At 74.5% G+C, this 56,434-nt stretch carries 49 protein-coding genes and 4 pseudogenes; 27 read left to right on the forward strand and 26 right to left on the reverse strand.

Annotated elements, in window-relative coordinates; all coding sequences use genetic code 11:
• Nucleotides 1-484, reverse strand: a pseudogene (locus AB0E83_RS14330) (lipoate--protein ligase family protein); the annotation flags it as partial.
• Nucleotides 485-653: 169 nt separating this feature from the next.
• Complete coding sequence (locus AB0E83_RS14335; RefSeq protein ID WP_362110254.1) at nt 654-881, reverse strand: hypothetical protein; 228 nt, start codon at nt 879-881, stop codon at nt 654-656.
• A 250-nt stretch (nt 882-1,131) separates the two neighbouring features.
• Between AB0E83_RS14335 and AB0E83_RS14340 the strand changes: the two are divergent.
• The 6 genes and pseudogenes from AB0E83_RS14340 to AB0E83_RS14365 form a co-directional block, all read left to right on the forward strand.
• Nucleotides 1,132-1,956: pseudogene (locus AB0E83_RS14340) on the forward strand (inositol monophosphatase); the annotation flags it as partial.
• 296 nt (nt 1,957-2,252) lie between these two features.
• Nucleotides 2,253-3,683, forward strand: a complete 1,431-nt coding sequence (locus tag AB0E83_RS14345; protein WP_362110121.1) for an NAD(P)/FAD-dependent oxidoreductase — start codon at nt 2,253-2,255, stop codon at nt 3,681-3,683.
• 9 nt (nt 3,684-3,692) lie between these two features.
• Entirely contained in the window at nt 3,693-4,313 is a 621-nt protein-coding gene (locus AB0E83_RS14350; RefSeq protein ID WP_362110123.1) for an L-threonylcarbamoyladenylate synthase, read from the forward strand.
• A gap of 99 nt (nt 4,314-4,412) precedes the next feature.
• Nucleotides 4,413-5,189, forward strand: a complete 777-nt coding sequence (locus AB0E83_RS14355) for a metallophosphoesterase (protein WP_362110125.1) — start codon at nt 4,413-4,415, stop codon at nt 5,187-5,189.
• A 68-nt stretch (nt 5,190-5,257) separates the two neighbouring features.
• Nucleotides 5,258-6,727 carry an AlkA N-terminal domain-containing protein gene (locus tag AB0E83_RS14360; RefSeq protein ID WP_362110127.1) on the forward strand — a complete coding sequence of 490 codons (1,470 nt, stop codon included), beginning with the start codon at nt 5,258-5,260 and terminating at the stop codon, nt 6,725-6,727.
• A 12-nt stretch (nt 6,728-6,739) separates the two neighbouring features.
• Nucleotides 6,740-7,258, forward strand: coding sequence for a methylated-DNA--[protein]-cysteine S-methyltransferase (locus AB0E83_RS14365; RefSeq protein ID WP_362110129.1), 519 nt, complete (start codon nt 6,740-6,742; stop codon nt 7,256-7,258).
• Here AB0E83_RS14365 and AB0E83_RS14370 read toward each other — a convergent pair.
• Nucleotides 7,255-7,971, reverse strand: coding sequence for a Sir2 family NAD-dependent protein deacetylase (locus AB0E83_RS14370; protein WP_362110131.1), 717 nt, complete (start codon nt 7,969-7,971; stop codon nt 7,255-7,257). The two genes, AB0E83_RS14365 and AB0E83_RS14370, sit on opposite strands and share 4 nt — an antisense overlap.
• A gap of 64 nt (nt 7,972-8,035) precedes the next feature.
• Here AB0E83_RS14370 and AB0E83_RS14375 point away from each other — a divergent pair, with 64 nt between their 5' ends.
• Nucleotides 8,036-8,239: a type II toxin-antitoxin system VapB family antitoxin gene (locus tag AB0E83_RS14375; protein ID WP_362110133.1), complete on the forward strand. Its 204-nt coding sequence runs from the start codon at nt 8,036-8,038 to the stop codon at nt 8,237-8,239.
• 51 nt (nt 8,240-8,290) lie between these two features.
• Here the strand turns inward: AB0E83_RS14375 and AB0E83_RS14380 are convergent, their stop codons facing one another.
• The gene (locus AB0E83_RS14380; protein WP_362110135.1) at nt 8,291-9,487 is read right to left on the reverse strand and encodes an ADP-ribosylglycohydrolase family protein; all 1,197 of its coding nucleotides are present in this window, start codon (nt 9,485-9,487) and stop codon (nt 8,291-8,293) included.
• Nucleotides 9,484-11,184 carry a BCCT family transporter gene (locus tag AB0E83_RS14385; protein ID WP_362110239.1) on the reverse strand — a complete coding sequence of 567 codons (1,701 nt, stop codon included), beginning with the start codon at nt 11,182-11,184 and terminating at the stop codon, nt 9,484-9,486. Before AB0E83_RS14385 ends, AB0E83_RS14380 begins: the two co-directional genes overlap by 4 nt.
• A 124-nt stretch (nt 11,185-11,308) precedes the next feature.
• Between AB0E83_RS14385 and AB0E83_RS14390 the strand changes: the two genes are divergently transcribed.
• A complete protein-coding gene (locus AB0E83_RS14390) occupies nt 11,309-12,460 on the forward strand; it encodes a glycerate kinase (protein ID WP_362110137.1) in 1,152 nt (383 codons plus the stop codon).
• 45 nt (nt 12,461-12,505) lie between these two features.
• On the opposite strand, the gene AB0E83_RS14395 is transcribed toward AB0E83_RS14390, so the two are convergent.
• From AB0E83_RS14395 to AB0E83_RS14405, 3 genes are all read right to left on the reverse strand, one after another.
• The gene (locus AB0E83_RS14395; protein ID WP_362110139.1) at nt 12,506-13,123 is read right to left on the reverse strand and encodes a hypothetical protein; all 618 of its coding nucleotides are present in this window, start codon (nt 13,121-13,123) and stop codon (nt 12,506-12,508) included.
• 17 nt (nt 13,124-13,140) lie between these two features.
• Nucleotides 13,141-13,563, reverse strand: coding sequence for a hypothetical protein (locus tag AB0E83_RS14400; RefSeq protein WP_362110141.1), 423 nt, complete (start codon nt 13,561-13,563; stop codon nt 13,141-13,143).
• 85 nt (nt 13,564-13,648) lie between these two features.
• Nucleotides 13,649-14,848: a helix-turn-helix domain-containing protein gene (locus tag AB0E83_RS14405; protein WP_362110143.1), complete on the reverse strand. Its 1,200-nt coding sequence runs from the start codon at nt 14,846-14,848 to the stop codon at nt 13,649-13,651.
• A 210-nt stretch (nt 14,849-15,058) separates the two neighbouring features.
• On the opposite strand from AB0E83_RS14405, the gene AB0E83_RS14410 reads away from it, so the two are divergent.
• The 7 genes and pseudogenes from AB0E83_RS14410 to AB0E83_RS14440 all read left to right on the forward strand — a co-directional run bounded on the left by AB0E83_RS14410 (nt 15,059) and on the right by AB0E83_RS14440 (nt 21,464).
• The gene (locus AB0E83_RS14410) at nt 15,059-15,922 is read left to right on the forward strand and encodes an ABC transporter ATP-binding protein (protein ID WP_362110145.1); all 864 of its coding nucleotides are present in this window, start codon (nt 15,059-15,061) and stop codon (nt 15,920-15,922) included.
• Nucleotides 15,919-16,764, forward strand: a complete 846-nt coding sequence (locus AB0E83_RS14415) for an ABC transporter ATP-binding protein (RefSeq protein ID WP_362110147.1) — start codon at nt 15,919-15,921, stop codon at nt 16,762-16,764. Before AB0E83_RS14410 ends, AB0E83_RS14415 begins: the two co-directional genes overlap by 4 nt.
• Nucleotides 16,761-17,651, forward strand: a complete 891-nt coding sequence (locus AB0E83_RS14420) for a branched-chain amino acid ABC transporter permease (RefSeq protein WP_362110149.1) — start codon at nt 16,761-16,763, stop codon at nt 17,649-17,651. The genes AB0E83_RS14415 and AB0E83_RS14420 overlap by 4 nt, the downstream gene beginning before the upstream one ends.
• Entirely contained in the window at nt 17,644-18,711 is a 1,068-nt protein-coding gene (locus AB0E83_RS14425) for a branched-chain amino acid ABC transporter permease (RefSeq protein ID WP_362110151.1), read from the forward strand. The genes AB0E83_RS14420 and AB0E83_RS14425 overlap by 8 nt, the downstream gene beginning before the upstream one ends.
• Nucleotides 18,708-19,976 (forward strand): ABC transporter substrate-binding protein, encoded by a 1,269-nt coding sequence (locus AB0E83_RS14430; protein WP_362110153.1) that lies wholly within the window; start codon nt 18,708-18,710, stop codon nt 19,974-19,976. The genes AB0E83_RS14425 and AB0E83_RS14430 overlap by 4 nt, the downstream gene beginning before the upstream one ends.
• A 501-nt stretch (nt 19,977-20,477) precedes the next feature.
• A pseudogene (locus AB0E83_RS14435) lies at nt 20,478-20,888 on the forward strand (GNAT family N-acetyltransferase); the annotation flags it as partial.
• A 99-nt stretch (nt 20,889-20,987) separates the two neighbouring features.
• The gene (locus AB0E83_RS14440; protein WP_362110242.1) at nt 20,988-21,464 is read left to right on the forward strand and encodes a GNAT family N-acetyltransferase; all 477 of its coding nucleotides are present in this window, start codon (nt 20,988-20,990) and stop codon (nt 21,462-21,464) included.
• A 67-nt stretch (nt 21,465-21,531) separates the two neighbouring features.
• Here the strand turns inward: AB0E83_RS14440 and pssA are convergent, their stop codons facing one another.
• The 9 genes and pseudogenes from pssA to AB0E83_RS14485 all read right to left on the reverse strand — a co-directional run bounded on the left by pssA (nt 21,532) and on the right by AB0E83_RS14485 (nt 32,444).
• Nucleotides 21,532-22,407, reverse strand: a complete 876-nt coding sequence (gene pssA / locus AB0E83_RS14445) for a CDP-diacylglycerol--serine O-phosphatidyltransferase (protein ID WP_362110245.1) — start codon at nt 22,405-22,407, stop codon at nt 21,532-21,534.
• Nucleotides 22,400-23,056 (reverse strand): phosphatidylserine decarboxylase, encoded by a 657-nt coding sequence (locus AB0E83_RS14450; RefSeq protein WP_362110155.1) that lies wholly within the window; start codon nt 23,054-23,056, stop codon nt 22,400-22,402. The genes pssA and AB0E83_RS14450 overlap by 8 nt, the downstream gene beginning before the upstream one ends.
• 169 nt (nt 23,057-23,225) lie before the next feature.
• Nucleotides 23,226-24,431 (reverse strand): acyl-CoA dehydrogenase family protein, encoded by a 1,206-nt coding sequence (locus AB0E83_RS14455; RefSeq protein ID WP_362110157.1) that lies wholly within the window; start codon nt 24,429-24,431, stop codon nt 23,226-23,228.
• Nucleotides 24,432-24,433: 2 nt separating this feature from the next.
• Complete coding sequence (locus tag AB0E83_RS14460) at nt 24,434-24,958, reverse strand: MaoC family dehydratase (RefSeq protein WP_116158043.1); 525 nt, start codon at nt 24,956-24,958, stop codon at nt 24,434-24,436.
• Between the two features lie 4 nt (nt 24,959-24,962).
• Nucleotides 24,963-25,928, reverse strand: a complete 966-nt coding sequence (locus AB0E83_RS14465) for a CoA ester lyase (RefSeq protein WP_351845217.1) — start codon at nt 25,926-25,928, stop codon at nt 24,963-24,965.
• Nucleotides 25,925-27,979, reverse strand: a pseudogene (locus tag AB0E83_RS14470) (protein meaA); the annotation flags it as partial. The gene AB0E83_RS14465 and the pseudogene AB0E83_RS14470, both read right to left, overlap by 4 nt.
• A 13-nt stretch (nt 27,980-27,992) precedes the next feature.
• On the reverse strand, nt 27,993-29,330 hold the full coding sequence (gene ccrA, locus AB0E83_RS14475; RefSeq protein ID WP_362110160.1) for a crotonyl-CoA carboxylase/reductase: 1,338 nt from the start codon (nt 29,328-29,330) through the stop codon (nt 27,993-27,995).
• Nucleotides 29,331-29,728: 398 nt separating this feature from the next.
• Entirely contained in the window at nt 29,729-30,562 is an 834-nt protein-coding gene (locus AB0E83_RS14480) for a TetR family transcriptional regulator (protein ID WP_362110162.1), read from the reverse strand.
• Nucleotides 30,563-30,662: 100 nt separating this feature from the next.
• Nucleotides 30,663-32,444: a 3-hydroxybutyryl-CoA dehydrogenase gene (locus AB0E83_RS14485; protein WP_362110164.1), complete on the reverse strand. Its 1,782-nt coding sequence runs from the start codon at nt 32,442-32,444 to the stop codon at nt 30,663-30,665.
• A 349-nt stretch (nt 32,445-32,793) separates the two neighbouring features.
• Here AB0E83_RS14485 and AB0E83_RS14490 point away from each other — a divergent pair, with 349 nt between their 5' ends.
• Nucleotides 32,794-33,411 (forward strand): adenylosuccinate lyase, encoded by a 618-nt coding sequence (locus AB0E83_RS14490; protein ID WP_362110166.1) that lies wholly within the window; start codon nt 32,794-32,796, stop codon nt 33,409-33,411.
• A 42-nt stretch (nt 33,412-33,453) separates the two neighbouring features.
• Here AB0E83_RS14490 and AB0E83_RS14495 read toward each other — a convergent pair whose 3' ends face one another.
• The 3 genes from AB0E83_RS14495 to AB0E83_RS14505 form a co-directional block, all read right to left on the reverse strand.
• Nucleotides 33,454-33,888 carry a RidA family protein gene (locus tag AB0E83_RS14495; RefSeq protein WP_362110168.1) on the reverse strand — a complete coding sequence of 145 codons (435 nt, stop codon included), beginning with the start codon at nt 33,886-33,888 and terminating at the stop codon, nt 33,454-33,456.
• A 74-nt stretch (nt 33,889-33,962) separates the two neighbouring features.
• Nucleotides 33,963-35,573, reverse strand: coding sequence for an alpha/beta hydrolase (locus AB0E83_RS14500; RefSeq protein WP_362110170.1), 1,611 nt, complete (start codon nt 35,571-35,573; stop codon nt 33,963-33,965).
• 112 nt (nt 35,574-35,685) lie between these two features.
• A complete protein-coding gene (locus AB0E83_RS14505) occupies nt 35,686-36,717 on the reverse strand; it encodes an Rv2578c family radical SAM protein (RefSeq protein ID WP_362110172.1) in 1,032 nt (343 codons plus the stop codon).
• 161 nt (nt 36,718-36,878) lie between these two features.
• Here AB0E83_RS14505 and AB0E83_RS14510 point away from each other — a divergent pair, with 161 nt between their 5' ends.
• Entirely contained in the window at nt 36,879-37,322 is a 444-nt protein-coding gene (locus AB0E83_RS14510) for an SRPBCC family protein (RefSeq protein ID WP_362110174.1), read from the forward strand.
• A gap of 261 nt (nt 37,323-37,583) precedes the next feature.
• Complete coding sequence (locus AB0E83_RS14515) at nt 37,584-40,046, forward strand: MFS transporter (protein ID WP_362110176.1); 2,463 nt, start codon at nt 37,584-37,586, stop codon at nt 40,044-40,046.
• Nucleotides 40,047-40,053: 7 nt separating this feature from the next.
• Here the strand turns inward: AB0E83_RS14515 and AB0E83_RS14520 are convergent, their stop codons facing one another.
• On the reverse strand, nt 40,054-41,199 hold the full coding sequence (locus AB0E83_RS14520; RefSeq protein ID WP_362110178.1) for a hypothetical protein: 1,146 nt from the start codon (nt 41,197-41,199) through the stop codon (nt 40,054-40,056).
• 173 nt (nt 41,200-41,372) lie between these two features.
• On the opposite strand from AB0E83_RS14520, the gene AB0E83_RS14525 reads away from it, so the two are divergent.
• The 5 genes from AB0E83_RS14525 to AB0E83_RS14545 are packed head-to-tail and all read left to right on the forward strand — an operon-like array spanning nt 41,373 to nt 48,367.
• Nucleotides 41,373-43,142 carry a hypothetical protein gene (locus AB0E83_RS14525; protein ID WP_362110180.1) on the forward strand — a complete coding sequence of 590 codons (1,770 nt, stop codon included), beginning with the start codon at nt 41,373-41,375 and terminating at the stop codon, nt 43,140-43,142.
• Nucleotides 43,143-43,190: 48 nt separating this feature from the next.
• Nucleotides 43,191-44,024 carry a M55 family metallopeptidase gene (locus tag AB0E83_RS14530; RefSeq protein ID WP_362110182.1) on the forward strand — a complete coding sequence of 278 codons (834 nt, stop codon included), beginning with the start codon at nt 43,191-43,193 and terminating at the stop codon, nt 44,022-44,024.
• Nucleotides 44,017-45,387: a M20/M25/M40 family metallo-hydrolase gene (locus AB0E83_RS14535; protein ID WP_362110184.1), complete on the forward strand. Its 1,371-nt coding sequence runs from the start codon at nt 44,017-44,019 to the stop codon at nt 45,385-45,387. Before AB0E83_RS14530 ends, AB0E83_RS14535 begins: the two co-directional genes overlap by 8 nt.
• A gap of 44 nt (nt 45,388-45,431) precedes the next feature.
• The gene (locus tag AB0E83_RS14540) at nt 45,432-47,432 is read left to right on the forward strand and encodes a prolyl oligopeptidase family serine peptidase (RefSeq protein WP_362110186.1); all 2,001 of its coding nucleotides are present in this window, start codon (nt 45,432-45,434) and stop codon (nt 47,430-47,432) included.
• The gene (locus tag AB0E83_RS14545; RefSeq protein ID WP_362110188.1) at nt 47,429-48,367 is read left to right on the forward strand and encodes an LD-carboxypeptidase; all 939 of its coding nucleotides are present in this window, start codon (nt 47,429-47,431) and stop codon (nt 48,365-48,367) included. The genes AB0E83_RS14540 and AB0E83_RS14545 overlap by 4 nt, the downstream gene beginning before the upstream one ends.
• A gap of 177 nt (nt 48,368-48,544) precedes the next feature.
• Here the strand turns inward: AB0E83_RS14545 and AB0E83_RS14550 are convergent, their stop codons facing one another.
• The 3 genes from AB0E83_RS14550 to AB0E83_RS14560 all read right to left on the reverse strand — a co-directional run bounded on the left by AB0E83_RS14550 (nt 48,545) and on the right by AB0E83_RS14560 (nt 51,336).
• Nucleotides 48,545-49,198, reverse strand: a complete 654-nt coding sequence (locus AB0E83_RS14550; RefSeq protein WP_362110190.1) for a GntR family transcriptional regulator — start codon at nt 49,196-49,198, stop codon at nt 48,545-48,547.
• Between the two features lie 51 nt (nt 49,199-49,249).
• On the reverse strand, nt 49,250-50,338 hold the full coding sequence (locus AB0E83_RS14555; protein WP_362110192.1) for an adenosine deaminase: 1,089 nt from the start codon (nt 50,336-50,338) through the stop codon (nt 49,250-49,252).
• 236 nt (nt 50,339-50,574) lie between these two features.
• The gene (locus tag AB0E83_RS14560; protein WP_362110194.1) at nt 50,575-51,336 is read right to left on the reverse strand and encodes a GntR family transcriptional regulator; all 762 of its coding nucleotides are present in this window, start codon (nt 51,334-51,336) and stop codon (nt 50,575-50,577) included.
• A gap of 158 nt (nt 51,337-51,494) precedes the next feature.
• Between AB0E83_RS14560 and AB0E83_RS14565 the strand changes: the two genes are divergently transcribed.
• The 3 genes from AB0E83_RS14565 (at nt 51,495) to AB0E83_RS14575 (ending at nt 52,860) form a co-directional block, all read left to right on the forward strand.
• A complete protein-coding gene (locus tag AB0E83_RS14565; protein ID WP_362110196.1) occupies nt 51,495-51,746 on the forward strand; it encodes a lipopolysaccharide assembly protein LapA domain-containing protein in 252 nt (83 codons plus the stop codon).
• Nucleotides 51,743-52,114 carry a hypothetical protein gene (locus AB0E83_RS14570; protein WP_362110197.1) on the forward strand — a complete coding sequence of 124 codons (372 nt, stop codon included), beginning with the start codon at nt 51,743-51,745 and terminating at the stop codon, nt 52,112-52,114. Before AB0E83_RS14565 ends, AB0E83_RS14570 begins: the two co-directional genes overlap by 4 nt.
• Before the next feature lie 200 nt (nt 52,115-52,314).
• Nucleotides 52,315-52,860, forward strand: a complete 546-nt coding sequence (locus AB0E83_RS14575) for a GNAT family protein (protein ID WP_362110198.1) — start codon at nt 52,315-52,317, stop codon at nt 52,858-52,860.
• On the opposite strand, the gene AB0E83_RS14580 is transcribed toward AB0E83_RS14575, so the two are convergent.
• Nucleotides 52,841-53,176: a DUF6204 family protein gene (locus AB0E83_RS14580; protein ID WP_362110200.1), complete on the reverse strand. Its 336-nt coding sequence runs from the start codon at nt 53,174-53,176 to the stop codon at nt 52,841-52,843. The genes AB0E83_RS14575 and AB0E83_RS14580 overlap by 20 nt on opposite strands.
• 157 nt (nt 53,177-53,333) lie before the next feature.
• Here AB0E83_RS14580 and AB0E83_RS14585 point away from each other — a divergent pair, with 157 nt between their 5' ends.
• Nucleotides 53,334-55,295: a DUF5107 domain-containing protein gene (locus AB0E83_RS14585; protein WP_362110202.1), complete on the forward strand. Its 1,962-nt coding sequence runs from the start codon at nt 53,334-53,336 to the stop codon at nt 55,293-55,295.
• Nucleotides 55,296-55,304: 9 nt separating this feature from the next.
• On the opposite strand, the gene AB0E83_RS14590 is transcribed toward AB0E83_RS14585, so the two are convergent.
• Nucleotides 55,305-56,141, reverse strand: coding sequence for a methyltransferase domain-containing protein (locus AB0E83_RS14590; RefSeq protein ID WP_362110204.1), 837 nt, complete (start codon nt 56,139-56,141; stop codon nt 55,305-55,307).
• Nucleotides 56,142-56,434: the final 293 nt, after the last annotated feature.

The following is a 56,434-nucleotide window of genomic DNA, read 5'->3' on the forward strand; positions in this document are numbered from 1 at the left end:
CCGCCCCCTCGGGATCCACCTCGTTCCGCAGCGACTGGAAGCTGCCGATGACCACGGCGGGCGAGGCCCACTCCCAGACCCGCAGGGTGGGGGCCCGCCGTCCGGCGGCGACCTCGGCGGTGAGCACCTCGTCCAGCGCCATGTGCAGGGCGGGGGCCTGGGGCCCCGTGCGCACCAGCTGCCAGTCGTAGTCGCTCCACTCGGTCGCGTGGGCCAGGGCCCGCCGGACGGCGATGCCGATTCCTTCCGCGGTCAGCCCGAACATCACGGTCGACCCGGGCAGCGCCGCGGTGATCCGGGCCGCCAGGCCCGCGGCGTCCGTCGAGGAGGGAGCACCCTCCAGGGCGCTGTCGATCGCGAGGATCGCCTCGTCGGGCTCCAGGAAGAAGTCCCCGGCCACCCGCACGTCGCGGAGCACCCCTTCCTCGACCTCCAGATCGACGACGACGAGCTTGCCGCCGGGTGCCTTGTACTCACCGTGCACCGTTTCGTTCCCTTCCGGCGCGGGGCCGGGACCCCGGCCCCGCGAACCCAGCAGTCGGACAGACCCGCGCATACCTCGCATCGCACTTTAGGTCATGCCCCCGGGGCGGGCCGGGGGAGCGGCCGCCCCCGACGGGGCCGGGCCCGAAGCGGCACGGCCGGCCGCGACGTCAGCGGCCGGCCGACGGGTTCCCCGGGCGCGGCGCGGGGCCGGTGGCGAGGAGTTCGGCGAGACCGCTCCGGGTGGTGGCGATGACGACGCGGTCCTGGGGGCGGAGCACGTACCCGGGGTGGAGGTCCCACAGGAGCTGGGGCTGGGCGCCGTCGTGCGGGACGGCTCCGCCGCGACCCGTGGCCCTCGGCGCGCGGCCCCCGGTGCCGTCATGATCCCCCGTCACCGGCGGTGCGCCGTCGTGCGTGCACCGTGTCACGGCCGCGCGCCCCCGTCGACTGCCCGGCTCCGGCAATCCGGGGGCTTTCGGTGCCGTGGCCGCACGGAGGAGGGGAGGAACTCCCCACGAGGGGCGTCCGTACGCCGGGTCCGGCGGCCGGCGGGGCTCGTGCCGCGAGGGCCCCGGCCGCCGCGGGAGGACGGCGGACTCGTGGAAGAGCCGCCCGGCCGTCGGACCCACGTGCTTAGCTGGACCCATGATCGAATCCTTCCTTGAGCACGTCCTCGACGGCGGCACCACCGAGGTGGAGGAGGCGGTCCGCAAGGCGGCCGCGGCGGAGGTCATGCCGCGCTTCCGGCAGCTCGCCGACCACGAGATCATCGAGAAGAGGGGGCCGTACGACCTGGTGACGGTCGCCGACCGGGCCGCCGAGGAGCATCTGACCCGGTCGCTGACGGCCCTGCTGCCCGGCTCCGTCGTGGTCGGCGAGGAGGCCGTCCACGCCGACCCGGAGCTGTACGGGGCGCTGCGCGGCGACGCTCCGGTCTGGATCGTCGACCCGGTCGACGGCACCCGCCAGTTCGTCCGCGGCGAACCCGACTTCTGCATGCTGGTCGCCCTCGCCCGGCGCGGCGAACTCCTCGCCTCCTGGACCTACGCCCCGGCCAGGGGCGAGCTGGCGGTCGCGGTGAAGGGCCGCGGCGCGACGCTGAACGGGGCGGCGGTCAGGGCGGGTTCGCCCGCCCCGGGCGCGGTCCTGGAGGTCGCCACCTCGCACCCCGACTACACCACGCCCGACCAGAAGCGGGCCCTGCTCGGCCTGGTCACCGAGGGCGTCCGGACCCGCCCCTGCGGCTCGGCCGGCCTGGAGTACCTGTCGATCGCCACCGGCGCGCTCGACGGCGTCGCCTTCAACTGGGAGTACGCCTGGGACCACGCGGCCGGGCTGCTGCTGGTCGCGGAGGCGGGCGGCGCGCAGACCACCGTCGCGGGCGGGCCCTTCCGGATCGCCGGGGACAACGCGCTGCCGTTCACGGCGGCCCGGGACGCGGCCACCGCCGAACGGATCCGCGCCCTGCTCGCCGCCGGACCCGCCGACCCCGCCGAGCCTGCCGGACCCGCCGGACCCGCCGAACCTTCCGGACCCGCCGGTGCCCCTGGTGCCGCCGGGCCCGCCCAGGGCTGATCCGTGGCCGCGTACGGGGGAGCCCGCCCGGAGGCCGTCCGCGGCCGCGGGCCGGGGCGACGGCGGCTGACGTGGCGTCACGGGCCGCCGTCCGGGGCGGAAGCACCGCCTCCCGGGGGGCCGCTCCGCCGGCGGCGGGGCCGGGCCTATCCTGGGCCTGCCGAACCGCCGGCCGACGGGAGGAGTCCGAGGTGACGTCACTGCTCGACGCCGTCGTCGTGGGGGCGGGCCCCAACGGACTGACCGCCGCCGTGGAGCTGGCCCGCCGCGGCCACTCCGTGGCCGTCTTCGAGGCGAAGGAGACCGTCGGCGGCGGAGCCCGTACCGAGGAGCTCACCCTCCCCGGCTTCCGCCACGACCCCTGCTCCGCCGTCCACCCGCTCGGCGCCGGCTCGCCCGTCTTCCGGACCATGCCGCTCGACCGGTACGGCCTGGAGTGGCTCCACCCCGAGCTGCCCATGGCCCACCCGTGGGACGACGGCACCGCCGCCGTCCTCTCCCGCTCCGTCGCCGAGACCGCCGCCTCCCTCGGCCCGCGCGACGCCGGCACCTACCGCCGGCTCGTCACCCCCTTCCTCGGCACGTGGGAGACGCTCTTCCGGGACTTCATGCAGCTGCCGCTCACCGCGCTGCCCCGCGACCCGGTCGGACTCGCCCGTTTCGGCCTCGCCGGACTGCCGCCCTCCACCTGGCTGCTGCGCCGCTTCCGCGACGAGAAGGCCCGCGGCCTCTTCGCCGGCATGGTCGGACACGTCATCGCCCCCCTCGACGGCTTCGCCACCTCCGCCGTCGGCCTCGTCTTCGCGCTCGCCGCGCACGCCGTCGGCTGGCCCGTGCCCCGGGGCGGCTCGCAGGCGATCCCGGACGCCCTCACCGCGTACCTCACCGACCTCGGCGGCACCGTCCACACCGGCTACGAGGTCAAGCGCCTCGACGACCTGCCGCCCGCCCGCGCCTACCTCTTCGACACCTCGCCCACCGCCCTCGCCCGCATCACCGGCTTCGGCGCCCACCACTACGCCCACTACCGGTACGGCGCCTCCGCGTTCAAGCTCGACTACGCCCTCGACGGCCCGGTGCCCTGGACCGCCGAGGAAGCCCGCCGGGCCGGCACCGTCCAGGTCGGGCCCACCGCCGGCGAGATCGACACCGCGCTGCGCCAGGCGTCCTCCGGCACCGCCCCCGACGTGCCGTTCCTCATCACCTCCCAGCCCAGCCTCGTCGACCCGTCCCGCGCCCCCGAGGGCCGGCACGTCTTCTGGGCGTACGGGCACGTGCCCAACGGCTGGCGCGGCGACCTCACCGACGCCGTCGAGCGGCAGATCGAGCGCTTCGCCCCCGGCTTCCGCGACCGGATCCTCGCCCGCGCCACCGCCGGGCCGCCCGAACTCGCCGCCCGCAACGCCAACTACATCGGCGGCGACATCGCCTGCGGCGCCGCCCGCGGCCTCCAGCTCGTGCTGCGCCCCACCCCCTCCCCGTGGCCGTACCGCACCCCCCACCCGTCCGTCTTCCTCTGCTCCTCCGCCACCCCGCCCGGCCCCGGCGTCCACGGCATGTCGGGGCACAACGCGGCCAAGGCCGTCTGGCGCCACCTGAGGAACCCGGACGGACGCGCCTAGACTCGGCCCATGGCGAAGTACATCGACGTGCACCCCGCGAACCCCCAGCCGCGCATCATCGACGGCGTGGCCGACTCGATCCGCAAGGGCGGGCTCATCGCCTACCCCACCGACTCCTGCTACGCCCTCGGCAGCCGCATCGGCAACCACGACGGGCTCCAGCGCATCCGGGAGATCCGCCGCCTCGACGACCGGCACCACTTCACCCTCATGTGCGCGGACTTCGCCCAGCTCGGCCAGCTCGTGCACATCGACAACCGGGTCTTCCGCGCAGTCAAGGCCGCCGTCCCCGGCGCGTACACCTTCATCCTGCCCGGCACCAAGGAGGTGCCCCGCCAGCTCCTCCACCCCAAGAAGAAGACCGTCGGCGTCCGCATCCCCGACCACACCGTCACCCAGGCGCTGCTCGCGTCACTCGGCGAACCCCTGCTCTCCAGCACCCTCCTCCTGCCCGACGAGGAGGAGCCGCTGACCCAGGGCTGGGAGATCAAGGAGCGCCTCGACCACCAGGTCGACGCCGTCCTCGACTCCGGCGACTGCGGCACCGTCCCCACCACCGTCGTCGACTTCTCCAGCGGCGAGCCCGAGGTCGTCCGCGTCGGCGCCGGGGACCCCACCCGCTTCGAGTGACCGGCGGGCCACCCGTCGCCGGGCGGCCCTCACTCGCCGGCGGGGAAACACCGTACGGTCGGGTGAACGTCCGCCCACCCGACCGCCGGAGGCCGATCCGTGATCGTCATCGCCCACGTCAGCGACATCCACGTCGACACCGGGGAGCGCGCCGCCGCCCGCACCCGGGCCGTCCTGCGCCACCTGGAGGAGCTGCCGTACGACCTCGCGGCCGTCCTCGTCAGCGGCGACGTCACCGACCACGGCGCCCCCGCCGAGTACGACCGCGCCCGCGCGCTGCTCACCAGCCGCCACCCGCTGGTCGTCTGCCCCGGCAACCACGACGACCGCGCCGCCTTCCGGGCCGGCCTCGGACCGCTGCTCCACGAGACCGGCGACCCCGCCCCGACCGCCCCCGTCGACCAGGTGCTGCGCGGCGACGGCTTCGTCCTCGCCGTCTGCGACTCCTCGATCCCCGGCAAGCACGACGGGTACCTGGAGGACACCACCCTGGAGCGGCTGGACGCGGTCCTCGCCGACACCCCGCCCACCACGCCCGTCCTCGTCGCCTTCCACCACCCGCCGGTCCCGCTCCACACCCCGTACGTGGACGAGATCCGCCAGTTCGGCGAGGAGCGGCTCGCCGCGCTCGCCGGCCGGCACCCGCACCTCACCGCCTTCCTCGCCGGCCACGCCCACACGGCCGCCGCCACCACCTTCGCCGGCCGCCCCCTGCTCGTCGCCCCCGGCACCGTCTCCACGATCCGGCTGCCCTGGGAGCACCCGGGCCCGGACAGCCCGCACGTCCACCTCGACACCCCGCCCGGGGTCGCCTTCCACGTCCTCGGCGACGACGGCCGGCTCACCACCCACTACCGGACCGTGCCCGTCGACTGAACCGGCCGCCGCACGTCCATGTCGTTTTTCTGCCAGCCGGCGGGCCGGGCGTCCCCGATCCTGGATCCATGCACACCGAGACCGAGCGCTGCGTACGGGCCGTCCAGTCCAAGGACGCCCGCTTCGACGGCGTCTTCTTCACCGCCGTCCGCACCACTCGGATCTACTGCCGGCCGAGCTGCCCGGCCGTCCCGCCCAAGCCCGAGAACATGGAGTTCCACCCCAGCGCCGCCGCCTGCCAGCGGGCCGGCTTCCGGGCCTGCAAGCGGTGCCGCCCCGACACCAGCCCCGGCTCCCCGGAGTGGAACGTGCGGGCCGACGCGGTCGCCCGCGCCGTGCGGCTGATCCAGGACGGGGTCGTCGACCGGGAGGGCGTCCCCGGTCTCGCCCGCCGGCTCGGCTGGTCCACCCGGCAGATCGAGCGCCAGCTCCTCGCCGAGCTGGGCGCGGGCCCGCTCGCCCTGGCCCGCGCCCAGCGCGCCCAGACCGCGCGCGTCCTCGTCGAGACCACCGGGCTGCCCTTCGGCGAGATCGCCTTCGCCGCCGGCTTCTCCTCCATCCGGTCCTTCAACGACACCGTCCGCGAGGTCTTCGCCCTCACCCCCGGCGAGCTCCGCGCCCGCGCCGCCCGGCCCGCCGCCCCCCACACCCCCGGCGTGATCTCCCTCCGGCTCCCCTTCCGGGCCCCGCTCGAACCGTCGAACCTCTTCGGCCACCTCGCGGCCACCGCCGTCCCCGGTGTCGAGGAGTGGCGCGACGGCGCCTACCGGCGGACGCTGGCCCTGCCGTACGGGCACGGCATCGTCGCGCTCGCCCCGCGCCCCGACCACATCGCCTGCCGGCTCTCCCTCACCGACCTCCGCGACCTCACCCAGGCCATCAGCCGCTGCCGCCGCCTCCTCGACCTCGACGCCGACCCCGTCGCCGTCGACGACCGGCTCCGTGAGGACCCGCTGCTCGCCCCGCTCGTCGACGAGGCGCCCGGCCGCCGCGTCCCCGGCACCGTCGACCCGGCCGAGTTCGCCGTCCGCGCCGTCCTCGGCCAGCAGGTCTCCACGGCCGCCGCCCGCACCCACGCGGCCCGCCTCGTCACCGCCCACGGCGTCCCCGTCGACGACCCCGAGGGCGGCCTCACCCACCTCTTCCCCACCCCCGAGGCGCTCTCCGGGATCGACCCCGAGACGCTGGCCCTGCCCCGCAGCCGCCGCACCACCCTGCTCACCCTCGTCCGGGCCCTCGCCGACGGGGAGCTGGCCCTCGGCCCCGACACGGACCGCGCCGAGACCCGTGCCCGGCTGCTCGCCCTGCCCGGCTTCGGCCCCTGGACCACCGAGGTCATCGCCATGCGCGCGCTCGGCGACCCCGACGCCTTCCTCCCCGGCGACCTCGGCGTCCGCCGCGCCGCCGAGGGCCTCGGCCTGCCCGGCACCCCCGCCGCGCTCACCGCCCGCTCCGGCCACTGGGCGCCCTGGCGCGCCTACGCCGTCCAGTACCTGTGGGCGACCGACTCCCACCCGATCAACCACCTCCCCGCGTAAGGAAGTTCCGCCATGCCCCGCACCGCCACGCCCCGCACGGTCGTGCACACGGTCGTGGACAGCCCCTACGAGCCGCTGACCCTGGTGGCCGTCGACGGCGTCCTCAGCCGCGTCCACATGACCGGCCAGCGCCACCGCCCGCCCGAGGAGACCTTCGGCGCGCGCGACCCGCGCCCCTTCGGCGAGGCGATCCGCCAGCTCGACGCCTACTTCGCGGGCGAGCTCACCGACTTCGACCTGCCGCTCCACCTGGAGGGCACCCCGTTCCAGCTGCGCGTCTGGGAACAGCTCCGGCTCATCCCGTACGGGGAGACCCGCACCTACGGCGAACTCGCCGAGGCCCTCGGCAACCCCGGCGCCTCCCGCGCCGTCGGCCTCGCCAACGGCAAGAACCCGGTCAGCGTCATCGTCCCCTGCCACCGCGTCATCGGCTCCGGCGGCGGCCTCACCGGCTACGGCGGCGGCCTGGACCGCAAGAAGCGCCTGCTCGCCTTCGAGGCGGGCGCCGCCGCCCCGGACGCCCTGTTCTAGGCGAGCCGCTCCAGCAGCGCCGGCAGGGCGGTGCCGATCGGCTCGCGCAGGACCTCGGCGGCGAGCGGGTCGTACGGGGTCGGCTCGGCGTTCACGACGATCAGCCGGGCCCCGTGCTCGGCCGCGATCCCGGCCAGCGAGGCCGCCGGCTGCACCTGGAGGCTCGTCCCGGCCGCGACGAACACCTCGGCGGCCTTGGCCACCGACATCGCGTTCCCCAGCACCACCGGGTCGAGCCGCTGCCCGAACATCACCGTCGCCGGCTTCAGGATCCCGCCGCACGCCAGGCACGCCGGGTCCGGGTCGCCGGCGTCGAGGCGCTCCAGGGCCTCGGCCATCGGCGAGCGGGCGTGACAGGCCGTGCACACCACCGACCGGACGGAGCCGTGCAGTTCGAACACCTTCCGCTCCGGCGTCCCCGCCGCCTGGTGCAGCCCGTCCACGTTCTGCGTGATCACCCGCACCGCGTGGCCGGTCCGCTCGAAGGCGGCGATCGCGCGGTGCGCCGCGTTCGGCTCCGCCGTCAGGAGCGAGGTCTCCCGCCGCATCAGCCACGAACGGCGGCGGACCTCCGGGTCGGCCATGTACGGCCCGTAGGTGACCAGCCGTTCGGCCTCGGGGTCCCGCCGCCAGAGGCCGTTCGGCCCCCGGTAGTCGGGGATGCCCGAGTCGGTGGAGACGCCGGCACCGGTGAGAAACGCGACCATGGTCATGGGGGAAGGCTAGGAGCCCCGGACGTCTCCCGCGACCGGGTTTCCCGGTGCTAGGTTCGCGCCCATGGCCAAGGTGAACATCGCGCTCGACGCCGAACTCGTCGTGGAAGTCATGGTCCTGGCGGGCGTCGGCAACCCGCAGGACGCGGTGGAGGCCGTCGTCCGCGACTACATCGCGCGCGGCCACCGCACGGAGGCCCGGACCGCCACCCGCGACGAGGCCCACCGCACCGGCGAGGCGCTGCCGCCCGAGCCCCCGCAGGGATGAGCGCCGCCGCGGACGGGGCCCGGACGGGGCCCGGTCCGCGGTGACGCCGCGTCAGTCCGGCCGGGTGGCCAGGCGCAGGGTCCGTTCCGCGAGTTCGCCGATCCCGGCGCCGTCGAAGCCGAACACCGCGCTGCGCACCCGGTCCCGCAGCGGCTCCGACCACTGCGGGGGGATCGCCGCCGCCCCGCACAGCACCCCGGCCACCGAACCGGCGGTCGCCCCGTTGGAGTCCGTGTCCAGGCCGCCGCGCACGGTCAGCGCGATCGTGCGGGTGAAGTCGCCCTCGCCGTAGAGCAGTCCTGCGGTCAGCACCGCCGCGTTCGGCACCACGTGGATCCAGCCGAGGCCGGCCGTCCGCGCCGCCAGTTCGTCGAGCGCCTCCGACCAGCCGAGCCCCGCCTCGTACAGCGCGATCGCCTCCCGCACGGTCCGGGCCAGCCGGCTCCCCGGCGGCACCACCTCCAGGGCCGTGACCAGGGCGGACCGGGCGTCGGGCGCGGTGAAGGCGGCGGCGGTCAGGGCGGCCGCCCACATCGCCCCGTACACCCCGTTCCCGGTGTGCGAGACCACCGCGTCCCGGCGGGCCAGGCCGGCCGCCCGGCGCGGGTCGCCGGGGCTCGTCCAGCCGTAGACGTCCGCCCGGATCAGCGCCCCGATCCACTCCTGGTAGGGGTTGTCGTACGTGGCGGTCAGCGGCGGCCGCAGCCCGTTGGCGAGGTTGCGGTACGCGGCCCGCTCGGCGGTGTACGTCTGGAGGTACGGCAGCCGCAGCAGCCACGCCTCGCCCACCTGCTCGGTGGTGAAGGCGAAGCCGTGCGTCTCCAGCAGGTGCAGCCCGAGCAGCGTGTAGTCGACGTCGTCGTCCCGGCAGCTCTCCCGGATCCCGCCGCGCACGCACCGCTGCCACTCGGGCCGCAGCGCGAAGCCGTGCGCCCCGGCGGGCGGCGGCGGGAGGTAGTCGGTGAGCGGCAGCGCGTCCGTGAGCCGCAGGTAGGCGTCGATCCGGGCCCGCGTCCAGTACTCGCCCTGCTCGACCGGCTTGCCCAGCATGTTCCCGGCGATCCGCCCGGTCCAGCCGCCGAGGATCCGGTCGGCGAGGCCGCGCCGGCCGGACTCCAGGCCGGCGGTCCCCGGGCCGGCGGGCCCTGGGCCGGCGGAGCCACGGCCGGCGGGAGCGCGGTCGACGGGGCCGGAGCCCGCGGGGCCCCGGCCGGCGGGACCGGGACGCCCCTCGGAGCCGTACCTCATGCCCCGCCCTCCCGGGGCGGCTCGCCGCCGCCCTCCGTGTCCGCGCGGGACCGGGCCGCGCGGCGGAGCCGGTGGTGCCGGGCGCCGCCGCCCTGCTCGGTCATCGCCTCGCCGACCAGGGTCCGCACCGCGTCCCGCAGCCCGTGCAGGGCGTGGTGCCGGGTCGGGCCCGCGCCGGGGTCCTCCCGCAGCTCCCGCACCAGCGCCCAGCACAGCGCCAGCATGACCACCACGAACGGCAGCGCCACCAGGATCGTCGCCGTCTGGAGCGAGTCCAGGCCGCCCGCCACCAGCAGCACCGCCGCGACCGCGGCCATCAGCACGCCCCAGGTCACCACCAGCCACGTCGGCGGGTGCAGCGAGCCCCGGCTGGTCAGCGAGCCCATCACCAGGGACGCCGAGTCGGCGCTGGTCACGAAGTACGTCATCACCAGCAGCATCGCGACGACGGAGGTGATCGTGCCGAGCGGCAGCGCCTCCAGCATCGCGAAGAGCGACGCCTCCGCGCCGTCCTTCACCGCCGTCGCCAGGTCGGCCTCGCCGGTGGACTCCAGCCGGATCGCCGTGCCGCCCATCACGCAGAACCAGACCACCGTCGCCCCGGAGGGCACGAGGAGCACCCCGATCAGGAACTCGCGGATCGTCCGGCCGCGCGAGATCCGCGCGATGAAGGTGCCCACGAACGGCGCCCAGGACAGCCACCACGCCCAGTAGAAGATCGTCCAGGCGCCCAGCCAGTCGCGGTCGGTGAACGCGCCGGTGCGGCTCGCCATCGGCAGCAGTTGGTGCAGGTAGCCGCCGACCGAGGCCGGGATCGTGTCCAGGACGTAGACGGTCGGGCCGAGGAGGAAGACGAAGAGCGCCAGGCAGGCGGCGAGCACGATGTTCAGCGTCGACAGCCACTTCACGCCCTTGTGCAGGCCCGAGAAGGCCGACAGGACGAAGGCCGCCGACAGCGAGCCGATGATGATCAGCTGGGTGGCCGTGGAGTTCTCGACGCCCATCGTGAGGTTCAGCCCCTCGGCGACCTGGAGCGCGCCGAGGCCCAGGCTGGTCGCCGTGCCGAAGACGGTCGCGAAGACCGCCAGCAGGTCGACCGCCCTGCCCTGCCAGGAGGCGGCCCGGCGGGCCCCGAAGAGCGGGACGAAAGCGCTGCTCAGCCGGTTGCCGCGGCCCTTGCGGAAGCCCGCGTACGCGAGGGCGAGGCCGGCGATGCCGTAGATCGCCCACGGGGTCAGCGTCCAGTGGAAGAAGGAGTACTCCATCGCCGTCCGGGCCGCCGCGCCCGTCCCCGCCGGGGCGCCGCTGTCCGGCGGCGGGCTCAGGAAGTGCTGGAGCGGCTCCCCGACGCCGTAGAACATCAGGCCGATGCCCATGCCGGCGCTGAACATCATCGCGATCCACGCCAGGTTCGTGAACTCCGGCTCCGAGTCGTCCGCGCCGAGCCGGATCCGGCCGAACCGGCTCAGCGCGAGCACCACGCACAGCACCAGGAAGACGTCCGCGGCCACCACGAACAGCCACGCGAAGGTGGACAGCACCCAGGAGAGGGCCGCGGAGGAGGCGCTGTCGAAGGAGTCCTCGCCGAGCGCCGCCCAGCCGACCACCGCGACCACCGCGGCCACGCCGATCCCGATGACCTTCCCGTCGGGCGCGTGACGTTCGGGTACGTGATCGGAAGAGGTCCGCTCGTTCATATCCGTGCTCATGTGAGCCCACTATGGGGGGACATTTGCTGTTATCAGGGGGTGGCACGCCGTCTGGCCGTACGGATAGGGTCGGCCCTGGCGCGACTGCCTGTTCGAAAGCAAGGGATGCAAGGTGACGGACGGAGCAGCAACTCAGGTCGCTCACGTGCTCGTGGCGGCCGACAAGTTCAAGGGCTCGCTCACGGCCGTGCAGGTCGCGGAGCGGGTCACGGCGGGACTCCGGAAGGTCGTCCCCGGCCTCTCGGTCGAGGCCCTGCCCGTCGCCGACGGCGGCGACGGCACGGTCGCGGCGGCCGTCGCGGCCGGGTTCGAGCGGCGGGAGGTACGGGTCACCGGACCGGTCGGCGAGACGGTCACCGCCGCGTTCGCGCTGCGCGGCACCACGGCGGTCGTCGAGATGGCGGAGGCGTCCGGCCTCCAGCTCCTGCCCGCCGGCGAGTTCGCCCCGCTGACCGCCACCACGTACGGCTCCGGCGAGCTGCTGCGCGCCGCGCTGGACGCCGGCGCGACCACGATCGTCTTCGGCGTCGGCGGCAGCGCCACCACCGACGGCGGCGCCGGCATGCTCGCCGCGCTCGGCGCCCGCTTCCTCGACGCGGCCGGCGAGCCCGTCGGCCCCGGCGGCGCGGCCCTCGCGGACCTGGCCTCCGCCGACCTGACCGGCCTCGACCCGCGCTTCGCCGAGGTCGAGTTCATCCTCGCCAGCGACGTCGACAACCCGCTGACCGGCCCCAAGGGCGCGCCCGCCGTCTACGGCCCGCAGAAGGGCGCCACGCCCGAGGACGTCGAGACCCTCGACGCGGCCCTCGCGCACTACGCGCAGGTCCTGGAGAAGGCGATCGGCCCGAAGGCCACCGAGCTCGCCGCCTCGCCCGGCGCGGGCGGCGCCGGCGGCATCGGCTACGGCGCCCTCCTCCTCGGCGCGGGCTTCCGCCCCGGCATCGAGCTGATGCTGGAGGTCCTCGGCTTCGCCCCCGCCCTGGAGCGCGCCACCCTCGTCGTCACCGGCGAGGGCTCCCTCGACGAGCAGACCCTCCACGGCAAGGCCCCCGCGGGCGTCGCCGCGGCGGCCCGCGCGGCCGGCAAGGAGGTCGTCGCGGTCTGCGGCCGCCTCGCCCTCCCGCCGGAGACCCTCGGCGCGGCCGGCATCCGCCGCGCCTACCCCCTCTCCGCCCTGGAGCCCGACCCGGCCAAGTCCATCCCGAACGCCGGCCCCCTCCTGGAGGAGGTCGCCTCCCACATCGCCCGCGACTTCCTGGCGTAGCGGGCCCGGCGCCGGGCGCCCCGGGGCGCCCGGCCCTCGCGGAGCCTAGGGCCGCTCGATCTCACGCTCGGGCCGCCCGGTCTCCGGATCGAGCCGTACGGTGATCACTTCGCCCTCGCCGAGGACGAACCGCAGCGCGTCCGGGCCGTCCCAGGCGACCTCGGCCAGCCCGTGGTCCGCCGAGTCGCCGTTGAAGAAGGCGACGGGATAGTGCCGGGCGCCGGGCCCCGACCCGTCGAGCACCGTCACCCGCCAGAGGGGGTCGATCACGGCCAGGCCCTCCTCGACCTGTACGGAGCGGTCCACGCCGTCCGGAGCGTCCAGCCGCTGGGTCACCTCCCAGCCGCCGCTGAAGAAGTCGAACAGTGTCAACCGGAACAACAGCAGCGCGAAGGCGACGGCCCCGAACAAGGAGGCCGCCGCCACCCGCAGCGCGAAGCGGTCGGTCACCAGCCAGCCGCCCACGCCCAGCAGCACGGCGGCCGCGCACCACCACCCCCAGCGGTACTCGAACGCGTCGACCAGGAGCAGCAGCCGGGTCTTCTCGCCGAGCCTGTGGCCCACCCCTTGGACCACGGCGATCAGCAGCCCGCCCAGGATCAGTGCCGCCCCGGCAACCGGCCGCCGCCGCATGGTCGTACGCGTGTTCGTCGTCCTCGTCACGGTGGCATCCTGCCAGGTCACCGGGGTGCGCGTACGTAGTCGCCGTAGCGAGTGCCGTCGGCGTCCGCCCAGTTGCCCGCGGCGACGGTCGCCCGTTCGCCGGAGCCGTCGACGTAGACATAGAGGCCGCAGCTGTCGGCAGCGGGCTCCTCGAAGCTCATGAAGAGCGCCCGAGGCTCATCGGCGTCGCCGAACTTCCATGTGAGGCCGGCCGGCTGGGCCACCGATTCCATCAGCCACGCGCACGACGCGGACAAGGACGCCCCCGTCAGGGACGCGGTGCCGTCTCCGCGGACGGTGAGGCGCCCTCCACCGCCTGCCTCGGTCCAGACGCCCTCGACGTCGGCGACGTCCAGACTTCGCCGATCCGCGGGGACGATCAGCAGGTCGGCGGCGATCCACGCCAACACGCCGACGGCCACCGCCAGCGCCGTCGTCACCCGCAGGATCGTCCGGGTGCGTCTGGGCAGGGGAGGCCGGCGCGGGCGAGGAGGCGCGGAAGGGGAAGGCTCGGACGTCATCCGCTCACCCTGACGCGGTCAGCCGGAACGCGTCCAGGGCCAGCGTCATCTCCGTGAGGTCCCGCGGGCGGGACAAGGACCGGGACGTCAGCTGTTCCAGGCGGCGGAGGCGGTTGAAGACCGTGTTGCGGTGGCAGTAGAGGCGGCCCGCCGCGCGGCCCGCGGAGCCCTCGCAGTCGAGCCAGGCGTCCAGGGTCTCCAGGAGGACCGCCCGGTCGGCCGGGTCCAGTTCGAGGAGGCCGCCGAGGACGTCGGTGACGAGGAGCTCGGCCAGGTCGGGACGGCCGACGAGCAGCGCGCCGGCCATCCGGCGGTCCAGCCGGACCACCTGGCGGCTGCCGGGCGGGCAGGTGCGCAGGGCCAGTTCGGCGAGGTGGCGGGCCCGGCCCAGCTCGATGAGGCCCGTGACGACCGGGCTGATGCCGCCCGGCCCCGGGCACCGCTCGTCCAGCAGCTCCGCCAGCGCGTCGAGGCCCGCGTCACCGGCCAGCGCCACCACCCCGATCTCGCAGTCCGCCCGCATCCGCCACAGGAACCGCATCCCCGCGCCGCGCACCCGCCGGTGGAAGGGCTCGCGCTCCTCCCGGCGGTCCGGACGCAGGACGACGACCGCGTACCGGCCCTGCTCCGGCAGGTCCAGGCCCGCCGCCGCCCGCGCCACCATCTCCGGCGACCGCTCGCCCTGGAGCAGCGCGTCGAGCAGCGCCTGGAGCTGCTCGTCGGTGCGGCGCCGCAGCTCCGCCTCGGTCGCCCGGTACGCCTCCGAGGCGCGGTCCGCCTGCGCGTCCACCGCCGACCACACCGTCGTCGCCGACTGCATCAGCGCAGCGAGCTGCACCGCGTCGGGGCCCGCGCCCTCGATCAGCGCCTCCCACACCAGGTGCCCGGCGTGCCGGTACGCGTGCACCACCAGCTCCAGCGGCATGCCCTGCTCGGCGCGCCGCCGGCCCAGCAGCTCCGCGTGCTCCAGGTCCCGCCGGGGCGAGTTCCGGGGCGCCGAGATCATCTCGATGCCGATCCGCATCGCCTCCCGCGCCTCCTGCCAGTGCTGGTCGTACGGCACGATCCGCCCGTAGGCGGGCTCGTACGCGTGCAGCTCCGCCAGGTGCTCGTCCACCAGCTCCGGCACCCGCTCCAGAAGCGCCGTGCACGCCCGCGCGAGCACCTTCCAGTCGTCACCGGTCCGTCGTCTGCGCCGTCCCATGCCGGGAGCATCCACCCGCCCCGCCCCCGACGGCAACGCCCTGACGCGCGGTGTTGTGCGCGTGCACAGCCCTCCGGCGGCCCCGCTGGTCACCGGCAGCGTTTCGGCCGCCGGACGTGGACGGGCGGTCCGGCGCGGTGCTGGGGTGAGCGCCACCGAACGGCCGAGTAGCACGCACGAGTAACAACGGCGGCCGGGGAAAGGGGAGTCATGGGAGGTACCGCACCCGCCCTGACGGTGACGGACCTGACGGCGGGATACGGACCGGTGCACGCGCTCAGGCGCGTGTCCCTGACCGTGCCCGCGGGCGCCGTCGTCACCGTCCTCGGCGGCAACGGCGCCGGCAAGTCCACACTGCTGCGGGCGGTCTCGCGCACCCTGCGGTTCCACGGCGGGGCCGTGGTCTCCGGCACGGTCGCCGCGGCCGGCCGGCCGCTCGACGGGCTGCCGCCCGACCGGGTCGTGGCCGCCGGCGTCTGCCAGGTGCCCGAGGGCCGGCAGGTCTTCGCCCGCATGACGGTCGAGGACAACCTGCGGGCCGGCGGACTCGCCCGGCGCGGCGACCGGGCCGCGAAGGCCGCCGCCCTGCGCCGCGTCCACGACCTCTTCCCCGTCCTCGCCGAGCGCTCCCGGCAGCCCGCCGGGCTGCTCTCCGGCGGCGAACAGCAGATGCTCGCCGTCGGCCGGGCCCTGATGGCCGCCCCGGAGCTGCTGCTCCTCGACGAGCCCTCGCTGGGCCTCGCCCCGCTGATGGCGGCCCGCATCGCGGACGCGGTCCGGGAGATCAACGCCCAGGGCACGGCCGTGCTGCTCGTCGAGCAGAACGCGGCGCTCGCCCTGAAGCTCGCCTCCCACGCGTACGTCCTGGAGGTCGGCGAGGTCACCCTCTCCGGCCCGGCGGCCGAACTCGCGGCCTCGGACGAGGTCCGCCGCCGCTACCTGGGTGTCGTCGACGCCGACGCGGCGGAGGACGCCGCCCGCGCCCGGACCGCCCACCCCGTCCTGTCCCGCTGGGACGCCGAGGCCGACCGGGCCCCCGCCCGCGGCCCGCGCCGCAAGGAGACCCCCCGATGAGCGAGCGCACCCCGGACGAGCCGATCGTCCCCGCCCCACGCCCGTCCGCCGGGCCGGCCGTACGCGACGACGTCCCCGCCCTCACCGTCACCGGACTCACCGTCCGGTTCGCCGGGCTCACCGCCCTCGACGGCGTCGACTTCACCGTCCGGCCCGGGACCGTGCACGCCCTCATCGGGCCCAACGGCGCCGGGAAGTCCACCTGCTTCAACGTGCTCTCCGGGGTGTACCGGGCCACCTCCGGCTCCGTACGGCTCGGCGCCCACGAGCTGACCGAGCTGCCCCCGCACCGGATCGCCGGCCTCGGCGTCGGCCGGATCTTCCAGAACCTGGCCCTGCCGCCGCGCGCCACCGTCGAGGACAGCCTGATGCTCGGCCGCCACCGGCTCACCCGCACCGGCTTCCTCGCCGCCGGGCTCCGGCTGCCGTCCGCCGCCCGCGAGGAGGCCCGGCACCGGGCCCGCGTCCGGGAGATCGCCGGCTTCGTCGGCCTCGGCGACCAGCTCGCGAAACCCGCGGGCTCGCTCCCGTACGGACAGCAGAAGCTCGCCGAACTGGCCCGCGCCCTCTGCATGGAGCCCACCCTGCTCCTCCTCGACGAGCCGGTCGCCGGCATGACCGCCGACGAACGCCGCCGCACCGCCGCCGTCATCGCCGGCGTCCGCGACGGCCTCGGCATCTCCGTGCTCCTCGTCGAGCACGACATGGGCCTGGTCATGCGGCTCGCCGACTCCGTCACCGTCCTCGAATTCGGCCGCCGGATCGCCGACGGCAGCCCCGCCGACGTACAGAACGACCCGGCGGTCGTCCGCGCCTACCTCGGAGAGGAGACCGCCGCGTGAGCACCTTCGCCGAGTTCCTCATCAACGGGCTCTCGCTGGGCTCCGTCTACGCCCTCATCGCCCTCGGCTTCGTCGTCATCTTCCGGGCCACCGAGGTCGTCAACTTCGCCCACGCCTCGCTGCTCCTGGCCGGCGGCTACCTCGTCGCCGTCCTCCACGAACCGCTCGGCTTCTGGCCCGCGCTGGCCGTCGGCACCGCGGGCGCGGCCGTCGTCGGCGCCGCCGTCGAGTTCCTCGTGATGCGCCGCCACCGGGGCGGCGACCACAGCGTCCTCGCCATCGTCACCATCGGCGTCGACATCCTCCTCGCCACCGAGCTGACCCGCCGCATCGGCACCGACATCCTCGCCCTCGGCGACCCGTGGGGCGACGCCGTCGTCACCCTCGGACCGGTGACGATCGCCGAGACCCGGATCGCCGCCCTGCTCGCCGCCGCCCTCCTCATCACCGCCTTCCTCCTCGCCTTCCGGTACACCTCCTGGGGCGTCGCCATGCGGGCCGCCGCCGAGAGCCAGGAGACCGCCGCCCTGATGGGCGTCCGGCTCGGCCGGGTCTCGCTCGGCGCCTGGGCGGTCGCCGGCGCGCTGGCCGCCGTCGCCGCGCTCTTCCTCACCGTCTTCCCCACCCCCGGCCTGGAGAAGAGCACCTCGCTCGCCGCCCTCAAGGCCTTCCCGGCCGCGATCCTCGGCGGCCTCGACTCCACCACCGGCGCGCTCGCCGGCGGGCTGATCGTCGGCGTCGTCGAGTCCCTCGCCACCGGCTACCAGTCCGACCTGGCCTTCCTCGGCCGCGGGATCGGCGACCTCGCCCCGTACCTGGTGATGGTCGCGGTGCTGCTGATCCGTCCGGCCGGCCTCTTCGGCACGAAGGAGCTCGCCCGTGTCTGAGCGCCGCAGGATCCCCCCGAGGGCGTACGCCTGGGCCGCCGCCGCCCTGCTGCTCCTCGCCCTCCCCTTCTACCTGGAGCGGTTCTGGCTCCAGGCCGGGCTGTTCGCCATGGCCGCCGCCCTCGGCGCGATCGGCATCAACCTGCTCACCGGCGCCACCGGCCAGCTCTCCATGGGCCACGCCTTCTTCCTCGCCGTCGGCGCCTACGGCTACTGCGCGCTGGCTGGCGACGGCACCGACGGGCTCTCCGGCCTCGGCCTGCCCGGCTGGCTCGCCGCCGTCCTCGCCGTCGGCCTGGCGGGCCTCGCCGGCGGGGTGTTCAGCCCCATCGCGGGCCGGCTGCACGGCGCGTACCTCGGCATCGCCACCCTCGCGCTGATCTTCATCGGCCAGCACGTCCTCTTCAACGCCCACGACCTCACCGGCGGCTACAACGGCCGTGCCGTCCCGCCGCTGAACCTCTTCGGCCTCACCTTCGACGACACCGAACTCCTCGTCGCCCAGGTGCCGTTCGGCGCCGTCGAGAAGCTCTGGTACCTGGGGCTCGCCCTGCTCCTCGGCGGGGTGCTGTTCGCCCGCGGGGTGCTCCGGGGCCGCCCCGGGCGCGCCATGAACGCCATCCGCGACCACCGGATCGCCGCCGGCGTCCTGGGCATCCCGGTCGCCCGCCACCGCGCCGCCGTCTTCGTCCTCTCCTCCATGTACGCGGGCCTCGCCGGCGTCCTGCTCGCCCTGGTCTTCCAGCGGACCGTGCCGGAGTACTTCGGCATGGCGCTCTCCCTGGAGTACCTGGCGATGATCGTCATCGGCGGGCTCGGCTCCGTCGCCGGAGCGGTCGCGGGCGGGGTCTTCGTCGCCCTGCTGCCGCAGCTCCTGAACCGGTACGCCGAGGCCCTGCCGCTGGTCTCCGCCCCCGGCACCGGCGGCATCGCCCCCGGCGAGGCCGCCCGCTACCTCTACGGCGCCGCCGTCGTCGGCGTCGTCCTCTTCCTGCCCGGCGGCCTCGCGAGGCTCGTCGCGCGCACCCCGATCCACCGACCCTCAGGGGAGACACGATGAAGCACAGACGACAGGCGGCCGTGCGGGGCCTCGCCGCGGCGCTCGCGACGCTGGTCGCGCTCACCGCCGCCGGATGCAGCTCCAAGGCGAAGTCCGGCGACGGCAAGGAGACCGGGGCGGGCGGGATCAAGACCGGCGAGGGCGTCACCGACACCACCATCGCGCTCGGCGCGCTCACCGACATGACCGGCGTCTACGCCACCCTCGGCAAGAGCGTCACCCAGGCCCAGCAGCTGTGGGTGAAGCAGACCAACGCCGCCGGCGGCATCTGCGGCCGGAAGCTGGAGCTCACCGTCCGCGACCACGGCTACGACCCGCAGAAGGCGCTCGCCGCCTACACCGAACTGGAGCCGAAGGTCATCGGCTTCCCCCAGTTCATCGGCTCCCCGTTCGTCGCCGCCGTCAAGCAGCGCGTCGACGGCCAGGACAAGGGCCTGGTGATCCCCCAGGCCTGGTCGGCCTCGCTCCTCGGCTCCCCGTACATCCGCGTCCTCGGCTCCACCTACGACGTCGAGACGATCAACGCGGTCGACTTCCTCGTCACCGAGAAGGGCCTCAAGAAGGGCGACAAGGTCGGGCACGTCTACTTCGAGGGCGACTACGGCGAGAACGCGCTCAAGGGCGCGAAGCACGCCGCGGGCAAGGCCGGACTGGAGATCGTCGAGCAGAAGATCAAGCCCACCGACAACGACATGTCGGCGCAGGTCGCGGCGCTCAAGCAGGCCGGGGTGAAGGCCGTCCTCGTCAGTGCCGGCCCCCGCCAGGCCGCCTCCCTGGTCGGCGTCGCCGCCGCGACGGGCCTGCGCGTCCCCGTCGTCGGCAACAACTCGGCCTTCGCGCCGCAGCTCCTCGGCACCCAGGCCGGACCCGCCCTGGAGAAGATGTACTGGTTCGCCTCCCCGAGCCTCCCCATCGGCGCCGACGCCCCCGCCGCGAAGAAGCTCGCCGCGGACTACGCGGCCGCCCACCCCGACGACGGCCTCGACAACGGCGTCGTCGCCGGCTGGACCGCCGCGGCGGCCTTCGGCGAGATCCTGAAGAAGGCGTGCGAGCACGAGGACCTCAGCCGGGAGGGCGTCGCCAAGGCCCTGCTCATCCTCAGCGCCCACGACCCCGGCTTCGGCATGACCCACGACTTCAGCGACCCGAAGTCGCCCTCCTCGCGCCAGTCCGTCATCCTCCAGCCCGACAAGAAGGCGCCCGGCGGCATGCGGACGGTCCGCGAGCCCTTCGCCTCCGAGGCGGCGCAGAGCTACACCCCCTGAGCCGGCCGGACCGAGCCGAGCCGGACGGGCCGAGCCGGACGGACGGACCGAGCCGAGCCGGACGGGCCGGGCCGGATAGATCACTCCGGACGGACCGATTCGGACGGCTCGCTCCGGACGGACCGATTCGGACGGACCGATCCGGACGGCTCGCTCCGGGCGGACCGGGCCGCCCGGATCGATCCGAGCAGTCCGATCCGGGCCGACCGCCACGGAAAGAGGACGCCCGCCGTCCTCTTTCCGTGGCAGCGTGACGCCATGACCGTCCTCACCGCCCGCGCCCTGGGCCGCGCCGCCCTCGCCCGCCAGTTCCTCCTCGACCGCGCCGACACCCCGGTCCGCGACGCCGTCGCCCACCTGTGCGGGATGCAGGCGCAGGAACCGCAGGAGCCGTTCACCGGCCTCTGGTCGCCGGCTGCGGGACTTCCGCCCGGAGGCCCTGAACCCCCGCCCCGGAGCGGATGTCACCTGGCGGAAACCTCCTGGTGTGATGCTCGGGGCATGAACGTGATCATCGAGGAGAACGCCGCCCACCCCCGGCTGCCCGCCCTGCTCGCCGCCTACCACCTCGCCACCGAGACCGAGAAGGGCGCCGCGGTGACCACGCCCGCCGACCTGCCGCCCGCCCGCCGCGCCGAGGCCGAGGACCCCGTGGCGGCCTTCGCCGCCGACACGGTGCTGCTCGCCGCCGCGCCGGAGACGGGGGAGGCCGTCGGCTGCCTCGTCCTGAAGGCCGGGGCGGTGCCCGAGGTCAAGCGGGCGTGGGTCGAGCCGGAGGCCCGCGGCCGGGGGCTCGCCGGGGCGCTGATGGGCGAGGCGCTGCGCCGGGCCGCCGCGGCCGGCGCCGAGCGCGTCCGGCTCACCGTCTGGGAGTGGCGCGAGGGCCCCCTCGCGCTCTACCGCAAGCTCGGCTTCGAGCCCGCCCCGTCCTGGGACGACCGCCCCGGCCTGCTCTGCCTGGAGAAGCGGCTCGCGCCCGGCGACCGCGTCGAGCTCCTCGCCCCCGACGCCGTGCGGGAGCACGCCGGGGGCCTCGGCGCGCTCCTGGCGGACGCCGTGGACGGCGGGGCCTCCGTGGGCTTCCTGGCGCCCCTGGAGCCCGCCGAGGCGGCCGCCTGGTGGGCGGGGGCCGCGGGCACCAGGGACGTGTGGGCGGCCTTCGGGCCGGACGGCGCCGTCACCGGGGCCGTCACCCTCGTCCGCACCGCCACCGCCAACGGCCGCCACCGCGGCGAGATCGCCCGGCTCCTCGTCCACCGCTCCGCCCGCGGCCGGGGCCTCGGCCGCCGCCTGCTGGCCGCCGCCGAGGCCCACGCGGCCGCCACCGGGCTCACCCTCCTCGTCCTGGACACCCAGACCGACAGCCCCGCCGAGCGCCTCTACCGGGGCGCCGGCTGGACGGCGGCCGGCACCGTCCCCGACTACGCCGCCGACCCGGCCGGGGTCCTGCGGCCCACGACCCTCTACTACAAGCTCCTCGCGGCGTGACGGCATGACGAAGGGCCCGGAAGCGCGGTGCTTCCGGGCCCTTCACCCGTTCCGTACGGCCGGCGGGTCAGCGCAGCTGCGCCGCCTCCGCCTGCCGGGCCTCCCGGCTCTCGCGGCGGTTGCCGCGGAAGGTGTTCACCCGGCGGGCCGTCGCGAAGAGGGGGATCACGGCGCCCAGCACGACCTGGAGGGCACAGCCGGTCTGGAGGAGGAACTGTCCGCCGGGGGCGTCGAACGCCCAGGCGGCCAGCATGGCCATCGCTCCGACGATCCAGCTGAGCATGGCCGCGGCGAGGACGCCCCGCGGCTTGGGGTACTCGACCCGGCTCACCATCAGCCACGCGGTGCCGATGATCGCGAGCAGCGTCGGGATGAACGGCAGCTCAAGGAGGATGATCGAGACCACCGTGAGCGCGCCGAAGGGGCTCGGCATGCCCTGGAACATGCCGTCCTTCATCGTCACGCAGGAGAACCGCGCGAGCCGCAGCACCACGGCGAGCAGCACCACGATCGCGGCGACCGCCGAGACCTTCTGCTGCGCGTCGTCCGCGACCATGCCGTAGACGAGCACGAAGTACGCCGGGGCCAGACCGAAGCTGATCAGGTCCGACAGGTTGTCGAGCTCGGCGCCCATCGGCGAGCTGCGGAGCTTGCGCGCCACGATGCCGTCGAAGAGGTCGAAGATCGCCGCGCACAGCATCAGTATCACGGCGGTGGCGGCGCTGTTGCGCGCCATGCCCGTCTCCGTGCTGCCGGTGAGGTGCGGGATGAGGATGCCCGTGGTGGTGAAGTACACCGCCATGAAGCCACACGTGGCGTTGCCGAGCGTGAGGGCGTCCGCTATGGACAGCCTCAGCGACAGCGGCATCTCCTCCGCCTCGTCGGCCGCCTCCGCCTCGGCGTCGGCGACCCAGTCGGCGGCTCGTGTGTCGGGATCAATCACGGTCAATGCGAGTCACCCCCGCGGTCGTGGTCTGTCCGACCTCGACGGCGACCTCGACACCCTCCGGAAGGTAGATGTCGACCCGCGAGCCGAAACGGATCAGGCCGATCCGGTCACCCTGCTCGACCTTCGTCCCCTGCGGGACGTACGGCACGATGCGCCGTGCCACGGCACCCGCGATCTGGACCATCTCGATGTCACCGAGCTCGGTGTCGAAGTGCCAGACGACGCGCTCGTTGTTCTCGGACTCCTTGTTGAACGCCGGGACGAACCCGCCCGGGACGTGCTCGACCGAGGTCACCGTGCCGGCCAGCGGCGCGCGGTTGACGTGCACGTTGAGCGGGCTCATGAAGATGGCGACCCGGGTGCGCCCGTCCTTCCACGGCATGATGCTCTGCACCACGCCGTCGGCGGGGGAGATGACCCGGCCCTGAGCGATCTCGCGCTCGGGGTCGCGGAAGAACCACAGCATGCCGGCCGCGAGCGCGGTGGTCGGCACGGCGATGGCCCGGGCGCGCTTCGAGGAGCGGGAGCGCGCGAGGCTCAGCGCCGCCGTGGCGACGGTGGGCAGAAGCCACGGCGATGCTCCGCGTGCGATGCGTGCGCCCTTGAGGCTGTCGCGGTGTGCAGAGTTTGGGCTGTGGGGCATGGATGACCTTCGTAGCGGATGATGCCGCACTGGCAACGGGGGACGGCGGCTTTCCGGCGATGCTATCGGTTGCGGGGCGCAACTGGGCAAGCCAGGAACCGAGTCGACGGCCGGAAGACGAACACGGGGTGTGATCTTCTTCGCGGCCGAATCGACTCAAACCGGACAATCATCCCTGGAAGCGGTACTCCTCCAGGAGTCGGCGGCCAATGATCATTTTCTGGATCTCGGCGGTACCTTCACCGATGAGCAGCATCGGCGCCTCGCGGTAGAGGCGCTCGATCTCGTACTCCTTCGAGAACCCGTAGCCGCCGTGGATGCGGAAGGCGTCCTCCACGACCTCCTTGCAGTATTCGGAGGCGAGGTACTTCGCCATCCCTGCTTCGAGGTCGTTTCGTTCCCCGGAGTCCTTTTTGCGCGCTGCGTTCACCATCATGGCATGGGCGGCCTCGACCTTGGTAGCCATCTCGGCCAGCTTGAACTGGATGGCCTGGTGCTGGGCGATCGGCTTGCCGAAGGTCTGGCGCTGCTGGGCGTACTGGACGCCGAGCTCGAAGGCACGCTGAGCGACGCCGCAACCACGGGCCGCCACGTTCACGCGGCCGACCTCGACGCCGTCCATCATCTGGTAAAAACCTCGCCCGGTGACCCCGCCGAGGACCCTGTCGGCCGGAACGCGCAGGCCGTCCATGATGAGCTCGGTCGTGTCGACGCCCTTGTAGCCCATCTTGTCGATCTTGCCGGGGATGGTGAGGCCGGGACGGACCTCGCCGAAGCCGGGCTCCTTCTCCACGAGGAAGGTCGTCATCGACTTGTGGGGCGCGGTGCCCTCCGGGTGTCCTTCGTCACTTCGGACGAGAACGGCGACCAGCGTTGACGTACCGCCATTGGTCAGCCACATCTTCTGGCCGTTCAGGACGTACTCGTCGCCGTCCTTCACCGCCTTCGACGTGATGGCCGACACGTCCGAGCCGAGGCCCGGCTCCGACATCGAGAAGGCGCCGCGCACCTCGCCGGCCGCCATCCGCGGCAGGAAGTGCTCCTTCTGCTCCTTCGTGCCGTGCTGCTTCAGCATGTACGCGACGATGAAGTGGGTGTTGATGATGCCGGAGACCGACATCCAGCCGCGGGCGATCTCCTCCACGCACAGCGCGTAGGTGAGCAGCGACTCACCCAGGCCCCCGTACTCCTCGGGGATCATCAGACCGAAGACGCCGAGCTCCTTGAGCCCGTCCACGATCTGCTGGGGGTACTCGTCGCGGTGCTCCAGCTCGGTCGCGACCGGGATGATCTCCTTGTCGACGAAGTCCCGCACGGTGGCGAGGATCTCCTGCTGGACATCGGTCAGACCGTGGGTCTGGGCGAGTCGCGCCATGACTACTTCTCCGACTTCTTGGAAGGCTCGATGAGCTCGGGGCGGCCCGGCTGCTCGCCGCCGCGCGCGTCGATGTACTCGGCGGTCGGGACCATCACCTTGCGGCGGAAGACGCAGACGAGGGTGCCGTCCTGCTTGTAGCCCTTGGTCTCGACGTACACGATCCCGCGGTCCGTCTTGGACTTCGACGGGGTCTTGTCGAGGACCGTGGTCTCGCCGTAGATGGTGTCGCCGTGGAAGGTCGGCGCCACGTGCCGCAGCGACTCGATCTCCAGGTTGGCGATGGCCTTGCCGGAGACGTCCGGCACGGACATGCCGAGCAGCAGCGAGTAGATGTAGTTGCCGACCACCACGTTCCGCTTGAAGTCGGTCGTGTTCTCCGCGTAGTTCACGTCCATGTGCAGCGGGTGGTGGTTCATGGTGAGCAGACAGAAGAGGTGGTCGTCGTACTCGGTGACCGTCTTCCCCGGCCAGTGCTTGTAGACGGCACCGACCTCGAACTCCTCATAGGTACGTCCGAACTGCATGGCCCTACGCCTCCGGGATCTCGAACTTGCTGGTGCGCTGCATGCCGGCGGCGCGGCCCTTGCCGGAGATGACCAGGGCCATCTTGCGGGACGCCTCGTCGATCATCTCGTCGCCGAGCATCGCGGAGCCCTTCTTCCCGCCGGCCTCGGAGGTGTAGTAGTCGTACGCGTCGAGGATCAGCTCGGCGTGGTCGTAGTCCTCCTGCGAGGGCGAGAAGATCTCGTTCGCGGCGGCGACCTGGTCCGGGTGGAGCACCCACTTGCCGTCGAAGCCGAGGGCGGCGGCGCGCTGCGCGACCGCGCGGTACCCCTCCTGGTTGCGGATCTGGAGGTAGGGGCCGTCGATCGCCTGGAGGTTGTTGGCGCGGGCCGCCATCAGGATGCTCATCAGGATGTGGTGGTACGCGTCCGCCGGGTAGCCGGGCGGCTGCTCGCCGACGACCAGCGACTTCATGTTGATGGAGGCCATGAAGTCGGCCGGGCCGAAGATGATCGTCTCCACGCGCTGGGAGGCCTGCGCGATGGCGTTGACGTTGGTCAGGCCCTGGGCGTTCTCGATCTGCGCCTCGATGCCGATCTTGCCGACCTCGAAGCCCATCGTCTTCTCGATCTGGGTGAGCAGCAGGTCGAGCGCGACGATCTGCTGGGCGTCCTGGACCTTCGGCAGCATGATGCAGTCGAGGTTCTGGCCGGCGCCCTCGACGACGGTGACGACGTCGCGGTACGTCCAGTGGGTCGTCCAGTCGTTGACGCGGACCACGCGGGTCTTGCCGGTCCAGTCGCCCTCGTTCAGGAACTTCACGATGGTGTGGCGGGCCTCCGGCTTGGCCAGCGGGGCGCAGGCGTCCTCCAGGTCGAGGAAGACCTGGTCGGCGGCGAGGCCCTGGGCCTTCTCCAGGAAGCGCGGGTTGGAGCCGGGCACCGCGAGGCAGGAGCGGCGGGGGCGCAGCCGGTTCACGGGGCTGGTCATGCGGGGACCTCCAGGGGGTCGAGCTTGTTCGCTTTCCGGATCTCGTCGACGATACGGCCGATGATCTCGGTGATGCCGAAGTCCTTCGGGGTGAAGACGGCGGCGACGCCCGCGCGGCGCAGTTCCTCGCCGTCGGCGTTCGGGATGATCCCGCCGACCACGACCGGGATGTCGGTCGCGCCGGCCTGCTTCAGCCGGTCCAGGACGTCCGGGACGAGCTGGGCGTGGGAGCCGGAGAGGATCGACAGGCCGACGGCGTGCACGTCCTCCTCCAGGGCGGCGTCCACGATCTGCTCCGGGGTGAGCCGGATGCCCTGGTAGACCACCTCGAACCCGGCGTCGCGGGCCCGGACGGCGATCTGCTCGGCGCCGTTGGAGTGCCCGTCCAGGCCCGGCTTGCCGACCAGGAAGCGGAGCTTGCCGATGCCCAGGTCCTCGGCGGTGCGGTCGACCTTGCGGCGGACCTCGGCCAGCGGGGAGCCGGACTCGGCCGGCACGGCGACCGGGGCGGAGGAGACGCCGGTGGGGGCCCGGTACTCGCCGAAGACCTCGCGCAGCGCCCCGGCCCACTCGCCGGTGGTGACGCCGGCGCGGGCGCACTCCAGGGTGGCCTCCATGAGGTTCTCGGTGCCGCGCGCGGCCTCCTTGAGCTGCTCCAGGGCCTGCTGGGTGGTGGGGAAGACGAACGGGTCGCCGTTGCCCTGCCGGTCCGTGGACTCCTGCCGCTCGGCGCGCCAGCGGGCGACGGCGGCGACGACGCGGGCCTCGACGGCCGGGTCGACGGTCTGGATCGCGGTGTCGAGGTCGGCAGTGAGGGGGTTCGGCTCGGTCGTCTCGAAGACGTTGACGCCGACGATCTTGTCCTCGCCGGACTCGATGCGGGCGCGCCGCTCGGCGTGCGAGGAGACGAGCTGGGCCTTGAGGTAGCCGGACTCGACGGCGGCCATCGCGCCGCCCATCTCCTGGATCCGGTCGATCTCGGCCAGGCACTCGGTGACGAGGGCGTCGACCTTGGCCTCGATCACGTGGGAGCCGGCGAAGATGTCGTCGTACTCCAGCAGGTCGGACTCGTGGGCGAGGACCTGCTGGATGCGGAGCGACCACTGCTGGTCCCACGGCCGGGGCAGGCCCAGGGCCTCGTTCCAGGCCGGGAGCTGGACGGCGCGGGCGCGGGCGTCCTTGGAGAGGGTGACGGCCAGCATCTCCAGGACGATCCGCTGGACGTTGTTCTCCGGCTGGGCCTCGGTGAGGCCGAGCGAGTTGACCTGGACGCCGTAGCGGAAGCGCCGCTGCTTGGCGTCCTCGATCCCGTACCGCTCGCGGGTGATGGTGTCCCAGATGCGGCCGAAGGCGCGCATCTTGCACATCTCCTCGATGAAGCGGACGCCCGCGTTCACGAAGAAGGAGATGCGGGCGACGACCTCGCCGAACCGCTCCTCGGGCACCTGGCCCGAGGCGCGGACGGAGTCGAGGACCGCGATGGCGGTGGACATCGCGTACGAGATCTCCTGGACCGGAGTGGCCCCCGCCTCCTGCAGGTGGTAGCTGCAGATGTTGATCGGGTTCCACTTCGGGATGTTGTTGACCGTGTACGCGATCATGTCGGTCGTGAGGCGGAGCGAGGGGCCGGGCGGGAAGACGTGCGTCCCGCGCGACAGGTACTCCTTCACGATGTCGTTCTGGGTGGTGCCCTGGAGCTTGGTGATGTCCGCACCCTGCTCCTCGGCGGCCACCTGGTAGAGCGCCAGGAGCCACATCGCCGTGGCGTTGATGGTCATCGAGGTGTTCATCTGCTCCAGGGGGATGTCCTGGAACAGCCGGCGCATGTCACCGAGGTGCGAGACCGGGACGCCGACCCGGCCGACCTCGCCGCGGGCGAGGACGTGGTCGGGGTCGTAGCCCGTCTGGGTCGGCAGGTCGAAGGCGACCGACAGACCGGTCTGCCCCTTGGCGAGGTTGCGCCGGTACAGCTCGTTGGACGCCTCGGCGGTCGAGTGACCGGCGTAGGTCCGCATGAGCCACGGCCGGTCCTTCTGGCGCTCAGTCATGTGCGGTCCCCGGAGGTCAGATGTTGCGGAAGCGGTTGATGGCGTCGATGTGCTGGGCCCGCAGCTCCTCGTCGCGGACGCCGAGGCCCTCCTGGGGGGCGAGCGCGAGGACGCCGACCTTGCCCTGGTGCAGGTTGCGGTGGACGTCGTACGCCGCCTGGCCGGTCTCCTCCAGGGAGTACGTCTTCGAGAGGGTGGGGTGGATCTTGCCCTTGGCGATCAGGCGGTTGGCCTCCCACGCCTCGCGGTAGTTGGCGAAGTGCGAGCCGATGATCCGCTTCAGCGACATCCACAGGTAGCGGTTGTCGTACTGGTGCATGTAGCCCGAGGTGGAGGCGCAGGTGGTGATGGTGCCGCCCTTGCGGGTGACGTAGACCGAGGCGCCGAAGGTCTCGCGGCCCGGGTGCTCGAAGACGATGTCGATGTCCTCGCCGCCGGTCAGCTCGCGGATCTTGGAGCCGAACCGCTTCCACTCGCGCGGGTCCTGGGTGTTCTCGTCCTTCCAGAACTTGTAGCCCTCGGCGTTGCGGTCGATGACCGCCTCGGCGCCCATGGAGCGGCAGATGTCGGCCTTCTCGGGGGAGGAGACGACACAGATCGGGTTGGCGCCGCCGGCCAGGGCGAACTGGGTGGCGTACGAGCCGAGGCCGCCGGAGGCGCCCCAGATGAGGACGTTGTCGCCCTGCTTCATGCCGGCGCCGTTGCGGGAGACCAGCTGGCGGTAGGCGGTGGAGTTGACCAGGCCGGGCGCCGCCGCCTCCTCCCAGCTGAGGTGCTTCGGCTTCGGCATCAGCTGGTTGGACTTCACGAGGGCGATCTCGGCGAGGCCGCCGAAGTTGGTCTCGAAGCCCCAGATCCGCTGCTCGGGGTCGAGCATCGTGTCGTTGTGGCCGTCGGAGGACTCCAGCTCGACCGAGAGGCAGTGCGCGACGACCTCGTCGCCCGGGTTCCAGGCGTTGACGCCCGGGCCGGTGCGCAGCACGACGCCCGCGAGGTCGGAGCCGATGACGTGGTACGGCAGGTCGTGGCGCTTGGTCAGCTCGGAGAGGCGGCCGTAGCGCTCCAGGAAGCCGAAGGTGGAGACGGGCTCGAAGATCGAGGTCCAGACCGAGTTGTAGTTCACGGAGCTGGCCATGACGGCGACGAGGGCCTCGCCCGGGCCGAGCTCGGGGACCGGGACCTGGTCGAGGTGGAGCGACTTGCGGGGGTCCTTGTCGCGGCTGGCGACGCCGGCGAACATCTCGGCCTCGTCCTTGTGGACGGTCACGGCCCGGTACGACTCGGGGAGCTTGATGTTCGCGAAGTCGGCGGACGTGGCGTCCTGCGACTGGATCGCGTCCAGGATTTCCTTCACGGTGTGCCTCCGGCGGAGAGCGTCCGGGAACGGACGTCTGAGGGTTGCGTCGGGGAGTGCTGCTGCTGTGGAGGTGTGCCGTCGGTTCGGCTGGGGTGGTGCTCTGGCAGCGCCGATGGTGGGGCGCGAGGGGTGCCTGTGACGCAGGCGTCCGGGCGCACGGCCGTAGGGCTGTGGGGACAGCCGGAGCGCGGGCTTTCCCGCGCTCCGGCCGCCCGGACAACATCAACGTATGGCACGCCGTGTCACGTGACAAGGCACTGCGTGCCAACAATTTCCCTCAGATGCGAAAAGGTGCTCACGGATGAGCGATGATCGATCGAAATCGGGTGTGAGCTGCGGAAACGCCGAGTGGGCCGCACCCGTGAATCGGGTGCGGCCCACTCGGCGGACGGAGGTCAGTCCTGCTTCAGCGCCTGCTGGATGGTCCGCATGACCTCGTCCAGCGGAGCGTCGGTGCGCGCCACGGCGACCACCACGTCACCCGCGGCGGAGACCTGCGCGGCCGACGCCTCCTGCGGGGGCTGGACGGCCTGCTGCGGGGACGGGCCGGGACGGCCCGCGCCTATGCCCGTGCCGAAGGTCTCCCGGACGATCGCGAAGGCGTGGTCGAGCTGGGCCTCCACATCGCCCTGGCCGCCGGCCCGCAGCCACCGCCGCAGCACGTGGTTGTGGGCGGTGACCACCGCAGAGGCCGCCACCTCGGCGAGCAGCGGGTCGTCGTTGCCGTCGTGGTGGTCCCGCTCGTCGAAGTGGCCCAGCAGATAGCGGGTGAAGAGCCGCTCGTAACGGGCCACCGAGGCGATCTCCCGCTCCCGGAGCGTCGGCACCTCGCGGGTCAGCCGGTAGCGGGCCACGGAGATGGCGGGGGAGCCCGCGTACATCTTCATGACCTCCTTGATGCCCCGGCACACGGTGTCGAGCGGGTGCTCGTGCGCCGGGGCGGCGTTCAGCACCGCCTCCGCGCGCACCAGCGTGTCGTCGTGGTCCGGGAAGATCGCCTCCTCCTTGGACCGGAAGTGGCGGAAGAAGGTCCGCCGGGCCACCCCGGCCGCCGCCGCGATCTCGTCGACGGTGGTGGCCTCGTACCCCTTGGTCGCGAAGAGCTCCATCGCGGCGGCCGCCAGCTCCCGCCGCATCTTCAGCCGCTGCGCGGCGGCACGGGTCCCCGCCGCGCTCTCCTGAGCGTCGGACGGAGAGGTGGCACGGGGTGTCTTCACGGCCTTGGGCATGACCCGAACGTACTGCATCCGTGCAGGAAGACGCGCCTGCGGGGGCGGGCCGCCGGAGGGTTCGAGCAGCCCGCCCCAGCCCCGGCGGGGCGGGTCGGGCTCAGCGCCGGGCATATTCGCGGAAGCCGCGCCCCGTCTTGCGGCCCAGGCAGCCGGCCGCCACCAGGTGCTCCAGAAGGGGCGCGGGAGCCAGGCCCGGGTCGCGGAACTCGCGGTGCAGCACCTTCTCGATGGCGAGCGAGACATCCAGGCCGACCACGTCCAGGAGCTCGAACGGGCCCATCGGGTAGCCGCCGCCCAGCTTCATCGCGGTGTCGATGTCGTCCAGCGTCGCGTAGTGCTCCTGGACCATCTTGACCGCGTTGTTCAGGTACGGGAACAGCAGCGCGTTGACGATGAAGCCGGCCCGGTCGCCGCAGTCCACGCCGTGCTTGCGGATCTTCGCGGTGACCTCGCGGACGGTGGCGTGCACGTCGTCGGCGGTCAGCACCGTCCGGACGATCTCGACCAGCTTCATCGCCGGCGCCGGGTTGAAGAAGTGCATGCCGATGACGTCCTGCGGACGGCCGGTGGCCTTGGCGCAGGCCACGACCGGCAGCGAGGAGGTCGTGGTGGCGAGCACCGCGCCCGGCTTGCAGATCTTGTCCAGGCGGGCGAACAGCTCCTGCTTGATCCCCAGGTCCTCGGCGACCGCCTCGACCGCCAGGTCGACCTCGGCGAAGGCGTCCAGCGAACCGGCCGGGGCGATCCGGGCCAGCGTCTCGTCGCGGGCCTCGGCGGTCAGCCGGCCCTTGCTCACCGAGCGCTCCAGCGACTTCGCGATGTACGCCTTGGCCGCGTCCGCCTTCTCCTGCGAGCGGGCGGCGAGGACGACGTCGTACCCGGCCTTGGCGAAGACCTCGGCGATGCCGGAGGCCATCGTGCCCGAGCCGGCCACGCCCACCGAGCGGACCTCGCGGGCCGTGCCGCCGGCGTCCGAGGCCGCCGGGGTCAGCGCGTCGGCGACCTTCTCGGCCGAGCCGGGCGCCGCGTACGTGTAGAAGCCGCGGCCCGCCTTGCGGCCGGTCAGACCGGCCTCGGAGAGCTGCTTGAGGATCGGCGCGGGGGCGTGCAGCCGGTCGTGGGACGCCTGGTACATGGCCTCCAGGACGGTGCGGGCGGTGTCGACGCCCACCAGGTCGAGCAGCTCCAGCGGGCCCATCGGCAGGCCGCAGCCCAGCTTCATGGCCGCGTCGATGTCCTCGCGGGAGGCGTAGCGGGCCTCGTACATGGCGGCGGCCTGGTTCAGGTAGCCGAAGAGCAGCCCGTCCGCGATGAAACCGGCCCGGTCGCCGACCGCCACCGGCTCCTTGCCGAGGTCCTCGGCGAGCCGGGTGACCGCGTCGACCGCCCGCGGGTCGGTCAGCACCGAGGAGACCACCTCGACCAGCCTCATCGCCTGGACCGGCGCGAAGAAGTGCAGGCCGAGGACGCGCTCCGGGTGCGCCGAGTCGGCGGCGAGCCGGGTCACCGAGAGCGCGTTGGTGCCGGTGGCGAGGATCGCGTCGGGCCGGACGATGCCGTCCAGCGCCCGGAAGACCTCCTGCTTGGTCTCGTACGACTCCGGGACCACCTCGATGACGAGGTCGGCCGCGGCGGCGGCCTGGAGGTCCGAGTAGACGCGGAAGCGCGCCAGCGCGTCCTGCCGCTCGTCCTCGGTGATGCGCTCGCGGGCCACCGCGCGGGCGGTGGACGCCTCCAGGGCGGCGACGGCCCGCGCGGCGGCGGACTCGCTGACGTCGATGCCGACGACCTCACGGCCGGCCCGGACGAGGACGTCGGCGATGCCGGTGCCCATGGTGCCGAGGCCGACGACGGCGATGGTGGAGAGAGGGGTGTCCATCAGGGGACTCCTGGGAGGAAGAGTGACGACTGAAGGCGGTGCGCGCGGAAAAGGGGCGCGGGAAATGCCGAGGGCGCGGCCGGCCGTCCGGAGACGGCACCGCGGCGTACGGGAACGCGGCCCCGGTGCACGGCGGCGAGGGGCTGGAGAAAAGGGGAGACGTGGGGCTCTGTCCCTGAGCCACGTCGAGAACTGCCGAACCGACCAGCGCTCACCACGGCTGCGTCACCAGGCCGTGGCGAGAAGTGCGGGGGTTCCCCGCTCACTTGAGATTAACCGGCGGGTAACGAGCGCGCCAGTCCTGGGAAGTCGAGAAAATGTGATGTGGATCGCGGATAGCCTCGGATTCATGGAAATCGCCGAGGGCAACTCCGAGGATCCCGAATTCTGCTCGATGATCGATCGATTGCGCGATGAGATCGAGAACGAAGAAGGACGTCTTCCCGCCGCATTCGGAGAACTCGCCCGCACCACCGATCCCGAGGAACTCCACCGCCGGCTCACCGCCCCCGGCCAGCCGCTCTGGGCGCGCGAGATCGCCGCCTACCGGCTCGGCACGGCCGGCGACCCGCGCGCCTTCGAGGCCCTGGTCCTCCTCCTCAACCACCGGGACCCCGAGCGGTGCGTCACCGCCGCCCACGCCCTCGTCCGGCTCGGCGACCCGCGCACCGCCCGGGCCGCCGCCGCCCTCGCCACCAATGAGCTCCGGGCCGCCTACGCGCTCCTGCCGGTCCGGCTCCTGGCCGATCTGCGCGCCCCGGAATCGGTGCCGGCCCTCGTCACCGTCCTGGAGCGGCGGCTCGCGGCCGGCGACCCCCACTGGCGGGTCGGCCTCGCCTGCGTCGAGGGCCTCGGCGCCCTCGGCGACCCGCTGGCCCGGGACGTCCTCGAAGCGGCCCTCCCGCACCCCCGCCTCGGCCGCGCCGCCGAGCGCTCCCTGACCCTCCTCGGCGGCCCGGGAGCCTGATCGGCCTCCGGACCGCCGAGAAGGGACGCGCGCGCCGACGGGTCAGCCGGGGCTCCGGACGCCCGCCCCGGCCCGCTCCTCCGGGACGAGGGCGAACGCCTCCACCTCCAGCAGCAGCTCGGGCCGGACCAGCGCGGCCACCTGCACGGCGGAGCTCGCGGGCAGCGGCAGCCCGGCGAAGGCCGCGTCCCGCGCCTCCCGCAGGGCCGGCAGGTGCGCGACGTCCGTGAGGAAGTACGTCAGCTTCACCACGTCCCCGAAGCCCGCCCCGGCGGCGGCCAGGCAGCGGTCCAGGTTGGCGAAGACCTGCCGGGCCTGGGCGGCCGGGTCCCCCGCGCCCACCACGGCCCCCGAGGCGTCGAGGGCGATCTGGCCGGAGACCGCGACGAGGCGGCCCGTGCCGTGGACGACGTGGCTGTACTGCGGGCTGGGCGCGATGCCCTCCGGGGCGGGGACGTGGGTCAGATGACGGGTCATGCCCCCATCCTCGCGCACGCCGCCGGCAACGCCCGTGCGGGACGGGGGCGTTGCCGGCGGCGGGGACCCGAGGATCAGCGCACGTGGCCGAGGAGGCCGTGGAGGACCGTGCCGGCCGTCCGGCCCCGGGCCGCCGCCTTCTTGCCGGCGGTCTTCGGCGCGGCGGCCGGCTCGGGCTCGGGGCCCGGCAGGGCGGCGCAGACGGCGTCCGCCTCGGAGCCGTTCCCGGCGCGCGGCACGGTGCCGTCGGCGAGGTAGGCGCTCAGGTGCTCGTCGAGGCAGTCGTTGCCCGCGAGGGTCACGCCGTGGTTCCCGCCGCCCTGCTCGACGACCAGGCTGGAGCCGCGCAGCATCCGGTGCAGGGCGAGCCCGCCCTCGTACGGGGTGGCGGCGTCGTCGGTGGCCTGGAGGACGAGGACCGGCGGCAGCTGGTCGTTGGAGACGTTCGGCGGGGTGAGCGGCTCCACCGGCCAGAACGCGCACGGCGCGTTGTACCAGGCGTTGTTCCAGGTGGAGAAGGGTGCCTTGGCGTGGACCTCCCAGTTGTCCTTCCGCCAGACGTTCCAGTCCCGGGGCCAGGCGGCGTCCCGGCACTGGACCGCGGCGTAGACGGAGTAGCCGTTGTCGGCGGCGGAGTCCGCCTCGCCGTACCGCTCGTAGGCGGCCGTCAGCGGAGCCGGGTCGCGGTCGACGGCGTACGCGGCGAAGGCCTTCGCGAGCTCCGGCCAGTAGCCGTCGTAGTAGCCACCGGGCAGGAAGGTGTCCTCCAGCTCGCCCGGCCCGACCTTGCCGCCCGCCGGGGAGTCGCGCAGCTCCTCGCGCATCCGGTACCAGGCGGCCTCGACCGCCGCCGGGTCCTTCCCGAGGCCGTAGACGCCGTCGTGCTTCGCCACCCAGGCCATGAAGTCCTTGTGGCGGCCGTCGAAGGCGTAGTCCTGCGCGATGTTGTCCTCGTACCAGACGCCGTTCGGGTTGACCACGGAGTCCAGCGCCATCCGCCGCACCCGCTCCGGGTGGAGGCGGGCGTAGACGGCGCCCAGGTAGGTGCCGTACGAGTAGCCGAGGTAGTTGATCCGCTCGGCGCCCAGCGCCCGCCGGATCAGGTCGAGGTCGCGGGCGGTGGAGACGGTGTCGATGTGCGGGAGGACGTCGGCGTGCTTCTTGCCGCAGGCGGCGGCGAAGGCCTGGGCGCGCTCCAGGGCGGTCCGCTCGGCCTCGGCGTCGCGGGGCACCGAGTCGGGACGGACCGGGTCGAAGTGGCCGGGCCGGCAGTCGAGCGCGGGCTCGCTCTTCCCGACGCCGCGCGGGTCGAAGCCGATGACGTCGTACTCGGCGGCGACCTTCGCGGGCAGCGAGGCGGCGACGTAGCCGGCCATGCCGCGTCCGCTGCCGCCCGGGCCGCCGGGGTTGACCAGGAGCGGGCCCTGGAAGGTCTTGGCGGTGTGCGGGATCCGGGTCAGCGCGAGCGAGATGCTCCGGCCGGCCGGGTCGTCGTGGTCGAGCGGCACCCGGAGGGTGGCGCACTGGAGCTTCGGATACGCCTTGGTGCCGCAGGCGGTCCAGGAGAGCGTGGGGAGGGGGCGGGGAGTCGGTTCACCGGTGCTCGCGGCGGAGGCGGGCAGGACGGCGACCGTCCCGGCGACCAGTGCCCCAGCGGCGATCAGCATTCCTGCGCGGGTGGTCATGGAACGTGAACTGCCCCGCGCGGCGCGGGACACGGCCTGCCGCGCCGCTGTTCGACCCGAACGGAGGGCGTGATGACGGCGTGTCAGGTGAACCTCCGGCGTGTCGCCGGGCTCAGAGGAGGGTGAGCTGTTCGGGGCCGCCGGCCGGCGGGGCGGGGGAGGGGCGCGGGAGGCGGCGCGGGGCGCCCCGGTCGGCCGGGCCGATGCCGTGCTCGGCGGCCAGCTCGTGGACCTGGCGGGTGATCCGGCGCTGGTACCAGGTCGGCGCGTAGGCCCCGCCCGCGTACATCCGCTCGTACCGGCCGACCAGGTGCGGGTGGTGGCGGGCGAGCCAGCTCGTGAACCACTCGCGGGCGCCGGGCCGCAGGTGCAGGACGAGCGGGGTGACGGAGACGGCGCCGGCCTCGGCGACGGCGCGGACGGTGGCGCGCAGCTGCTCGGGGGAGTCGCCGAGGAAGGGGACGACGGGGGCCATGAGGACCCCGCAGCCGATGCCGCGCTCGCCGAGGGCGCGGACCACGTCGAGGCGGCGGCGCGGGGAGGGCGTGCCGGGCTCGATCGTGCGCCACAGCTCCTCGTCGGTGAAGCCGACCGAGACGGAGACGCCGACCTCGGTGACCTCGGCGGCCTGGGCGAGCAGCTCCAGGTCGCGCAGGATCAGGGTGCCCTTGGTGAGCAGGGAGAAGGGGTTCGCGCGGTCGCGCAGGGCGGCGAGGATGCCGGGCATGAGGCGGTAGCGGCCCTCGGCCCGCTGGTAGCAGTCGACGTTGGTGCCCATCGCGATGTGGGCGCCCTGCCAGTGGCGGGAGGCGAGCTGCCGGGCGAGGAGCTCGGCGGCGTTGACCTTGACCACGATCTGGGTGTCGAAGCCGAGGCCGGTGTCGAGGTCGAGGTAGGCGTGGGACCTGCGGGCGAAGCAGTACACGCACGCGTGCGTGCACCCCCGGTAGGGGTTCACGGTCCATTCGAACGGCATCCGGGAGGCGCCCGGGACCCGGTTGAGGATGGTGCGGGCCCGGACCTCGTGGAAGGTGATCCCGCGGAACTCGGGCGTGTCGAAGGTGCGGGTCGTGATCGCGTCCGCGCCGAACAGGGCGGCGTCGGCGGGCACGGGCGCGGTCTCGCCCAGGTGGTCCCAGCGCATGACGCCTCCTCGATCGACTTCGCTCGTACGTTCGACTCTCTCTCCTCGCAGAATAGAACATCTGTTCCCTTGATCGTCGCAACCCGGATTTCGTGCCCCGGAGGGCTCGTGGTTCGCTTGGCCCACACCCCCTTGGACAACCACGAGCTGGAGGAAATGCGATGGCGCAGGTCGAGGCCACGACGGAACGGATCATCGCGGCGGACGCGGAGACCGTGTTCGACACGCTGGCCGACTACAGCGGCACGCGCGCGAAGCTGCTGCCCGAGCACTTCAGCGAGTACGAGGTGCGCGAGGGCGGCGACGGCGAGGGCACCCTCGTCCACTGGAAGCTCCAGGCCACCAGCAAGCGCGTCCGCGACTGCCTCCTGGAGGTCACCGAGCCCACCGACGGGCAGCTCGTCGAGAAGGACCGCAACTCCTCCATGGTCACCACCTGGACCGTGACCCCGGCCGGCGACGGCAAGTCCCGCGCCGTCGTCACCACCGTCTGGAACGGCGCCGGTGGCGTCGGCGGCTTCTTCGAGCGGACCTTCGCCCCCAAGGGTCTCGCCCGGATCTACGACGTCGTGCTCGCCAACCTGGCGGCCGAGACCGAGAAGTAACGCCCGGAGCGTTCACCGATTCGAGTGGATTCCCCGCCGCCCCCGTACCGGCGCCCGGCGCGCCCGAGGGGTGCGGGGAGTTCCGCAAACGCGCTGATGAGCGCCGCAAGTGCCCCCTCGTGCCCCGCTGTTCACCCCTCCCGGGGCCACCACCCGCCCGTACCGCCCGACTTGCTCCCGCTTCGCGCCCGATGCGAAGAATGGCCCGGCGCCGGGGCCGCTCCTGAGGCCCGGGCGAGGCCGTGACGAGGGGAGCCGTACGTGGGTGCGAGCACACTGGTGAAGGACGCCCAGGGAGCCGCAGCGCTCCCCGAGGCCGGACCGCCCGCCGGCCCCCCGCCGCCGCCCCCGGCCGAGACCCCCCTCGACCCCCGCCGCGTCCGGCTCGTCTTCTTCGGTCTCATGCTCGCACTGCTCCTCGCCGCGCTGGAGCAGATGATCGTCGCCACCGCCCTGCCGAAGATCGTCGGCGAACTCCAGGGCCTGGACCGGATGTCCTGGGCGATCACCGCCTACCTGCTGACCTCCACCATCGGCCTGCCCGTCTACGGCAAGCTCGGCGACCTCCTCGGCCGCAAGGGCGTCTTCCTCTTCGCCATCGTCGTCTTCGTCATCGGCTCCGGACTCGCCGGCTGGTCCCGCACCATGGACGAGCTCATCGCCTTCCGCGCCCTCCAGGGCGCCGGCGCCGGCGGCCTCATGATCGGCGTCCAGGCGATCATCGCCGACATCGTCCCGGCCCGCGAACGCGGCCGCTACATGGGCCTGATCGGCGCCGCCTTCGGCCTCGCCTCCGTCGCCGGACCGCTCCTCGGCGGCTTCTTCACCGACCACGTCTCCTGGCGCTGGTGCTTCTACTTCAACGTGCCCTTCGGGCTCGTCACCCTCGCCGTCGTCGCCACCGTCCTCAAGCTGCCCAGGCCGAAGGCCCGCGCCCGCTTCGACGTCCTCGGCACCCTGCTCCTCGCCGCCGCCTCCACCTGCCTGGTCCTGCTGACCAGTTGGGGCGGGACCGAGTACGACTGGGACGACCGGGTCATCCTCGGCCTCGGCTGCGGCGCCGCCGGAACCGTCCTGCTCTTCCTCGTCGTCGAGCACTTCGCGCCCGAACCCCTCATCCCCCTGCGCCTGTTCCGCGACTCCGTCTTCACCGTCACGTCCCTCGTCGGTGCCGTCGTCGGCATCGCCCTCTTCGGCGCGGCCAGTTACCTGCCGACCTTCCTCCAGATGGTCGAGGGCGCCACCGCCACCGAGTCCGGGCTGCTCATGCTGCCGCTCATGGGCGGGATCGTCGTCGCCTCCGTGGTCTCCGGCCGGCTCATCAGCCGCACCGGCCGGTACAAGGTCTACCCGCTGCTCGGCTCCGCGCTCGCCGTCACCGGCATGGCCCTGCTCTCCCGCATGGACATCGGCACGCCCCGCCTCACCCACAGCCTCTGGCAGGCCGTGCTCGGCACCGGCATCGGCCTGATCATGCCGGTGCTCATCCTCGCCGTGCAGAACTCCGCCCGCCCCGCCGACCTCGGCACCGCCACCAGCGCCCACAACTACTTCCGCCAGATCGGCGGCAGCGTCGGCGCCGCGATCTTCGGCACCCTCTTCGCCGCCCGCCTCGACTCCGCCCTCGCCGACCGGCTCCCCGCGCTCCAGGGCTCCGCCACCGAAGGGGCCGCCGCCCTGCCGCCCGCCGAGGCGATCACCCCGCAGACCGTGCACGCCCTGCCGCCCGCCCTGCGCGACCTCTACGTCCAGGCGTACGCGGACGCCATGCCGCGCGTCTTCCTCTACCTCGTGCCGGTCCTCGTGCTCGGCCTCGTCCTCGCCTTCTTCCTCAAGGAGAAACCGCTGGTGTCCCACCACACCCCCGCCACCGAGGCCCCCGACGCCTACCTCGACACCGGCGTCCAGGCCGTCCCGCACGCCCGCCACGCCGCCCCCGCCCCGGCGCCCGCCGCACCCCTCCACGCCGGGGTGCCCGTCTGCGGCACCGTCCAGCACCACGACGGCAGCCGCGTCCCGCGCGCCGCGCTCACCCTCATCGACGTCGGCGGACGCCAGATCGGCCGCGGCGCCAGCGGCGAGGACGGCCGGTACGCCCTCAGCGTCCCCGGCAGCGGCGCGTACGTGCTGATCGCCGCAGCCGGCGGCCACCAGCCGCAGGCCGTCTCCGTCACCGTCGGCGACCGCCCGGTCGAACTCGACGTGGTCCTCGGCGGCGCCGGCCGCCTCGCGGGCACCGTCCGCACCGCCGACGGCACCCCCGTCCGGGACGCCGCCGTCACCCTCACCGACGTCCGCGGCGAGGTCGTCGCCTCCACCCGCAGCGGACGCGAGGGCGGGTACGTGATCACCGAACTGGTCGCCGGCGAGTACACCCTCGCCGCCAGCGCCCCCGCCTTCCGGCCCGCCGCCGTCCCGGTCAGCGTCCAGTCCTCCCGCGAGACCCGCCAGGACATCGAGCTGGCGGGCGGCGCGGTCCTGCGCGGCACGGTCAGGGCCGGCGGCGGGCGCCTGGTGGAGGACGCCCGGGTCACCCTGCTCGACGCGGCCGGGAACGTCGTCGACACCCTCACCACCGGCCCCGACGGCACCTTCCGCTTCGTCGACCTGTCCTCCGGCGAGTACACGGTCATCGCCGCCGGCTACCCGCCCGTCGCCACCGTCCTCCAGGTGGCCGGCGGCGGCCGCACCGAACGCGACCTCCACCTCGGCCACCAGGACTGACGACCGCTCAGGAGGCGGTCGGGGCCGCCTTGCGCAGGGCGGCGACGCAGCTGCCGATCGCCTCCTGGAGGGCTTCGAGGCGCTGGAGCATGTCCTCCTCGTAGATCTCCTCCTCCAGCACCTCGTCGAGGGTCAGCTCCTCGAAGACCTTCGTGGCCTTCTGGAGGGAGCTGTAGAAACGGGTCCGGCGCTCCTGCACCCGCAGCGCCGGGTCCTCCTCGACCGCCCTGGCGACCAGGCCCTTCACCGTCTCGTACGCCTCGCCGGCCCACTCGCCGGCCTCCTCCGAGTCGTCCAGCTCGTCGATCAGCGACAGATGGCGCTCGGCCTCCGCGCGCACCTCGGCCGGCGCCTCCACGGTCTGCCCGGCCGGGGTCCTGATCTGCCCGTTCTCGACGATCTGGCGGACGTAGCCGATCCGGTCGGCGACCTTCGCCTCGCTCGCCACCGCCTTCTTCAGGCCGTCGGTGCGGGCGATGGCCCGCGCCATCTCCGTCTGGAGCGCCGGGTCCTCCTTCATCCGGTCGAGCAGCGCCCCGCGCGCCGCCTCCGCCGTCCCCGGGTCGGCGAGGATCGCGGCCCGCAGCGCCGTCGGGTTCTCCGCCACCTCCAGCGCCTTCGTCGGCCGGATGCCCTCCGCCTCGGCCGCCGCGCTGATCGCCTGACCGCGCACGGAGGACGCGCTGTTGCGGGAGGTGTAGTACGACAGCCAGACGTCCGCGTCCGGCAGGTCGACGTCGGCGCCGGGCTCCAGGACCTCGAACTGCGGCACCAGACCGTCGTCCGCAGCCATGTCCCACGCCTTGTAGTGGCGCATCACCCGCTCCGGCGAGCACCCCGCGAGCGCGGCGAACGCCCGTGCCGACACCTTCCGCGCCGCCGTCCCCTCGGCCGGCTGCCCGCCGGGCCGCACGCTGCGCGCCACCTTGAGCGCGAAGGTCCAGCCACCGGTCCGGGCGTAGACCCCGAACTCCCGGGCGTCCCGGACGACGACCGGGTCGTGGTCGGCGGGGTCCTCCTCCTCGGGCGCCGGGACGTCCTGGGGTTCCGCGGCCTGCGGGACCCAGAAGCCCTCCTCCGGCTCGGCGGCGGGCTCGGCGGTGGCGGCGGGCGTGGCGGGGGTGGTGTCGGACGGGTCGAGGGCGATGGTCACCGAGGGCTCTCCGGTCGGTCGGTCGGGACAACTGCGGCCGACAGCCTATACGTACCCCTTGGCGATGTTTGGCCCGATTCCGGAACCGGGCCGCCGGACAAAGGGATGGTGCCCGGAAGGGCCGTCGGGCAGGATGCCCCCATGATCCACGGAATCGAGACCCGCCCCGCGCGGTGAGCGCCCCGCCCGCGCGGCCGACGCCCGCGCCCTCCCTCCACGCGTACGCCCTGGGCCTCGGCGCCGCCGCTCCCGGCGCCGTGCCGCCCCCGGGCGGCCACCCCCTCCCCGACACGGCACGGCCGTCGGGCGGAGCACGGCCCCGCCCGCCCCACCGGGAGGCCCGCGCGACCGTCGCCCGCCTCCTGCTCGCCGGAGCGACCGGGGCCGACACCGACCGCGCCGCCGCCGAGACCGAACGCGCGCTCGTCGCCTGCGGCGTCCGCGAGCACCTCGTCTTCCACTCCGCCGCCGCGCTCGACCCCGGCGACCCGGCCGCCGCCCGCGCCCTGGCCCGGCGGCTCGTCCGCGGCGGCACGACCGTCCACGGCGTGGCCGCCGGACTCGGACTGCTCGTGCGGCTCGGCGAACCCGAGGACGTCCCGTACCTGCGCGCCCTCGGAGCGCTCGACGGCGTCTTCCGGTACGCCTACGAGGCCCTCGACCCCCTGGACCGGCCCGCCGCCGCCCTGCTCTGGCTGACCCACTACCCCCTGAACGGGCCGCGCCGGCTCGTCGAGGCCGTCGCCGAGCGCGATCACGCCGCCGTGCGGGAAGCGCTCCTCGGGCTCGCCCCGCGCGACCGGCGGATGGGGCCCGACCACGCCCGCCGCGTCGCCGAGGCCACCGGCCTCGCGGAACTCCTCGACCGGGCGCCCGAGGACACGGCCCTCCTCGCCCAGGCCCTGCGGCTCCTCGCCCGGACGGTCGCCCAGGGCGACCACGGGGTCGAGATCCTGGAGTACGCCGACGCCGTCGCCCTCTACGGGACCGTGGCCGAACGGGCCCGCCTGCTGCCCCCGGACCCCGGCCACCAGGCCCGGCTCCTCACCCTCGCCCAGGACCTCCACAGCGGCGCCTCCCACCTCCTCGACTGGGCCCCCGGCCGGCGCGAGGCCGTCCTCGGACGGCTCCTGGACGCCGTGCGCGAACCCGCGGGGACGGGACGGCGGGCCGACTGGATCCGGCGCACCGCCCGGCACCTGCGCGCGGCGCGCCCCGACACCCCCGCCGCCGCGCCCCGGCTGCGGATCGAGGTGGCGGTCCCCGACCCGGCCGGGCCGGAACCCGTCGAGACCCGGCCTCTGGTCGACGGGCGCCCGATCCTGCCCGGAGCCTTTCCGCAGGGGCGGGGCGACACCCCCGAGGAACTCCTCGACACGGGCTCCCTGCGGGCCGGCGCCGAACCCCGCCCCGTACGGCTCGGCGTCACCTCCTGCGCCGAGGCCTGCTGCGGCGCCCTCTACGCCACCGTCCGCCGCGAGGGGGCGCACGTGGTGTGGAGCGGGTGGCGGCGGCCCGGCCGGGAGCCGGAGCTCCCCGCGTACCGCTTCGACGCCGATGCCTACGACGCCGAGATCGCCCGCGCGGAGCACGACCACGGCTGGACCTGGCCGGCCCGGCACACCGCCCGCCTGATCACCGCCGGGCTCCGCGACCGGCCCGAAGCGCTCACCCGCTGGGGCCTGCGGCAGGGCTGGATCAGCACGGACTTCAGGGACCCCGACGTCACCGTCGTCACCTTCACGGGCCCGCCCCCGGACGGCGCCGGCGGGCGGGGCCCGTTCTACACGTGGCACCTGCCCGACGACGGCGGGCCACCCGCGGAACGCGCCGCCGAGGCGCTGCGCCGCATGTCCGAGACGGATCCGCGGACCTTCGCGGAACGGCCCCGGCCGACCGGCGCCGGCCCTTCCCCCGGCACCAGTGGTCCACTCCAACGGTAGTTGTCCACAGGGGTGGTACGGCCCCCGGGCGGAGCGTACGGTTCCCCCATGAAGATCCTCATCAGCGCCGACATGGAGGGCGCGACGGGCGTGACCTGGCCCGCCGACGTGCTCCCCGGCACGCCGCAGTGGGAGCGCTGCCGGCCGATGTTCACCTCCGACGTGAACGCGGCGGCGCTCGGCTTCCTCGACGGCGGCGCCGACGAGGTGCTGGTGAACGAGGCGCACTGGACCATGCGGAACCTGCTCCTGGAGCGGCTCGACGACCGCGTCCAGATGCTCACCGGCCGGCACAAGTCGCTCTCCATGGTCGAGGGCGTCCAGCACGGCGACGTCGACGGCATCGCCTTCGTCGGCTACCACACCGGCGCCGGCGCCGAGGGCGTCCTCGCCCACACCTACCTCGCCAACTCCATCACCGGCGTCTGGCTGAACAGCCGGCGGGCGAGCGAGGGCGTGCTCAACGCGCACGTGGCCGCCGAGTACGGCGTCCCCGTCGTCCTCGTCACCGGCGACGACCTCACCTGCGAGGACGCCCTCGGGTACGCCCCCGAGGCCCTCAAGGTCGCCGTCAAGGACCACGTCTCCCGGTACGCGGCGGTGTGCCGGACCCCCGCCCGCACCGCCGCCGACATCCGGGCCGCCGCCCGGGAGGCCGCCGCCCTCGCCGTCCGCCACGAGCCGGTCCACGCCGGGCCGCACACCGTGGAGGTCGAGTTCGACGCCGAGCACCTGGGTGCCGCCGCCACGGTGGTTCCCGGCGTGGTGCGGAGCGGCGAACGGCGCGTCGCCTACACCAGCGCGACGATGTACGAGGCGATCCGCACGTTCAAAGCGGTCACGACGATCGTCTCGGCCGCCGTGGAGGAGCAGTATGGCTAGCAGCACGTCCCCCGCGGACACGTCCTCCCCGGACGCGTCCCCCGCGGGGCCGGACGCGACGGCGCTCGACGAGGTCGTCGCCCTCACCTCCGACCTCATCCGCATCGACACCACCAACCGCGGCGGCGGCGACTGCCGCGAGCGCCCCGCCGCCGAGTACGTCGCCGAACGACTCGCCGACGCCGGGCTCGAACCGACCCTCCTGGAGCGCGCCCCCGGCCGCACCAACGTCGTCGCCCGCATCCCCGGCACCGACCCGGCCGCCCCGGCGCTCCTCGTCCACGGCCACCTCGACGTCGTCCCCGCCGACCCCGCCGAGTGGACCCTCCCCCCCTTCTCCGGCGAGGTCCGCGACGGCGTCGTCTGGGGCCGGGGCGCCGTCGACATGAAGAACATGGACGCGATGGTCCTCGCCGTCGCCCGCTCCTGGGCCCGCCAGGGCGTCCGGCCGCGCCGCGACATCGTCCTCGCCTACACCGCCGACGAGGAGGACAGCGCCGAGGACGGCTCCGCCTTCCTCGCCGACCGGCACGCCGCCCTCTTCGAGGGCTGCACCGAGGGCATCAGCGAATCCGGCGCCTTCAGCTTCCACCCCCAGCCGGGCATGACCCTCTACCCCATCGGGGCCGGCGAACGGGGCACCGCCTGGCTCAAGCTCACCGCCCGCGGCCGGGCCGGCCACGGCTCCAAGGTCAACGACGCCAACGCGGTCACCCGCCTCGCCGCCGCCGTCGCCCGCATCGGCGACCACACCTGGCCCGTCCGGCTCACCGCCACCGTCCGCGCCGCCCTCGCCGAACTGGCCGCCCTGCACGGCATCGACGTCGACCTCGACGACCCCGGCCTCGACGTCCCGGTCCTCCTCGACAAGCTCGGCCCGGCCGCCGCCCTCGTCGAGGCCACCGTCCGCAACAGCGCCAACCCGACCATGCTCCAGGCCGGGTACAAGTGCAACGTCATCCCCGGCCAGGCCGTCGCCTACGTCGACGGACGGATGCTGCCGGGCGCCGAGGAGGAGTTCGCCGCCACCATGGACCGGCTCACCGGCCCGGACGTGGAGTGGGAGTTCCACCACCGCGAGGTCCCCCTCGAAGCCCCCGTCGACTCCCCGACCTTCGCCAAGCTCCGGGCCGCCGTCGGGCGCTTCGACCCGGACGGGCACGCCCTGCCCTTCACCATGTCCGGCGGCACCGACGCCAAGCAGTTCTCCCGGCTCGGCATCACCGGCTACGGCTTCTCGCCGGTGAAGCTGCCCCCCGGCATGGACTACGGGGCGATGTTCCACGGCGTCGACGAACGCGTCCCCGTCGACGCCCTGCACTTCGGCGTGCGGGTGCTCGACCACTACCTGAAGACCGCTTAGCACCGGAAGACCGCACGACCCACCGGACCCTGGGGGAGCAGAGGATGCAGAACACGGCCGCCTACGGCAGCTGGCCGTCGCCCGTCACCGCCGCGCTGGCGGCCGCCGACGACGGCCGGCCCGACCACCTGGGCACCGTCGGCGACGAGGTGTGGTGGAGCGCCCCCCGCCCCGCCGAGGGCGGCCGCCGGACCCTGGTCCGGCGCCGGGCCGACGGCACCGAGGCCGTCCTCCTGCCGCCGCCGTGGAACGTGCGGAGCCGGGTCATCGAGTACGGCGGCCGCCCCTGGGCCGCCGCCGAACGGCCCGGCACCGGCCCCCTGGTGGTCTTCTGCCACTTCCCCGACCAGCGGCTCTACGCGTACGAGCCCGACGCGGGACCCGGCGCGGAGCCCCGGCCGCTCACCCCCGTCTCCCCGGTGGGCGGCGGACTGCGCTGGGCCGACCCCGTGCTCCTGCCCGGCCGGGGCGAGGTCTGGTGCGTCCTGGAGGAGTTCACCGGGCCCGCGCCCACCGACGTCCGCCGGGTCCTCGCCGCCGTCCCCCTCGACGGCTCCGCCGCCGACGACCGGACGGCCGTGCGCGAACTCTCCGACGGCCGCCACCGGTTCGTCACCGGACCCCGGATCTCCCCCGACGGACAGCGGGCCGTCTGGCTCGCCTGGGACCACCCCCGGATGCCCTGGGACGGCACCGAGGCCGTCCTCGCCGAGATCACCGCCGAGGGCGAGCTCAAGGACGCCCGGACGGTCGCCGGGGGCCCGGAGGAGTCGGTGCCGCAGGCCGGCTGGGACGCCGCCGGCCGGCTCCTCCTCGCCAGCGACCGCACCGGCTGGTGGAACCTCTACCGCGCCGAGCTCGCCGCCGACGGGACCCCCGGGCCGCTCCGGGCCCTCTGCCCCCGCGAGGAGGAGTTCGCCGGTCCCCTCTGGCAGACCGGACTCACCTGGTTCCAGGCCCTGGAGACCGGCCCGATCGCCGTCCTCCACGGCCGCGGCGACGCCGTCCTCGGGATACTCGACCCCGAGACCGGCACCCTCGCCGACGTCCCCGGACCCTGGACCGCCTGGTCCTCCACCCTCGCCGTCCACGGCACCCGGGTCCTCGGCGTCGCCGCCGGACCCCACCGCCGCCACGAGGTCGTCGAACTCGACACCCGCACCGGACGCGCCCGGGTCGTCGGCTCCCCGCACACCGACCGCGTCGACCCCGGCTACTACCCCGAGCCCGTCGGCCGCACCTTCACCGGCCCCGGCGGGCGCGAGATCCACGCCCACGTCCACCCGCCCCGCAACCCCGGCTCCACCGGCCCCGCCGGCGAGCTCCCGCCCTACGTCATCCGCGCCCACGGCGGCCCCACCGGCCGCTCCGCCCGCGTCCTCGACCTGGAGACCGCCTACTTCACCTCGCGCGGCATCGGCGTCGTGGAGGTCGACTACGGCGGCTCCACCGGCCACGGCCGCGCCTACCGGGAACGGCTGCGCGGCCAGTGGGGCGTCGTCGACGTCGAGGACTGCGCCGCCGTCGCCACCGCCCTCGCCGCCGAGGGCACCGCCGACCCCGCCCGGCTCGCGATCCGCGGCGGCAGCGCCGGCGGCTGGACCAGCGCCGTCTCCCTCGTCCGGACCGACGTCTACGCCTGCGGCACGATCATCTACCCCGTCCTCGACCTCAAGGGCTGGGCCACCGGCGAGACCCACGACTTCGAGTCCCGCTACCTCGACGGCCTCGTCGGCCCCCTCGACGAGGTGCCCGAGCGGTACGCGGAGCGCTCCCCGATCGAGCACGTCGACCGGATCAGCGCCCCCTTCCTCCTCCTCCAGGGCCTCGACGACGTCATCTGCCCGCCCGCCCAGGCCGAGCGGCTGCTCGCCCGCGTCGCGGGCCGCGGCGTCCCGCACGCCTACCTCGCCTTCCCCGGCGAGGGCCACGGCTTCCGCCGCGCCGACACCATGATCCGTGCCCTGGAGGCCGAACTCGCCCTCTACGCCAAGGTCTTCGGCTTCGAGCGGCCCGACGTGCCGGAGCTGGAGCTGCGCGCGTGACCCCCGCCGTCCCGGCGCTCGCCCGCCCCGCGCGACTGCGCCCCGGCGACCGGATCGCCGTGGTCGCCCCCAGCGGCCCCGTCCCCGAGGAGCGGCTCCGGCCGGGGCTCGACCTCCTGCGCGACTGGGGGCTCGAACCGGTCGTCGCCCCGCACGTCCTCGACGCCCACCCGACCCTCGGACACGTGGCGGGCGCGGACCGCGACCGGGCCCGCGACCTGACCGAGGCGTACGGCGACCCCTCCGTCGCCGCCGTGATCTGCGCGCGCGGCGGGTACGGCGCCCAGCGCATGGTGGACCTGGTGGACTGGGAGGCGATCCGCGCGGCCGGCCCCAAGCCCTTCATCGGCTACAGCGACGTCACCGCCCTGCACGAGGCCTTCGCCGTCCGCGCCGGGTTCGCCACCCTGCACGGCCCGATGACCGCGACCGAGGCCTTCCTCACGGAGCCGCGCACCCGCGACTCCCTGCGGGCCACCCTCTTCGAGCCGGAGACGGTCCGCGTCCTGGGGGCGGAGACCGCGCGACCCCTGGCACCGGGCCGCGCCGCCGGCGTCACCCTCGGCGGCTGCGTCAGCCTGCTCGCCGCCGACCTCGCCACCCCGCACGCCCGGCCCTCCGCCCGCGGCGGGCTGCTCCTCCTGGAGGACGTGGGGGAGGAGCCGTACCGCCTGGACCGGATCCTCACCCAGCTGCTGCGCTCCGGATGGCTCGACGGCGTCGCCGGGATCGCCCTCGGCTCGTGGGAGGAGTGCGGCCCGTACGAGGAGGTCCGCGCGGTCCTCGCCGACCGGCTCGGCGGCCTCGGCGTGCCCGTCCTGGAGGGGCTGGGCTTCGGCCACGCCCGCACCGCGCCGACCGTGCCGCTCGGCGTGCCGGCGGTCCTCGACGCCGACGCCGGCACGCTCGCCCTCGACGTCCCCGCCCTGCTCTGACCGGAGCCCTCCGCGCGCCGAGGCCCTCCGCGCGCCGGAGCCCTCCGCGCCGAGGCCCCCTCCGCGCCCGCCGGAGCGCCCCCCCGCCCCGGACGGGGGCGGGGGGAACGCGAAAGGAAACCCGGCCACCCGGACCGGGACTCCTCGACCACGCGGCGCGCCGCCCGGAGGGGGCGGTCAGCTCCCCGTCGCCCTCCGCTGGTGCGCGGTCGCCTTGCTCTGGCTGGTCTCCAGGTGACGCAGCGCCAGCTCCTCGACGCCCTCCACGTCCCGCGCCTCGATCTTCCGGTAGAGCTCCTCGTGCTCCTCGGCCACGACCGTGAAGTCGTCGTGCTGGCCCAGCAGCCAGCGCATCCGGCTCCGCAGCGTCCCCTCCAGCTCGGTCAGCAGGGCGTTGTCGGCGAGTTCGGTGACGGTCTCGTGGAAGTCGGCCGCCGCCCGCCGCGCCTCCGCCCCGTCGCCCCGCGCCGCCGCCGCCTGCTCGGCGTCGAGGTCGGCGCGCAGCTTGGCGAGCCCCGCGCGGGTGCGCCGCTGGGCCGCCAGCCGGAACGCCAGGATCTCCAGGGCGGACCGGACCTCGATGAGGTCGGCGATGTCGGAGGCGGTGAACTCCCGAACCACCGCCCAGGTGCGCGGCCGGGGCGTCACCAGCCCCTCGTTGACCAGGTCCCGCAGCGCGTCGCGGACCGGCAGCCGGCTCACGTCCAGCTCGGCCGCGATCTCCCGCTCCACCAGCCGGCTGCCGGGCGCCCGCGTCCCGTCGATGATCTGGTCGCGCAGGGTGCGCGTGATCCGCTCCGACTCGGGCCTGAACTCCTCAGCAGCTGTCATGCCGCCATTCTTCCACCGGGGAGGACGGCGCCCGCCGTCCTCCCCGGGGCGTCAGAGCGCCGCGTACCCCGGGCGCACGACCTCCTCGATCAGCCGGTTCCGCTCCGGCAGCGGCAGGAACGCGGCCTCCAGGGCGGCGACCGTGAACTCCTCGAAGACCTCGGGTCCGTACCCGAAGGCGTCCGCCACGTGCTGGAACTCCTCGCTCATGGTGGTGCCGGAGACGAGGCGGTTGTCGGTGTTGAGGGTGACGCGGAAGCCGAGGCGGCGCAGCTCGTCGATCGGGTGCGAGGCGTAGTCCTTGGCCGCGCCGGTCTGGAGGTTGGAGGTCGGGCAGACCTCCAGGGCGATCCGGTTGTCGCGGACGTACGCGGCGAGCCGGCCGAGCGTGCCGTCCTCGGCGATGTCGTCCGTGATCCGCACGCCGTGCCCGATCCGCTCGGTGCCGCAGACCTGCACCGCCTCGTGGATCGACTCGGCGCCGACGGCCTCGCCCGCGTGGATGGTGAAGTGGCAGTTCTCCCGCTTCAGGTGCTGGAAGGCGGGCAGGTGGCGGGCCGGCGGGTTGCCGATCTCGCCGCCGGCGATGTCGAAGCCGGCCACGCCGTTGTCCCGGTGGGCGACGGTCAGCTGGGCGATCTCCAGGGAGCGGTCGGTGTGCCGCATGCCGGTGAGCAGCGCCCGGACGGTGATCCGGCCGCCGGTCCGGCGCTCGCCCTCGCGGAAGCCCTCGTTGACCGCCTCGACGACCTCGTCGAGGGTCAGCCCGGCCTCCAGGTGCTGCTCGGGGGCGTACCGCACCTCCGCGTAGACGACCCCGTCCGCCGCCAGGTCCTCGGCGCACTCGGCCGCGATCCGGACCAGCGCCCCGCGGGTCTGCATCACCGCGCAGGTGTGGGCGAAGGTCTCCAGGTAGCGCTCCAGGGAGCCGGAGTCGGCGGCGTCGCGGAACCAGACCGCGAGCTCGGCCGGGTCCTCGGTCGGCAGCGCGGTGTAGCCGCACTCCCGGGCCAGCTCGACGATGGTGGCCGGGCGGAGCCCGCCGTCGAGGTGGTCGTGGAGGACGGCCTTGGGGGCGCGGCGGATCCAGTCGGAGACGACGGGCCGGGCGGACGTGGCAGGGTTGTCAGACAAGTGCATGGCGGGGAAGTGTACGTCATGACCCGCCCGGCGCGGGAGGGGCGGACGCGCGGCACCGCGAGCGCACTCGGGTACGGCTCCGCGGGCGGGGTCCGGGCGGGGCCGGCCGGAGGCCCCGGCGTCCCGCGGCCGCGCGGCCCCGGAGCCGTACGGCCGCCGCTCCGCGACGGGGCCGGCGGGGCCGCCTGCCGGACTCCGCCGACCGGCCCCGGCGGCGCGGACCGGCGGTGGCGCCGTCAGTGGGACTGGAGGACCGGCAGCGCGGGCGCGCCCGTCGGGAGCATGTGCTTGGCGGCCAGGACCGGGGCGTCCCCGACCCGCACCACCTGGGTCACGAGGACCGCGGGGGTGTCCGCGGGGCGGCCCAGCTGCTCGCCCCGCCGCCGCCCGAGCAGGGTGGCGGTGATCCCGCTGTGGGCGTGCAGCGCCACCTCCCGCGAGGCCCCGAGCAGGACCGCGAGCATCGACGACGCGCCGCCCGCCTCCGGCGCCGCCTCGCGCTCCCGCAGCGCGCGGGCGAAGGGCGGGTGGACGCGGTCCAGGACCTCGTCCGCCGCCGCCCACTCGTGGCACAGCGCGGCCGGTCCCGCCTCGCCGTTCAGCACCGACTCCCAGAACCGCAGCTCCGCCCGGGCCGGGGCCAGCAGGTGCTGGGTGGTGAAGTCGGTGGGCTCCTCCAGGGTGCGCAGCAGGGCCCGGACCCGGGGCTCCGTGCCGCCGCCGATCAGCTCCTCCAGCGGCCGGATCTGCTCGAAGCCGCGGCGCGGTGGCCGCGCGTTCACCGTCCGGCCCACCCCGCGGCGCACCGTGACCAGCCCGTCCTCCTGGAGCAGCAGCAGCGCCTCGCGCAGCGCGGGCCGGCTCACGCCCAGCTCGGCGGCGAGCTTCGGCTCGGAGGGGAGGGCCGAACCGGGCGGATAGGTGCCGTCGTGGACGGCGTCCGCGATCCGCTCGTAGAGCGCCACCACCGGTCGCCGCCGGTGCCCGCTGACCGCCAAGGCCCCTCCTCGTCCGTCGTCCGGCCACCACCGTAGCCGGACCGAGTTGTCTGACAAGTCACCCGGACGGAGCTGTCCACCGTCCCGCCGGCGTGCCGATCCCCCCATTCTGGTCCCACGGGTACGCCCGAGACGGACGACGGAGGAGAGGGCCGGGCATGAGTCCCAAGGACACGGCAGGCACGAAGAGGGGGGAACGGCTCGGCGCCGTCACCCCCGGACGGATCGCGATCGCGGTCGTCGCGGTCCTCCTGCTCGTCTTCATCTTCGAGAACACCCGCCAGGTCGAGATCCGGCTGCTGATCCCCGAGGTGACGATGCCGCTCTACCTCGCCCTGCTCGCCACCGCCCTGCTGGGCGCGCTCTGCGGCTGGTACGTGGCCCGGAGGGGCTTCAGGAGGGGCAAGTGAGGCGCGGGGCCCTGATCGGGGCGGGCGCGGCGCTGGCCGTCGCCGCGGTGGCGGCCGGGGCCGCCGGGGACACGGACGCCCGGCGGGCCCGGCGGGCCAGGGAGGCGGCGGCCGGGGCGACCCCGCCGATGCCGGACTTCCGCGGCCGGGGCCTGTGGCGGGTCTTCACCCGCCTGGACCACCGCACCCGGCTCGACGTCCACGACGCGAGCGGCCGGGACCGGCGGGTGCTGTGGCCCCCGCACTGGCGGGTCTGCACCCAGTACCCGGTCGCCGGCACGGGCCTCGACCGCCGCTCGACGGTCGTGATCGGCGTCCTCCGCAAGGGCGAACCCTGCCCGCTCCGCGTGACGACGGCCCGCCGCTGACCCGCCCGCCGCCGGGGGCGCGCACCCAGGGCGGCGCACGCCCCGGGCCGCGCGCCTGGAACCGTACGCCCGCCCTCGGAGCCGTACGCGCCCGCCCTCGGAGCCGTACGCGCCCGCCCTCGGAGCCGTACGCCTCCGCCCCCGGACCCGTACGGCCCTGGCCCCGGGCCCGGGGTTCCGGCCGGGGTTAGCCTGGGGGCATGCCCGATGATCATGACCGCTGGCTCACGGCCGGGCCCCGGGTGGGGCTGCGGCCGTTCACGCTCGACGACGCCGGGGAGTTCACCGCCCGGGCCGAGGAGAGCGTCGCGCTGCACCGGCCGTGGCTCTTCCCGCCCCGCACCCCCGAGCGGTACGCCGCCTACGCGGGCGCGCTGATCGAGGAGCCCGCCCGGGAGGGCTTCCTCGTCTGCGAACGGGCGGAGGCCGGCCGCATCGCCGGGTTCCTCACCGTCAACAACATCGTCCACGGCGCCTTCCGCAACGGGACCCTCGGCTACGGCGCCTTCGCGCACGCCGCCGGACGGGGCCTGATGGGGGAGGCGCTGGGGCTCCTCCTGGCGTACGCCTTCGGGCCGATGGGGCTGCACCGCCTGGAGGCCAACATCCAGCCCGGCAACGCCCCCTCCCGCGCCCTGGTCCGCCGGGCCGGCTTCCGCCTGGAGGGCTTCTCGCCCGCGATGCTCTTCATCGACGGGGCCTGGCGGGACCACGAGCGCTGGGCGATCACCGCCCCTTGCGGTTGACCTTCATCGTGTCGAGGTCGGTGACCGTGGACCTCAGCCCCTTGTGACCGTGGCCGAGCGCCGCGAGCGCCGCCTCCACCCGCTCCTCCGCGAGCGCGCCGGCCATCTCGTCGCCGTCCTCGGCGTCCGACTCGACGACCAGCCGGTAGGAGAAGTGCTTGAGCGTCCGGTCGTAGGCGAGCGAGCCCTCCTCGGTGAACCGCATCGCCGTCAGGCCGTGCTCCTCCACCTCGGCGAGCAGCCGCTCCCGGCTCTCGGGCGACAGCCCGTCGAAGGTGCCCCGCACGATGACCCGGTAGGTGTGTGGCGTGCCCATCTCTCGTACTCCCGTGGTGCTCCAGGCGCCCGCCCCGGCGGCGGACGACCCTCCACCCTAGGCCCCGGTCCGGGCCGGGCGCATTCCGATAAAAGCCGGCTGAAAGCCCTGGTCACGCGGTCTGTTCAGGGCGGGCCCCGGCGTGTTCCATGGGCGGATGACGACCGTACGACGCGCCGTGCTCACCCTCCCGGCGGCCCCGCTCGGCCCGGACAACCCGCTGCCCGCCCTCCGCGTCCCCGGCCCGGCGCACGCCCTCGGTCCCGGGGAACTCGCCGCCCTGCCGCGCGAGATGGCGCGGGGCATCGGCCGGGCGCCGCTGCGCAGCCTGCTGCCCGCCCCGGTCCGCGACGGCTACGGCCGGGACCGCGCGGAGACCGCCCTCGACGCCCTCGTCCTGGAGAACGACCGGCTGCGGGTCACCGTCCTGCCCGGTCTCGGCGGCCGGGTCCACTCCCTCCACCACAAGCCCACCGGCCGCGAACTCGTCTACCGCAACCCCGTGTTCCAGCCCGCCGCCTTCGCCCTCAACGGCGCCTGGTTCTCCGGCGGCATCGAGTGGAACACCGGCGCCACCGGCCACTCCACCCTCTCCTGCGCCCCGGTGCACGCGGCCGCCGTCCCCGCGCCGGACGGCACCCCGATGCTCCGCCTGTGGGAGTGGGAGCGCCTGCGCGACCTGCCGTTCCAGGTCGACCTGTGGCTGCCGGAGGGCTCCGACTTCCTCCTCGTCGGCGTCCGCGTCCGCAACCCGCACGAGCGTCCCGCGCCCCTCTTCTGGTGGTCCAACGCCGCCGTCCCCGAGCGCCGGCGGATCCTCGCCCCCGCCGACGCCGCCTGGCACCACGGCTACGAGCGCGGCCTGCGCCGGGTCCCCGTGCCGGCGGGGGAGGACGGCACGGACCGCTCCCGGCCGGACCGCAGCACCCACGCCGCCGACTGGTTCTACGACCTCCCCGACGGCGGCCGCCGCTGGATCGCCGCCCTCGACGAGGACGGCACCGGCCTCGTCCAGACCTCCACCGACCTCCTGCGCGGCCGCAAGCTCTTCGTCTGGGGCACCGGCCCCGGCGGCCGCCGCTGGCAGGAATGGCTCACCGAGCCCGGCACCGAGGGGTACGCCGAGATCCAGGCCGGTCTCGCCCGCACCCAGCTCGAACACCTCGAACTCGCCCCCGGATCGGAGCTGAGCTGGCTGGAGGCGTACGGGCCGCTGGCCGCCGATCCGGGCGCCGCGCTCGGCGCCGACTGGGCGGCGGCCCGCGCCGAGGCCGAGCGCGCCCTCGACCTGGCCCTGCCGCGCGCCGCCGTCGACACCGCGCACGCCGCCTGGCGGGAGCGGGCCGCCGACACCGACCCGGAGCCGGACGCGGTCCTGGCGACGGGCTCCGGCTGGGGCGCGCTGGAGGCCCTGCGGGCCGGCCACCTCCTCCCCGGCACCCCCTTCCCGGAGACGGCGCTCGGCGCCGAGCAGGAACCCTGGCGGGCCCTGCTGCGCACCGGCGTCCTGCCGCCGCCCGCCAAGGGGGCCGTGCCGTTCCCGCCGCAGACCGCCCCGGCCTGGCGGGACATGCTGGAGACCGCCCCCGCCGACCCGTCCACCGAGTACCACCTCGGCATCGCCCAGTGGCACGCCGGCGACCGGGCCCAGGCGGTCCGCAGCTGGGAGCGGGGCCTGGCCGGGGCGGCGGTGCGCTGGCCCCTGCTGTACTGCCTCGCCGTCGCCGACCGCGAGGACGGACACCCCGAGCGGGCCGCCCACCGCTTCGCCGAGGCGTGCGCGGAACTGGACGGCGCCGTGGACGGGCCGGCCGGCGTGACGGTCGCGGCGGCGCTGGCCCGCGAGGCGATCGACGCCCAGCTGGCGGCCGGCCGCCCCGGCCGGGCCCGCGCCCTGTGGCGGGCGCTGCCGGAGGAGGTCCGGGCGCGGGGCGCCTTCCGGTTCCTGGAGGCCCGGCTCCTCCTCGCCGAGGGGCGCCCGGACGAGGCCCGCGCCGTCTTCGACGCCGGTTTCGAGGTCCCGGACCTCCGCGAGGGCGCGGAGACCCTCGGCGAGCTCTGGGCCCGCCTCACCGACGAACCCCTCCCGGCCGCCTACGAGTTCCGCATGCGGCCGTAGCCGGGGCCCTCAGGAGACCCGGCAGAGGATCTCGCCGTGCGGGACCACGAACGAGGCGTCCTCCTGGGTGCCCCACTCGCGCCAGGCCGCGCTGATCTCCTCCAGTTCGGCGCGGGTGGCGTGCCCGCCCTCGACCGCCAGGTCCGCGTAGGACGAGGCCGTCGTGCGGTCCGCCCACAGGCCGCTCCACCAGGCCCGCTCCCCGGGGGTGGAGAAGCTCCACGCGGACGCGGTGGTGGTGATGTCGGTGAAGCCGGCCCGCCGGGCCCAGGCGAACAGCCGCCGCCCGGCGTCCGGTTCGCCGCCGTTGGCGCGCGCCACCCGGTGGTAGAGGTCCAGCCAGCCGTCGAGGACGGGCCGTTCGGGGTACCAGACGAAGGAGCCGTAGTCGCTGTCGCGGGCGGCGACGACCCCGCCCGGCCGGCAGACCCGGCGCATCTCGCGCAGCGCCCGCACCGGGTCGCCCACGTGCTGGAGCACCTGGTGGGCGTGGACGACGTCGAAGGAGTCGTCGGGGAAGTCCAGGGCGTGCACGTCGGCGACCGCGAACTCGACGTTCTCCAGGCCCCGTTCGGCGGCCGTGGCGCGGGCCTTCTCCAGGACGTCCCCGGCCGCGTCGACGGCGGTGACCCGGCCCGGCGCGACCAGCGCGGCCAGGTCGGCGGTGATGGTGCCGGGTCCGCAGCCGACGTCCAGCACGTCGAGCCCCGGGCGCAGTTCGCCCAGCAGGTAGGCCGCCGAGTTGGCGGCGGTGCGCCAGGAGTGCGAGCGGAGGACCGACTCGTGGTGCCCGTGGGTGTAGACGGCGGTCTCGTGGACCTGGGGGCGCGCGGAGGCGTGCGTCATGGAAGCGACTCCCTCGGTGTGGGTGTGTGGCTCCACGGTAGGGCCATTCGCCGGATGGTGAGACCGGCGTCTTGCGATGTGGACCACCGGAGGGAAGGCGGGAGCGTCAACCCGCCCGGGGCGGAGGGCGGTTGGCGCGGGTGTGGTCAGGGTCTCGGGGGGAAGTCGGCCGATTGGAGTTGGCTTCTAGAAAGGACTTCTATATGTTTCCGTGCGGGGGAGGCGCGCAACGGGGGCGCGCATCGCGGGGGCGGCCCGGACCATGGGGGGACCGGGCCGCCGCCGCGCCTTCG

It is taken from the genome of Streptomyces sp. NPDC035033, assembly GCF_040636735.1.
GTDB lineage: Bacteria > Actinomycetota > Actinomycetes > Streptomycetales > Streptomycetaceae > Streptomyces.

Coding starts and splice junctions, on each gene's coding strand:
- AB0E83_RS14380 (WP_362110135.1), bottom strand. CDS start 9,487: ATGAGGTACGGCTCCGAGGGGCGTCCCGGTCCCGCCGGCCGGGGCCCC.
- AB0E83_RS14565 (WP_362110196.1), top strand. CDS start 51,495: ATGAGTCCCAAGGACACGGCAGGCACGAAGAGGGGGGAACGGCTCGGC.
- AB0E83_RS14490 (WP_362110166.1), top strand. CDS start 32,794: ATGGAAATCGCCGAGGGCAACTCCGAGGATCCCGAATTCTGCTCGATG.
- AB0E83_RS14465 (WP_351845217.1), bottom strand. CDS start 25,928: ATGACCAGCCCCGTGAACCGGCTGCGCCCCCGCCGCTCCTGCCTCGCG.
- AB0E83_RS14480 (WP_362110162.1), bottom strand. CDS start 30,562: ATGCCCAAGGCCGTGAAGACACCCCGTGCCACCTCTCCGTCCGACGCT.
- AB0E83_RS14530 (WP_362110182.1), top strand. CDS start 43,191: ATGAAGATCCTCATCAGCGCCGACATGGAGGGCGCGACGGGCGTGACC.
- AB0E83_RS14575 (WP_362110198.1), top strand. CDS start 52,315: ATGCCCGATGATCATGACCGCTGGCTCACGGCCGGGCCCCGGGTGGGG.
- AB0E83_RS14430 (WP_362110153.1), top strand. CDS start 18,708: ATGAAGCACAGACGACAGGCGGCCGTGCGGGGCCTCGCCGCGGCGCTC.
- AB0E83_RS14365 (WP_362110129.1), top strand. CDS start 6,740: ATGCCCCGCACCGCCACGCCCCGCACGGTCGTGCACACGGTCGTGGAC.
- AB0E83_RS14495 (WP_362110168.1), bottom strand. CDS start 33,888: ATGACCCGTCATCTGACCCACGTCCCCGCCCCGGAGGGCATCGCGCCC.
- AB0E83_RS14510 (WP_362110174.1), top strand. CDS start 36,879: ATGGCGCAGGTCGAGGCCACGACGGAACGGATCATCGCGGCGGACGCG.
- AB0E83_RS14385 (WP_362110239.1), bottom strand. CDS start 11,184: ATGAACGAGCGGACCTCTTCCGATCACGTACCCGAACGTCACGCGCCC.
- AB0E83_RS14540 (WP_362110186.1), top strand. CDS start 45,432: ATGCAGAACACGGCCGCCTACGGCAGCTGGCCGTCGCCCGTCACCGCC.
- AB0E83_RS14460 (WP_116158043.1), bottom strand. CDS start 24,958: ATGCAGTTCGGACGTACCTATGAGGAGTTCGAGGTCGGTGCCGTCTAC.
- AB0E83_RS14415 (WP_362110147.1), top strand. CDS start 15,919: ATGAGCGAGCGCACCCCGGACGAGCCGATCGTCCCCGCCCCACGCCCG.
- AB0E83_RS14580 (WP_362110200.1), bottom strand. CDS start 53,176: ATGGGCACGCCACACACCTACCGGGTCATCGTGCGGGGCACCTTCGAC.
- AB0E83_RS14370 (WP_362110131.1), bottom strand. CDS start 7,971: ATGACCATGGTCGCGTTTCTCACCGGTGCCGGCGTCTCCACCGACTCG.
- AB0E83_RS14410 (WP_362110145.1), top strand. CDS start 15,059: ATGGGAGGTACCGCACCCGCCCTGACGGTGACGGACCTGACGGCGGGA.
- AB0E83_RS14590 (WP_362110204.1), bottom strand. CDS start 56,141: ATGACGCACGCCTCCGCGCGCCCCCAGGTCCACGAGACCGCCGTCTAC.
- AB0E83_RS14350 (WP_362110123.1), top strand. CDS start 3,693: ATGGCGAAGTACATCGACGTGCACCCCGCGAACCCCCAGCCGCGCATC.
- AB0E83_RS14360 (WP_362110127.1), top strand. CDS start 5,258: ATGCACACCGAGACCGAGCGCTGCGTACGGGCCGTCCAGTCCAAGGAC.
- AB0E83_RS14550 (WP_362110190.1), bottom strand. CDS start 49,198: ATGACAGCTGCTGAGGAGTTCAGGCCCGAGTCGGAGCGGATCACGCGC.
- AB0E83_RS14555 (WP_362110192.1), bottom strand. CDS start 50,338: ATGCACTTGTCTGACAACCCTGCCACGTCCGCCCGGCCCGTCGTCTCC.
- AB0E83_RS14505 (WP_362110172.1), bottom strand. CDS start 36,717: ATGCGCTGGGACCACCTGGGCGAGACCGCGCCCGTGCCCGCCGACGCC.
- AB0E83_RS14450 (WP_362110155.1), bottom strand. CDS start 23,056: ATGCCCCACAGCCCAAACTCTGCACACCGCGACAGCCTCAAGGGCGCA.
- AB0E83_RS14405 (WP_362110143.1), bottom strand. CDS start 14,848: ATGGGACGGCGCAGACGACGGACCGGTGACGACTGGAAGGTGCTCGCG.
- AB0E83_RS14375 (WP_362110133.1), top strand. CDS start 8,036: ATGGCCAAGGTGAACATCGCGCTCGACGCCGAACTCGTCGTGGAAGTC.
- AB0E83_RS14500 (WP_362110170.1), bottom strand. CDS start 35,573: ATGACCACCCGCGCAGGAATGCTGATCGCCGCTGGGGCACTGGTCGCC.
- AB0E83_RS14485 (WP_362110164.1), bottom strand. CDS start 32,444: ATGGACACCCCTCTCTCCACCATCGCCGTCGTCGGCCTCGGCACCATG.
- AB0E83_RS14535 (WP_362110184.1), top strand. CDS start 44,017: ATGGCTAGCAGCACGTCCCCCGCGGACACGTCCTCCCCGGACGCGTCC.
- AB0E83_RS14585 (WP_362110202.1), top strand. CDS start 53,334: ATGACGACCGTACGACGCGCCGTGCTCACCCTCCCGGCGGCCCCGCTC.
- AB0E83_RS14455 (WP_362110157.1), bottom strand. CDS start 24,431: ATGGCGCGACTCGCCCAGACCCACGGTCTGACCGATGTCCAGCAGGAG.